Here is a 56,282-nt window from a genome sequence, read left to right on the forward strand (position 1 = left end):
GTTATGTCTGGCGGCCATAGCGAATTGGAACCACCCCTTCCCATCTCGAACAGGGCCGTGAAACGATTCCGCGCCAATGATAGTATGCACCTCGCATGCGAAAGTAGGTCACCGCCAGACTTTTATTCAAAAGCCCGCTAGTTTTCTAGCGGGCTTTTTCATTTTTAAACGTTGGTTTAATTCATGGGCCTGAGTAAGATCGCAAAGATCTTGTGACGTTTTGCAGGTGATTTTTAGGGGTTAGGTTTAGGCAGTAAATCTAGAGGTATTGCAGTAGGCTTTATATGAAGTATTGCGGTAGCTAACTTACTCTTTTGGCCATTTCTGCGCCAGTTCAATCAATAGCGCCAAGTAGTTTTGAGCGCCGGTACTGTTGGGTTGGTGGCGGAATATGTCGACGCCGTGCTCGGGGCTTTCTGCCACTGCGACATTTTCTGAAATGGCGGTATCGAGCAGGTCATGTCCAAACAGTTCTTTGGCTTTTTTCTGTACTTCGAACGTCATGCTGCGCCTGCGGTCGAAACGGGTCAGCAGGTAGCGGCGCTCTATCGGCCGCTTCAATACGGGCTCGATAGCAGCCAGGGTATCCCCCACTTTCTTTGCGCCCCTGAGGGAAAGAAAGTCGGATGAGATGGGTATGATGACGAGGTCGGCGGCAAATATGGCGCTGAGCGACAGCGTGCCCAGGTAAGGGCAGCAATCAATCAATGTGTGGCGGTTCATATACAGCTTGTCTGCAATATCGAGCCCGTGGCGCAGCTTGTTGAGTATGGCCGGGCCCTTGCCAAAGGCGGAGTCAACCTTGATCAGTTCCTTGTGGGATGGGATGAGATAACCCAGCCCGGGCCATTGGACTTCCAGGTGGTAAAGCGGTTTGTCATCTTGGTAGAATGCAAACAGGCTTTGCTTGGCACTTTCTGGAGGATGGCCGTAAATCTGGGTCAGGTGCGCTTGCGGGTCCATGTCGATCAACAGCGCCTCCTTGCCTGTGCGTTGCAACGCCGCGGCAAGGTTAAGGGCCGTGGTGGTTTTTGCTACCCCACCTTTCTGGTTAAAAACTGCAATACGCGCCATAATATTTCTACTGATCTATATAGTTTGCAGGATCCTAGCTCGCATTATCCTGTATCCGCCTCGCGTCCAATCCGAGGATTTGAGGCGGGAACATGCTACTTTTTACCGTTTGAACCGATATTGAGATAAATGGAAGGGAATCTCGTGGCTGAATCAATAGCTATTTTTGCAGGAGGGTGCTTTTGGTGTCTCGAACCTGTATTCTCGCAGCTGCGAGGAGTCAAGCAGGTGGTGTCAGGCTATATCGGCGGCCAGGTTGCGCATCCAACTTATGAAGAGGTCTGCACTGGGACGACAGGGCACGCCGAGGCGATCAAGATCGTCTTTGACCCAGCGGAGATTGATTACGGAGTGTTGCTCGAGGTATTTTTCCTTGCGCACGATCCGACTACATTGAATCGACAAGGGCATGACGTAGGAACACAATATCGCTCAGCCGTGTTTTGTCAAAGCGGCGAGCAGCAGGCTGTGCTTGATCGACTGCTGGCAAAGTTCGCCAGCGAAAATACATTTGGGGCGCCAGTAGTGACAGAGGTAAATGCAGGCGGCGAGTTTTATGCTGCCGAGCAATATCACCAGCAATACTACGCCCAGCATCCGAACCAGCCTTATTGCCTGGCAGTGGCTGCACCCAAGATCGCGAAGATACGTGCCAAGTATGCTGAGCGTATCAAGCCGGAATGATGCTCAATGTCGGCTGAGCCATTGACGACGCCAGAAATGCAGTCCCATTCCTCCCGCCACCAATAGCATCATCGCAATCGCGATCCAGAATCCCCAATGATCCTTAAGTAAGGGCATGCTCTCGAAATTCATGCCGAAAATGCCGGAGATCAAGGTCGCCGGCATGAATAGCATGGTGACGACCGTAAGGATGCGCACTTCCTTATTGACTTGGTTGCTGATGCTGGATAGATAGATGTCCAGCATGCCTGCCAATAAATCCCGCAACGATTCCAGGGATTCGATGAAATGGATGCTATGGTCGTAGACATCGCGCAGATAGAGGATGGTGTTTTCCTGGAAAAAGGCAAATTCATTGCGGATCAATGTATTGATGATTTCGCGCAATGGCCAGACGGCCCGGCGTAGGTCCATGGTTTCGCGCTTGAGCTTGTGTATGCTTTGCAGGACTGCATCACTAGGGCGATGCAGGAGTTGGTCTTCCAGCTTTTCGCAATCGTCGCTGATCTGTTCGAGCATGACGAAGTACTTATCCACGATCATGTCCAGCAGGGCATAGGCCAGGACATCGGCCCCCGATTTGCGCAACAGGCCCTTATTGGCGCGCAGGCGTTCGCGCACGGGGTCAAATGAGCCCGTCGGGCGTTCCTGGAATGAGAGGACGAAGCGATTGCCGAGAATGATGCTGATTTGCTCGGAGTTGACCAGCATTTGCTCCGAGTCATAGGAGAAAAAGCGCGTGACCAGATACAGGTAATCGTCATACGCATCGACCTTGGGGCGCTGGTCGGTGTTGAGGATATCCTCGAGCACCAGCGGGTGCAGCTTGAAGCGCTGGCCTATCTCAGCCATGAGCTTAGGGTCATGCAGTCCATGCACGTTAAGCCAGAGGATGCTGTCATCTGCGCTTGGCTGGATTTCATCCAGCGAGCTGATCGATTGTTCTTCGATATGTTCCGCGTTATAACGGAACAGGGTCAGCGTAATCTGCGGCGTCTTGACATCCCCGGTATGCACCAGGGTGCCCGGAGGCAGGCCAGTTTTCTTGCTATGCGCATGGCGCCGTTTTTTCATCCTTGCTCCAGTGATTGAGGGTATTGTGCCTAGCCTGCAATGGATTTCTTGGCTCTTCCTCAAAGGGATGAGAAAACGCCAGTTTAGACAATGCTAGGTTGATCGCATGCTGGGTTAGAATATCTGGACTGCAGATCAATGCTTTGATTGTCGAGCGTATCAAACCTCAACACAATGGGTAGAGTAATACAACTGCAACGGCACATACAACCAGGTGCCGCATGATAGTAACGGAGGAAAAATGCGATTTTACTTGTTCGCCGGATTGTTGAGTCTGGCATTCAGCTTGCATGCTGCAGAGTCCGGCAGCGATGCGCAAGTGGGCCTGATCGAGGACGACAGCTCCGAGTGCCTGGCCAATGACGGCAAGCTGATCCTGCTGAAGAGCGATGCGGCTGAGACCATGGTGGTATGGCTGGATCGCTGGTTCATGGGAGTGCAGACCGCAGACCATACCAAGCATATTATTCAGCCTGGCGATGAGCCGATTGCACTAGGTTGCTCGGTGACCCGCGACAAGGAAAAGCAATACTGGACCATTGCCAGCGCACAGCCGCAATAATCAATCTTGTCGAGTAGCGATGCCTTCACCCGGCGTGAAGAAAAACCCGCCTGACACGTGGTGTAGCGTACGCAAGTCATCATACCCGTCAAAATGCCAGCGTCCATTGCTGAATGCGCGGCTATCTGCATAGGCAGCGACAACTTCGGCGAGGAACAAGTCATAAGCCTGCTGGATATGCGGCTCGGGAATGATGCGGCATTCCAGCCAGGCGACACACCCCTCCAGCAACGGGGCTTCAACCTGCGAGGCAGCGAAGGTCGGCAGGTTCAAAGCGGCCAACTTGTTGTCAGGCGTTTTTCCCAATAACTCCCTGCCTGAACTTGAGCCAACCTTGAGGACCATGTCTGCCTGGGCGCGGCATGGCACATTGATGGCAAATGTACCGCTGGCCTCCATCAATTCCCGCGTATAGGTCTTCTTGTCGATGACAATCGCAACCCTGGATGGATTAAAGTCGAGCGGCATGTTCCAGGCAGCGGCCATCACATTGGAGCGGCCGTTGCAAGAAGAGCTGACCAGTACGGTGGGGCCGTGGTTGAGCAGGCGGAACGCCTTATCCAGCGGGACGGGTTGGATGGTTGCGGCAGACTGAATAGGCGATGCCATATTATTTTTGCCAGGCATCACGCAAGGTCACGGTACGATTGAATACCGGCTTGCCTGGCTGGCTATCCTTGCTGTCCGCGACGAAGTAGCCATGGCGCTCGAACTGGAAGCGGTCTTCCGGCCGGGCCTCCTTCAATGCTGGCTCCAGTTGCGCGCTGATGGTTTTCACCGAGTCCGGGTTGAGGTCGTCCAAGTAGTCGCGGTCGGAGCCGTCTTCATGTTTGCCTTGGCCCGGATGGGCCTCCTTGAACAAGCGGTCGTACATGCGCACTTCGGCGGCGTAGGCATGCGCTGCCGATACCCAGTGGATGTTGCCCTTGACCTTGACGGAGTCTGCGCCTGGCGTGCCGGACTTGGTATCAGGCAGGTATTCGCAATGCACGACAGTGACGTTGCCAGCGGCATCCTTCTCGCAGCTTGTGCACTTGACGACATAGCCGTAGCGCAGGCGCACCATGTTGCCCGGGAACAGGCGGAAATAGCCTTTGACCGGCTCTTCCATGAAGTCTTCGCGCTCTATCCACAATTCGCGCGAAAGCGGCACCACCCGGTGGCCGAGTTCTGGTTTTTGCGGATGGTTGGGGGCATGGCAATCCTCTGACTGGTCTTCCGGATAGTTGTCAATCACGAGCTTGATGGGGTCGAGCACGGCAATGCGGCGTTCCGCCGACGCATTGAGCACTTCGCGCATGCAATCCTCGAGGATGGTGTACTCGATCCAGGAGTCGGCCTTGGAAACGCCGATGCGTTCCGCAAACAGGCGGAAGCCTTCAGGCGCATAGCCGCGGCGGCGGGCGCCGACCAGGGTGGGCAGGCGGGGATCGTCCCAGCCGCTGACGAATTGCTTCTCCACCAGTTCGATCAGCTTGCGCTTGGAAAGCACGACATAGGTGAGGTTAAGGCGGGCAAATTCATACTGCTTGGGCAACGGGTGCGCGAGCAGGCCGCCTTCTGCCAGTTTTTCCAGCACCCAGTCGTAGAAGGGGCGTTGATCCTCGAATTCCAGCGTACAGATGGAATGGGTCACGCCTTCGTAGGCATCTTCCAGCGGATGGGCAAAGGTATACATCGGGTAGATGCACCATTTGTCGCCAGTGTTGTGGTGGTGCGCGCGCTTGATGCGGTAAATCGCCGGGTCGCGCAGGTTGATGTTGGGCGATGCCATGTCGATCTTGGCGCGCAGCACCATGCTGCCGTCCGCATGCTTGCCGTCGCGCATTTCGCGGAACAAGGCCAGGTTTTCCGCCACGGGGCGGTCACGCCATGGGGAGTTCTTGCCGGGCTCTGTCAGCGTGCCGCGATTGATGCGCATTTCCTCGGCGGATTGCTGGTCGACATAGGCGTTGCCCGATTCGATCAGGTATTCCGCAGCGCGGTACATGAAATCGAAGTAGTTGCTGGCATAGTACAGATGCGATTCGCCAAAGGCATCCCAGCCGAAGCCCAGCCATTTCACCGAGTCGGTGATGCTGTCGACGTATTCCTGCTCTTCCTTCTCCGGGTTGGTGTCGTCGAAACGCATATGGCATACGCCGCCGAAGTCGCGCGCCAGGCCGAAGTTGAGGCAGATGCTCTTGGCATGGCCTATATGCAGGTAACCGTTGGGCTCAGGCGGAAAGCGGGTACGGATTTTCGCCGGATCGGGCTCGCCGGCGGCTTGATGCGCGGCATCGCCGGGCGCGCGCGCCCATCGGCGGCTGGCATAGGTGCCTTGTTCAAGGTCGCGCTCGACAATATTGCGGATAAAGTTGGAAGCTGGAACAACAGGGTTTTTTTCAGACATGGTGGCAGTACGCTATTGATTTACGCCTATTTTACACCGTGTCATGTCCCAACGGACCGTCCTACGTGATGGCTGTGCCCAGAATATTCATTCGAGCACGATGGCTTGCGATATACTGCCTCAGCAATGAATAACTTGGTATTTCCCATATTGAGGTTGCTGGCAGACGGACGTTTTCACTCCGGTGAGGACATCGCCCGCCAGTTTTCCGTAACCCGCGCCTCGGTCTGGAATGCAATCCAGGCCGCGGAGGCATTGGGGGTCGAGATTTTTTCCGTGCGCGGGCGAGGGTATCGCCTGCCGGAACCGCTCCATTTGCTGAATGAACAGGCCGTACTGATGGCGTTGGGCAATCAGCAACAGCGTTTCAAACTGGCATTGTTCGACTCGATCGAATCCACGAACAGCTATCTGATGCAGCAGGCAGCCCTTGGCGCGCCCCATGGCACGGTGGCGGCAGCCTTGTTGCAGACCAAGGGGCGAGGCCGTCGCGGGCGGAGTTGGCAATCTGCTTTTGGGGCCAGCCTGACGTTTTCATTGCTATGGCGCTTCCAGATGGGGGCTTCCGCGTTATCCGGCTTGAGCTTGGCGGCGGGGCTGGCATTGGTGCGCACCCTGCATCAATATGGTTTGCGCAGTGCGCAATTGAAATGGCCTAACGATATCCTGGTTCGGGAGCGCAAGCTGGCCGGAATATTGATCGAGTTGCACGGGGATATGGACGGGCCGAGCGCGGCAGTGATCGGCATAGGCCTCAATCTCAGGCTACCCGCTGCCACGCGCGGGCAGATCGATCAACCGGTGACGGACATGGCGAGCCACCTGCCTGTCGAGATCAACCCGAACGACATACTGGGGCAGTTGTTGAGCCATTTGGCGCAGGTGCTGGATGAATTCGAGCAATCAGGCTTTGCCGCCATGCGCGAGGAGTGGCAATCCCATCACGCTTTCCAGGGCGAGACCGTCAAGTTACTGTTCCCGGACGGACGCGAACAATATAGCAATGTGGAGGGCATCGCCGATGATGGCGTATTGCTGGTGCGGAACGAGCATGGCATCCAGCGCTTTTCTTCCGGCGAGATCAGCGTGCGGGGAATGAACTAAATGAGTTATTTGCTGGCCATTGATGCGGGAAATACGCGCACCAAGTGGGCGGTGCTGCAATACGCAAGCGGGGAGATTTTGCAGCATGGCGTACTCAATGGCGATGACATGCCTGCTGCATGGCAACAGTGTGACCGGGTTGCTGTGGCCAATGTAGCCGGGCCGGATCGATACACTCTGCTTGATCAGCAACTCAAGCCGCTTGGCGTGCCTGTGCGTTGGCATGCCAGCACAATGCAGGCATGCGGCTTGAGCAATGGCTATGCGGTACCGGAGCAACTGGGCGTGGACCGTTGGGCGGCCATGATAGCGGCCTGGCAATATTATCAGCGCAGTTGTCTGGTAGTGAATGCAGGAACTGCTTTGACGGTTGATATGATTGAGAAAACTTCGCCCGGGCAGGCGCGTTTTATCGGTGGCATCATCATGCCTGGGATGCGGTTGATGCAGGCCAGCATCGCCAATGCGGCAGCCAATATCGGAGAGGGGCTGGGCGTATTCCAGGATTTTCCCTTGAACACGCAGGATGCGGTCTACAGTGGCAGCCTTTACGCTTCAGCCGGGGCAGTCGATAACTTGCTGCAAGTGCTCAGCGAGTATTGCGGGCATGTGGTGCCTTGCATGCTGAGCGGTGGCGACGCGGTTATTTTGCTGCCATTATTGCAAAGGCACGTGTTGGCAAGGGAATACAATCTAGAGGAAAACCTGGTGTTGCAGGGGTTGTGGTACATGGAAAGAGAATTGCCATGAAGTGGATAGTGGGCGGTTTGCTTGTATTGAATCTTGGCCTATGGATAGCCGTTGGCTGGTTTCATCCGCAACCCGCATCCAAGACGCATGTCCATGAGCCGCTGTCTGCCGACAAGATCAAGCTGCTGACGCAGGACGAGGTGGACGCATTGCCCAAGGCGGACGAGCCCGGCGACGCCAGGCAGGGCGAGGCGTATGCTTGTTACGAGTGGGGCAGTTTCTCCACGGAAGGGCTGCAACGCGCGCAAGTCATCCTCAGCCAGCACTCGTTGGTTGCAACGGTGCAGCAGAAAACCATGCAGGAGGCATTGCGCTATTGGGTATATATCCCGCCGTTGCCTTCGTTGCAGGCAGCGCAAAGCAAAGTGGGAGAGCTGAAAGCGCTCGGCGTGGACGTGAGCTTCATCATCCAGGAAGCGCCCTGGCGCAATGCAATTTCGCTCGGGGTCTTCAAGGATGAACGTTTAGCGAATAAACTACTCGAACAATTGCAGCGCCAAGGGGTTAGATCAGCGCAAAAAGGGGTGCGCAATCAGGAAAAGGGGCGTGTCAGTTTGCTTATCAATGATATGTCAGCCGAGATGGCGGGCGAGTTGAACAAACAAGGTGCAAACTTCCCTGGTAGTGAACTTAAACAGGTTATTTGCCAATAGGAGTCTGTATGGGAATTTTCAAGGATATCGTCAAGAAAGTTGCACTGGCCGCCGCAGTCATCGCAGGGAAGCGGATATTGAGCAAGGTGGTCACCGATGTGATCGACGGAGATAAAACCGCGACGGAACCGGTAGCGCCAACCCCGGCAGGCAAGCCCACGACATCCAGCAGGAGAAAGCCGGTAGCCAGCCGGGCCAAGCCTACAAGTGCAAAAACCGGACAGTCCAAGCCCAGAACTGACGCCAAGCCGAAAGCTGCCAAAATAGACGCCGCCAAACCAAGAGCCCGCAAACCACGCACAAGTTCAGCTGGGAAAACCAAGCCTGCACAGGCGGCCAAGGCCGAAATTGTGGGGAATGAAACTGCCAGCCAACCTGAAGCCGCAGAGAGTCCAAAAGCCGCAGAGTAGAATCGTCTGCTTGTGATTTTCCTGGTTTCTAGGGCAGGGATTTCCCCGCCTTTCTTTGTATGAATACTCGCGTTAGTCAGAGCTGGCTGCTTGATGCGGATTGCCAGGAGATACCGGATAGTTCTGGCATGACAGGGTGGCTAATATAAATTTCCGCCTGGTTTCGATTGCCCACTATCTTTCTTTGTGGGTGCTGGAGTGGGAGCGCCGGCAGGTGCCAGGTAAGACGTGATGAGCTCATCCACTTTCTGCTGGATTTCATCGGCAGAAAGTGGTGTTGTGGCTTCGGCGACTTAACTGGCGTATCGATGATTGGCATGAAGAGATTGTCCTTGTCCGGAGACCCGCGTAGCTGCAGTTTCTTATTGTTGTCTATCAATTGCTGCCATTTGGTAGCATCCCAGACTGGCTTGGTGCTTTCCTGATAGCGGTCACCTGTGCTCCAGTCATATCTGTAATACGTTCATAGCGGTTGAACCCGGATTCACGAGCCAATACCGGATGGCTGGCAGCGAGTTTCCCTGTCTTATCCAGCTTCACCTTGAGGTTTTGCTGCTCATGCGTCCAGCCGATAGGCGTAATGGTGTGGCGGTTGTTGCCGATCAATGCATTATAATCGCTGCGCACGGTGTATTCGCGACGTGGGAATGGGCGCCAGCCATTCTCATCATTCCAGCTCGAGAAATTGTCTAGATGCTGCCAACGCGAAATGTCGGAATAACGCGGGCTGTCATCAACCTGATATACCGTCTGTCGCCAGTGGCCTTGCTGTTGTTCCATCGGGACTTTGGTGCGTTGCCAGGTGTTGTTGCCACGATATACCAATTGATCATTAGGCTCATATCGCCAATCCTGGCGCCAATGCTTGGTGACATGAGGGCCTTGAGTTTTGCCGTCCTTATCCTTGAACGACATGACCAGCAAATGCTGCAATACGATATCGCGACCATTGTCTTCTACTACGTACACTTTTTCTGTTCCCCAGCTGCGGTAGGGACGAATCCCGTGGTTTCAACAAAGTCGAAACTCACGCGATATTCACCGGCCATGGCGAGAATGGCACGGCGGTCGCGTTCGAACTGGCTTACAGGCGCTTGCAAGGCGTGCCATTCTGCAGTGGGTTCCGTGACGAGTTGAACTGTCGTGCCGCGTGTCGGCCCGCCTCTGGGGGATAGCATTGTCGGCGATGACGGGAAAAGCTGAGCATAGCAAAGCAATAAACTGGCAAGAACAAATGATTTTTATTCTTAATTTTGGCATTTTAAATTGACTGAAGAATGATCAACTTCTATTGCCGGACTGAGGCGGTTTGATGGCTCATAAACAAAAAAACGGCGCTTAGGGGCACCGTTTTTGATGATGTTTATTAAACGTAATCAGCGTTTCTTAGGAGGCAGCATGTCAGTGATCGTGCCTTCCTTGAGTTCTGCCGCGAAGCAGATGGTCTCGGACAAGGTCGGGTGGGCGTGGATGGTGAGGCCCAGGTCGTGCGCATCGGCTCCCATCTCGATTGCAAGCACGGCTTCCGCCAGCAGTTCGCCGGCATTGGTGCCGACGATGCCGGCACCGATCACGCGGTGGGTTTTCTTGTCGAAGATCAGCTTGGTGGCGCCTTCGGAGCGAGCAATGGATAACGCCCGGCCGCTTGCCGCCCATGGGAAGGAGGCTTTCTCGATCTCCAGACCCTTGGCCTTGGCTTCGGTTTCAGTGACGCCTACCCAGGCCACTTCGGGATCGGTATAGGCAACGGAAGGAATCGCCATGGCCTGGAACTCGACCTTGTGGCCGGCAATGACTTCAGCCGCCACTTTGGCTTCGTGGGTCGCCTTGTGCGCCAGCATGGGTTGGCCGACGATGTCGCCGATCGCGAAGATATGCGGTACGTTGGTGCGCATCTGCTTGTCGACGGCGATGAAGCCGCGATCGTCCACTGCAACGCCTGCGTTTTCGGCGCCGATGTTCTTGCCGTTCGGGCGGCGGCCGATGGAGACCAGCACGCGGTCGTAGACTTGGCTTTCCTTGGGTGCGTTCTCGCCTTCGAAGCTGACGTGGATGCCGTCTTTCTTGGCTTCGATCTTGGCTACCTTGGTGGAGAGCATGATGCTCTCGAAGCGTTTTTCCATGCGCTTCTGCAATGGGCGGATCAGGTCGCGGTCGGCACCCGGGATGAGGCCGTCCATGAACTCGACCACGCTGACCTTGCTGCCCAGCGCGTCGTATACCGTGCCCATTTCCAGGCCGATGATGCCGCCGCCGATCACCAGCAGGCGTTTCGGTACGTCTGCCAACGCCAGCGCGCCGGTGGAGTCCATGATGCGTTCGTCTTCAGGCGCGCCGGGGAATTTGGTGGCTTGTGAGCCGGCGGCGATGATCGCGTTCTGGAAGCCGACAGTGGTGACCTTGCCATCGGCCGCGGTCACGGCGATCTGGTTGGGACTGGTGAACTGGCCTACGCCCTGCACCACGGTCACGCCGCGCTGCTTGGCCATTTGTGCGAGGCCGCCGGTGAGCTTGGCGACGACGTCGTTGGCTTTCCAGTTGCGCAGTTCTTCCAGGTTGATCTTGGGCTTGCCGAAGCTGACGCCGTGATGGCTGGTTTCCTCGGCCTCGGTGATGACCTTGGCAGTGTGCAGCAACGCCTTGGACGGGATGCAGCCCACATTGAGGCAGACGCCGCCCAGCGTGGAGTAGCGCTCGATCAGCACGACCTGCTTGCCGAGGTCGGCAGCGCGGAAGGCGGCCGTATAGCCGCCAGGGCCGGAGCCGAGCACCACGACTTCGGTATTGATGTCGGAGTCGCCGGTGGCGGTTGCCGGAGCAGGCGCCGGCGCGGCAGGCGTTGCCGCGGGCGCCGGTTTGGATTGTTCCTGGGCTGCTGGTGCCGGGCTGGCGGCAGCGCCTGCCTGTTCCGCACCGGCTTCTTCCACCAGCAGGATCAGTGCGCCCTTGGCGACCTTGTCGCCCACCTTGACCTTGACTTCCTTCACCACGCCGGCGTGGGAGGAGGGAATGTCCATGGAGGCCTTGTCGGATTCCAGGGTGATCAGCGCGTCTTCCTTGGCGATGGTGTCGCCGGCCTTTACCAGTACTTCAATGACGTCCACGCTATCGAAGTTGCCGATATCGGGAACCAATACTTCAGTAATCTTGCTCATGTTTATCCCTCAATCCTTACAGCAACAAACGACGTACATCGGACAACACCATGCGCAAATGGCTGGTGAAACGGGCGCCATCGGCACCGTCGATCACGCGGTGGTCATAAGACAGGGACAAAGGCAGGATCAGGCGCGGCTCGAATTCCTTGTTCTTGCCGTTGAATACCGGTTGGATGCTGGAGCGCGATACGCCCAGGATCGCCACTTCGGGGCAGTTGATGATGGGCGTGAAGGCCGTGCCGCCGATACCGCCCAGGCTGGAAATGGTGAAGCAGCCGCCCTGCATTTCCTCGACCTTGAGCTTGCGCTCGCGTGCCTTGGCGGAAAGCTCGCCCAGCTCGGCAGCGATTTCGAGCACGTCCTTGCGGTTGACGTCTCGGATCACAGGCACAACCAGTCCGTCCGGCGTGTCGCAGGCGAAGCCGACGTTGTAGTACTGCTTGAGGATCAGGTTCTCGCCATCGGCGGACAGCGACGCATTGAAGTTAGGGTAGGCGCGCAACGCGTTGACCGAGGCCTTGATCAGGAAGGCTAGCATAGTGAGCTTGACGCCGCGTTTTTCCGCTTCGGATTGCATGGATTTGCGGAAATCCTCGAGGTCGGTGATGTCGGCCTCGTCGAATTGCGTGACGTGCGGCGCGGTGACCCAGTTGCGGTGCAGGTTGGCGCCCGAGAGCTTCTTGATGCGCGACAACGGCTTGGTTTCGGTCTCGCCATATTGCGAGAAGTCGATGACGGGGGCCGGAATGACGGCAAGGCCGCCGGCTCCGGTGGCGATGCCGCCGCCGCGGGGCTTGCTCAGCTCGCCCTTGACGTAGGCCTGAACGTCGGATTGCGTGATGCGGTTCTTGGGGCCGCTGGCGGTGACCAATGCCAGGTTGACGCCCAGCTCGCGTGCGAATTTGCGCACTGACGGGCTGGCATGCGCAAGCTTGCCAGCAGCGGTTTCAACGCTGGCCGCAACCGGGTTTGGCGTGGTTTGCGGCTGTATGGTCTGGGGAGGCTCGGGCGCAGGGCGGGTGGCTTCGGGTACGGGCGCCGGGGTTGCCGGCGCAGCTGCGGCAGGTGCTGCTGGCTTGGCTTCCTCTTGCGGGGCCGCGGCGGGGGCGCTTGCGCTTTCTTCCACCGCTTCCAGCGTGAGGATGAGGGCGCCTTGGGCCACCTTGTCGCCTACCTTGATTTTGACTTCCTTCACGGTGCCGGCGAATGGCGCGGGAATGTCCATCGAGGCCTTGTCGGACTCCAGGGTGATCAGCGAGTCGTCCTTGGCAATGCTGTCGCCGGCTTTGACCAGGACTTCGATGACATCCACGCTGTCAAAGTTGCCGATGTCGGGAACGAGTACGTCTTTAATTGCCATGCTTGATGTTCCTTAAAATGTATCTTTTCAAGATATGCATTTACGCAAAACGCCCGCATGCGGTAAGCCGGGGCGTATGATTGCTGCGAACGGCCGCCAGGGGTGCATGGCGGCCTGTTTTCCATGGGCTTACACCGTTGCCGGGTTTGGCCTGTTGGCGTCGAGCTTGTATTTCTTGATTGCTTCCGCGGCCTTGGCGGCAGGTAGTTTGCCTTCGTCCGCCAATGCCTTCAGGGCCGCGAGCACGACATGGTAGCGGTCGACCTCGAAGAAGCTGCGCAATGCCTCGCGCGAGTCGGAGCGGCCATAGCCGTCGGTGCCTAATGCGACATAGCGCTGCGGGATGAAGTTGCGGATCTGGTCGGCAAACGCCTTCATGTAGTCGGTGGAGGCGATCACCGGGCCTTCGGCTTTCTTCAACTGCTTGGCGACGTAGCTTTCCTTCTGCGGCTTTTCCGGATTGAGCAGGTTCCAGCGCTCGACGTCCAGGCCTTCGCGGCGCAGCTCGGTGAAGCTGGTGACGCTCCAGATGTCGGCGGATACGCCCCAGTCCTTTTCCAGCAGCTCGGCCGCGGCAATCACTTCGCGCAGGATCACGCCGCTGCCCAGCAATTGCACCTTGGGGCCTTTTGCCTTGGACTTGCTGAACTGGTAGATGCCCTTGAGGATGCCTTCCTCTGCGCCCTTCGGCAGTTCGGGGTGGGTGTAGTTCTCGTTCATCAGGGTGATGTAGTAATACACATCTTCCTGGTTCTGCACCATGCGGCGCAGGCCTTCCTGGATGATGACCGCGAGTTCGTAGGCGAAGGTCGGGTCATAGGAGACGCAGTTCGGGATGGTGGCCGACATCAGGTGGCTGTGGCCATCCTCGTGTTGCAGGCCTTCGCCGTTCAGCGTGGTGCGGCCGGCGGTCGCGCCCAGCAGGAAACCGCGCGCGCGGCTGTCGCCTGCCGCCCATGCCAGGTCGCCGATGCGCTGGAAGCCGAACATGGAGTAGAAGATGTAGAACGGGATCATCTGCACGCCGGTGACGCTGTATGAGGTCGCGGCAGCCAGCCAGGAGGAGAACGAGCCAGCCTCGTTGATGCCTTCCTCGAGGATCTGGCCGTCCTTGGATTCCTTGTAGAACATCACCTGGTCGGCATCCTGCGGCTCGTAAAGCTGGCCGACGGAAGAATATATGCCGAGCTGGCGGAACATGCCTTCCATGCCGAAGGTACGTGCTTCGTCAGGCACGATGGGCACCACGTACTTGCCGATCTGCTTGTCGCGCACCAGTGTGGAGAGGATGCGCACGAAGGCCATGGTGGTGGAGATTTCGCGCTCGCCGGTGGAGCCCAGCATGTTCTCGAAAGCGGACAGGGCCGGCACGGTCAGTTCGTTGCCCTTGCGGCGGCGTGCAGGAATGAATCCGCCCATGGCTTCGCGGCGCGCCTGCAGGTATTGCATTTCCGGGCTGTCGTCGGCGGGACGGTAGAAGGAAAGTTTTTCCACTTGTTCGTCGGTCAGCGGCAGGTTGAAGCGGTCGCGGAATTTCTTCAGCGTTTCGATGCTCATACTCTTCTGCTGGTGGGTGGTGTTCTGGCCTTCGCCCTCGTCGCCCATGCCGTAGCCCTTGACGGTCTTGGCAAGCACCACGGTAGGCTGTCCCTTGTGGTTCACCGCGGCATGGTAGGCCGCATACACCTTGTGCGGGTCATGGCCGCCGCGGTTGAGGCGCCAGATGTCCTCGTCGGACATCGCCGCGACCATTTCCTTGAGTTCGGGATACTTGCCGAAGAAATGTTCGCGCGTATAGGCGCCGCCCTTGGCCTTGAAGTTCTGGTATTCGCCGTCCACGCATTCTTCCATGCGCTTCTTGAGCAGGCCGTCCTTGTCCATGGCGAGCAATGGGTCCCAGTAGGAGCCCCATAATACCTTGACCACGTTCCAGCCGGAGCCGCGGAACGCGGCTTCGAATTCCTGGATCACCTTGCCGTTGCCGCGCACCGGGCCGTCCAGGCGCTGCAGGTTACAGTTGATGACGAAGATCAGGTTGTCGAGTTTCTCGCGGGCAGCCAGCGAGATCGCGCCCAGGGATTCCGGCTCATCCATTTCGCCGTCGCCGCAGAACACCCATACCTTGCGGTCGGCCGTATCGGCAATGCCGCGGTTGTGCAGGTACTTGAGGAAACGTGCCTGGTAGATGCCGGCAATCGGGCCCAGGCCCATCGAGACAGTCGGGAATTGCCAAAAATCGGGCATCAGCCAGGGATGCGGGTATGAGGACAGGCCGTTGCCGTTGGATTCCATACGGAAATTGGATAGCTGTTCTTCCGTGATGCGGCCTTCGAGGAAGGCACGCGCGTATACGCCGGGAGAGGAGTGGCCCTGGAAATAGATCAGGTCGCCGCCGAAGCTTTCGTTGGCAGCGCGGAAGAAGTGGTTGAAGCCGGTGTCATACAAGGTGGCGGCAGACTGGAAACTGGCAATGTGGCCGCCCACGCCCGGGGATTTCTCGTTGGCGCGCAGCACGGTCATGATGGCGTTCCAGCGGATCAGCGCACGGATCTTGCGCTCCATGGCGGTGTCGCCGGGGTGCTTGGGCTGCAGGTGCGCAGGAATGGTGTTTACGTATGCAGTGGTTGCGTTATACGGTAAATATGCACCTGAGCGGCGGGCTTTATCGATCAGCGTTTCCAGCAGGAAATGCGCTCGCTCGGTTCCCTCGTTCTCAAGTACCGATGAGATGGCTTCAAGCCATTCCTGGGTCTCTTGAGGGTCGATATCGGGGGTCAATGCCATGTAAGGTTCTCCGGGAAACTTTTAAGATACGCTTGGGTATAATCAGCCTGATGCAGCATCAAGCTTTAAATATTTGTTATGGCTTGAGGCCGTTGTGAAGACGCTATATTGGCTTTTTTGACTGTTTAGGTCAAGTTTTGTCGCTTGCCGCAGCGCATGAAAGTACGGGCCTAACCCGCTAAAAACAAGAGAAAACTTATGACTGTGCAACTCAAGCAACTTCCGCATCCCGCAGACGAGAAATCACTGGCGACGGCAAGCCATATACTGTTTGTTCTGCCCAGGAGGAAGCCTGCCTCGCTACCGTTCGCCTCCGTGCTGGAAGCCAGGTTGCGTCGTGCCCGCAGCAAATATACCGACCTGGCGAAAAGCCATGTATCGGCCGACCTCCCAAACGGGGGTGTTGCAAGCTGGGTGGTGATGGATGAGCGGCAGAATGCTTTCCAGCGCCATACCTTACTGCGCAAGGCTGCCAAGATATTGCTGGATGACCAGCCGCAGTCGGCGACTATTGCGGTGTTTGGCGATGAAGCGTTGCGGGCGCTCGCCGCGCGCGAGGCGTATTACGTGGTGAGCGTGAACGCGGTGGAACTGCCTGTGCGTAAATCCAGGCATAAAGCGCATCCGCTCAAGCATATCGTGGTTCAGGGCTGGAAGCAGGCCGACGGCTATGCCGGAATCAACGCGCTGGTGGCCGGCAATACATTGGCGAGAAGCCTGACCCTGACGCCGCCGAATGAATTGACGCCGGCCGCATACCGGGAAAAGATCGCGGAACTGGCTAGGCAATATGGCTGGAAACGCCAAGAGTACGACCTCAAGAAACTGCGCAAGCTTGGTGCCGGAGCCTTTGTCGCGGTGGCGCAAGGCTCACCGGAAGTGGATGCCGCGATCGTGCACTTATCTTACCAGCCCAAGGATGCGCGTCAGCATGTGGCTGTGGTCGGCAAGGGTATCTGCTTCGATACCGGCGGACACAACCTCAAGCCGGCCAAATACATGCACGGCATGCATGAGGACATGAACGGCTCTGCCGTGGCGCTGGGCATCCTGCTCGCCGCGACCGAGGCCCACCTGCCGGTCAAGATAGACTGCTGGCTGGCATTGGCGCAGAACCATATCGGGCCGTGCGCCTACAAGCAGAATGATGTGGTGACTGCCCTCAACGGCACGACCATAGAAATCGTCCATACCGATGCGGAGGGACGCATGGTGCTGGCCGACACCTTGACCCTGGCCTCACGCGCCAAGCCAGGGCTCATGCTCGACTTCGCCACATTGACCGGCAGCATGCAGGTGGCATTGGGCGACCGTTATAGCGGCGTGATCGGCAATGACCATGATTGGCTGGACAAGGCCGTGCAAGCTGGAAATGCCGTTGGCGAGCGGGTATGCAGGCTGCCGTTCGACGAGGATTACGAGGAAGAACTGGAAAGCGGCATTGCCGACATCAAGCAATGCACCCTGGAGGGCGGCGCGGACCATGTGCTGGCCGCGCGCTTCCTAGCCAGGTTCATCGAGAACGATATCCCCTGGGTGCACACGGATTTGTCTTCATACCACCGCAAGGGCGGGCTTGGCGCCGTGGGCAGCGACGTGAACGGCTTCGGCGTCAGCCTCGGCTTGCAGTTGATACGCCAGGTGCTGGATTAACGGATTTGTTATGGATTTGCCTGAACTGTACCTGGAGCCCGATGAAATCACGCTGACCGCCGTGCGGGCGCAAGGAGCGGGCGGCCAGAACGTGAACAAGGTGTCGAGCGCCATCCACCTGCGCTACGACGTCAAGGCCTCTTCTTTGCCCGACCTGGTCAAGGCCAGGCTGTTGCGCTTGCGCGACCACAGGATCACCAAGGATGGCGTGATCATCATCAAGGCCCAGCTGCATCGCAGCCAGGAGTTGAATCGTGCCGATGCGCTCGCCAGATTGCATGAGCTGGTCAATAGCGTGGCCAGGCCGCCCGCGCCGCGCATCGCCACCAAGCCGACCAAGGGTTCGAAACTGCGCCGGCTGGAAGGCAAGCGCCGCCATGCCGAGCGCAAGGCGTTGCGGCGCAATGTCATTCAATAAGGGGCGGCAAATTTAACGCAGATATACTGGCTAGCCGCTGCGATGCAGGCAGGCAGCGCCAAGCATGTTTCATTTGCCTCGCTTACTTCAGGTTGGGTATCAGCGCTTGTCCCAATAGCTGTTTTTCATCGATTTCCTTGATCGCCTGGTCCAGCGCCAGATAACGGTTGGCGGTATTTGGGTGCGACGCGCCATGTGAGATCGCCTTCGGGTGTTCCGCGCCCATGCGCCGCCAGAAGTTGGGCGCGCTCCTGATATCGTAGCCTGCGCGAGCGGTGGCGTAGATGCCGACGTAGTCGGCTTCCGTCTCGAAATCCTGGCTGAACGCCCCGGCGCCGAGGTTGCCTCCCAGGTTGGTGACATCGACGCCGGTCACCGCAGTCACGACCGCTCCCAGAATGACGCCCAGCAATTGGTTGTTGGATTTCTTGCCCATGTGATCCATCTGGTTGTGCGCAAGCTCATGCCCAATCACGGTGGCCAGTTCAGCGTCGTTTTCGGTAAAGCGCAGCATGCCGCTGGTGATGTAAATCCCCTTGCCATCTGCATAAGCGTTGACATCGTCCGCGGTGACCACCGTCACGGGATAGTTTCATACCACGTCCATGGGAATATGGAGGGTCTGGGCCTCGCCGGCACGCAGGATGTCGACGGCGATTTCCCGGCCTGGCGTGTGGGGCGCCGCAATCAATGACTTGAGGTCGGCCTGCTTGCTGCTGACGGTTTGGTTGTTGATGCGGACGATCACATCGCCTTTTTGTAGCCCGGCGCTTTCTGCGGGGCTGCCGGCAAAGATTTCCACTACTTTGTAGTCGTCGGTCAAGTTCCAGTGTTTGACCGCCGCGCGCTGCACGTCGCCTTGAAACTGCGACTGGTAATATGCGAGGAAGCCAAGGTGGGGAGCGGTGTTGCTACCGCAGTACGGGGCGGAGGTTCGTAATATCGGCAAGGCGACGCGCATGGCGTGCAGGTGCCGCTTCGCCTGGTTCTGGAAGGCCAGCTCGTGCTGGATGGCTTTTTCGGATTCGCTGACCTGTTGGTCGATAGCGGTTTGCTTGGTGACGGGAGTGGAGCAAGCGAGAAGTAGCGAGCTGATTGCCAAAGCGCTGAGATTGCGGATCATACGTCCCCCTTGAAATCGTGCCGATGGTTCGCCGGATACCTATGCTGGTATCTCAGGGCCTGTTCAACATATCCCATGAAGACATGTTGAACAGGCTATCGCCAGCAGTGTATTACTGCTGTGCTTGTTTGCGCAACTTGCGCAAACGGGTGACCTTGCGCGTCACCCAGCGCCAGAGCCAGCCGTCGGCAATTTCGCGGCCATTGATGATCCAGGTGAGGGTCTTGTGGTTGCTCAGGGTGATCGGCTGCACGCTCTTGGCCATGGCGCTGCCGCAGAATAGCAAGCGGTCGCCAACGTGCAACTGTTCGGTGACTTCCGGCAGCAGGGTGTATTGGCCGCTGCGTACCAGCATGAGAGGGACCAGGTCCAGCTTCTGCGTGCGGTTGCCGGGGTCGCGCGTCAATGCATCGAGCGTCACGGGCAGTCCCCAGGCAATCAGGTTGGCGACAGCGGGGCTGTGTTCCGCATCCACGGTCACGCCCCAGGCATCCGGTACGTTCTCGCCCACCACCCCTACCAGGCGGCTGATCAATTGGTTGGCCCAGCTGTTATCCTGCGTGCGCACCAGTTGCAGGAAATGCGTCATCATCGGTGTGATCATGCGGGCCAGGCATTCATGCGCAATGATGTCGCTGGGATCCATCGAGATATCGGCATTGAAGTGCTCGAACAGGGGCTCGTTGAAGCGGCGGTTCTTGCGCACGACGACGAACAGGTTGGGGTTCATCTTTTGCGCGGTCATCACGATCGACAGGTTGTTGATGTCATTGTTGGTGCCGGCGATGATGCCCACGGCATCGTCTATCCCTGCCGCTTTCAGCGTCGATGCTTCGGTGCCGCTGCCGACGATGCAGTTTTCGCAGTGGGTGAGCTCGGGGTCGGCCTCGATGACGACGGTCGTGATTTGCTCGCGCTCGAGGTTCTCCACCACCGCCTTGCCGAAACGCCCGTAGCCGCACACGATCCATTTGCCGATCGGGGGTACCTCGGGCAGGGTCAGGATATCGCCCGGCACGCCGGTGAGCCATTGGTGCAGCAGGTAAGTCCCGATCGCGTGTACCTCCATGCCTAGCTGGTCGCCAAATAAGGTATAGGGGTTGAGGATATGGTCGGTGCCGAACGAGGCCATATTGGCGGCGACTTCATCGTCTTCCGCCCGGGCGAGCACCATGAGGTCGGGATTGAGCAGCTTGGCCGCTACCGCCACCGCCAGGTTGACATGGTCGTTGTCGGTGAGCGCGGCGATGCCCTTGCACATGGGATGGCGCACGCCTGCCCGCAGCAAGGTGTCGGGCATCTTGGCATCGGCGCAGAGCACCGGGATGTCGAACTGGTAGTCTTCGAGCTCCAGGTCGTTAACGCGGTCCTGGTCCACTTCGGTGACCACGACGCGTATGCCTTTGTGGTCCAGCGCCTTCACCAGCAGGCTGCCGGTTTCACCGTAGCCTGAGACGATGAAGAACGGCTCGTGCAGATGGTCCACGGCACGGGCGAAACTGTTGGTGGTGAGCGCTTGCTTGAGCGCGGGGTCCTGGAACAGTGAAATGATCTTACCTATGGCGTAAAACCAGGGAATGACCGTGAAGTAGATCGAGAAGGTCATCCATAGCCGCTGCGAATCGCTATATGGGAAAGGGACTTCGCCGAAGCCAATCGTGGTGGCCGTATAGCTGATGACATAAAAAGCCTCGAACAGGCTCATATGCCAAGGGTTGCCGTGATTATCGACGCCAGGCATCAATGTCAGCCCGACAATCGCGATGGTGTAGCTGACAATCACGGTGATCAGCGGCGCGCGCATGCGCCGCAGGATCAGGAAGAAAATATTGTTCACAAGCGGTTCCGCTCAGGATTTACCGGCGTAGCGTAATCGTTTCCGCAAGCAGCAGGATGACCGAGGTGATATTGGCGAGCAGAGCGCCGCCGCTGAGCGACACGACGCGCGCGGCGGTGCCGGATTCTTCGGCGCTGGCGACTACCCAGACGATGGCCGCCGCGATCAGTTGCAGGTCCGCGACCAGGCTGGTGGATAGGTGGATGGCGCCGATCTGCGAGCGGTCGCCGAACTTGAGCACCGTGGCGATCAGGTTCACCACGATCGCGGTATACAGCTCATAGATATGATGTTCGATGGGGTTGCCGCTGCCCCCGACGAAGAAACCGAAGTTAAGGGTCATCGCCAGTACGATGAAGAAGCCGAAAATGACTTTTTCCAGATTCATTGTGATCCCTGTATATGTGGAGTTGAGAGAATGGAGGCGAGTTTAGTAGATTTTGCCCGACATGGCACCTTTACCAGGCGGCAGGGGCTCGTTGAAACGCCTTCCATAGCGTCGGCAGTCCTGCGATATGGCGCTTTTCCCGTTTGCGCGCGGCATGCTGCCAGGCGAGCCACGCGGGTTGTAGGCCGGGATTGCGCTTGCTCATGCGCTCCAGGGTCTGGCTGGTGACGGCAAGGTCATTGAGCGCCCCGAGGCTGGCTTGAATTTCGCTTAGCGCATCCAACAGTTTTGCCGTCTGTTTTTCTGCTTTCTTGCTCGGATAAAGCGGGCTGAATAATTCGACCGCGTAACGCAGGCGGCGCGCCAGGATGCGCAGCTTGTGCCTTTTCTCCACAGAGAGTTTGTTGAGCCGCTTACCTTGCTTGAGCAGTTTTTTATGCCTGCGGCGCAAATGCGATGCGGCGGTATTGGATACGGCGTGACGGCTTGCGGGCAATCCTACAGCAAACAGGTGGCCCAGCGTGAGCAGCAGGCGTTGATAGCGCGATTGCCTTAGCCCGTTGCGCAGCGCGCCGTATGCCCGGCTTCTTGCGCGGGCAACGTGGGCTTGGGCCTGCTGCAGTTCATCTGCAGGCAGCTTCAGGCCCGGCAGGGTTTCATGCAGCAGCACATCGAGGTCGCGCGCCTTGGCGAGCAAATCATTGAGCCAGTCGATTTCATCGCCGAGCACATCGTCCTGGCTGCCAAAGGCTTTCAATGCCACTTTCATTCGGCGCAGCGCCACCCGCATCTGGTGCACGCCTTCGGGGTCGTCGCCCTGTATTGCGATCGCCTGGTTGCTTTGCAGCTGGCGCAGGCATTCCCAGCCCGCCTTCTCGAAGGCTTCTCCCGGGCTGTCCTTGGGCGTCAGGCCTGCAGGCTTGGCTTTGGAGGCCTGCTGTGGGAAATCGCGGTAATAGGCATAGCCGCGCTGGGCCTTGCTGACGTTTTCTATGGTGAGCGGGATGTCGGATTGCAGCTCGAGCGCGAGCGCGAACAAGTGCTCGACCTTGCCGCCCTTCAGCTCCAGTTCGATCTCGATGAGCGGCTGACAGTGGTCCTTTGCGATCAAGAGGCCGTCATCCAGCGACAGCTCGATGTGGCTGCCTTGGTAATCCAGCTGCCATTCGGTGCGGCGCATATCGGTGGTGAAGATGGGAAGCAACGCCTGCCGGAGCGCCGGATCGTCAAAAATAGGGGTAAGGCTGGGATCCGTGATCTTGGTGTAATCAGGCTCCCCCTTGGAGATGATGTCCTCCCACTCGAGGCGCTGGTGCAGCCCCGCCAGGGAATGGCCTGCCGCCTTGACCGCCTGGAACCAGCCGCCGGACATGCGCCGTACCCGCAGGCTCACGCGCTGGTCGAGCAGCTGTAAGTCGGGCGTGTCGTAGTAGGTGCTCACCAGGCGGCGCGTGACGGCTCTTTCTGCCAGATGCTTGCGGATGGCGGCATGCCGGCGCAGGCGGGGAATATCCTCCTTGGCAATGCGCAGCTTGAGCTCGATCTCGTTGGGCATATTCCCTCCTGGTGGTTATTTTTGCTTGTTGGCGTTGACCAGCCAGTGCAGCAGCGGAGCCCATTGCTGCAAATCGCGGCTGACCTGGGATGGGCGGATGTCGAACAGGCTGGCGCCTTGCTCTGCCGCGAGGGCGTATACCTGGGCATTGCGCAGGTTGCCCACGGAGGGGAAGCCCGATTTTGCGAGGAAATCCTGCAAGGCCAATGCGGCGCGCGTGCGGTTGTCCACCCGCATGCCGACCATCGCGACGAAAGTGCGGCCTTTGCGCACGGATTTCTCTTCCTGCAGCACTTGCAGGAAATCCCGTGTCGCTCCCATGTCGAAAGCGGACGGCTGCATGGGGACGAGGATGAAATCGGCATCCTTGACGGCCTGGCTCAGTTTGTCGCCGCGCAATCCCGCAGGGGAGTCGACAATGGTCCAGTCGGCGCTGAGGCTGTTGGTGTATTTGCCGCGGCCGTCCTGGCCATGGATCAATGGCAGCTTGTACGGCCTGCGCTCCAGCCATTGCAGTGCGGAGCGCTGCCGATCCATGTCTGAAAGCACCACATGCCTGCCCCTGCTGGCAAAATAGCCGGCCAGGTTGGTCGCAAGCGTAGTCTTGCCGCTTCCTCCCTTGGGGTTTGCAATCAGGACGGTGCTCACATGCTCTCCCAGGAGTGTTGGATCGGGGTGGGGGGCATCTTCATCAAATCAGTTCTGGCGTCACCATGGCGCGCAGTATGGTTTGTTCTTCCTCGCCGCGGCGGCGGTTGGCGATCCACCAAATAGCCCCTTTCTTGATGCTCCAATATTGCATGCGGCGCGTCATGGCATAGGCCGCAGCCATGCCCAGCGTCGGCTGGTGGCCGATGATGAGCACGCTGTCTTTACCCAGCGGCCAGCCTGCCGCATCAAGCAATACCTGGGGCGACGAACCCGGGGCAAGCTCGTCCAAAGTGGTAAACTCCAGCCCGAGGGCGTGGGCTGTCTGTTGCGTGCGTCTGGCGGGGCTCACAAGAATGCGGGTATCAGCTGGCATGTGCTGTTTCAGCCAGGCTGCCATTTTTGCAGCCTGTTGCTCCCCCTTCGGGGTAAGCTCGCGGGCAAGATCGGGAGAGCCTTCTTCGGCTTCAGCGTGACGCCATAAAATAATATCCATAAACCTTGTTGCTAAGCGGAGAATGTCCTTCTATCTTAGCGCTCAACCTGCTTCATGACAAAGTGACATCTGTGTGAAATTACAAATCTTTCTTTCCGATACTGCTGAAAGCCGGGCTGCCATGGCGGCCGACGATGCCTTGCTGCGGCTGCTGGCGCGAGGCCGGGTGCAGTGGCTAGCGACAGGCTGGGAAGCCTATCTGTGCCAACAGTTCGGCATTGCAAAGCAGCAGGATTGGCCGCTCGCCGCATTGGCACGCCTGGGAAATCGATTGTCCGTAGACGGGGCGTACTGGATGCTGGCAAGCCCGGTGCACCTCATGCTGCAGCGGGACTCTTTCTCGCTTGCTCAGCCGGCGCCGCTGGCCCTAGGCTTCGAGGAAAGCGAGGCATTGCGGACTAGTCTCAATCGGCATTTTGCCGGGGAGGGACTCGAGTTCCTGCCGGGAGCGCAAAGGCATTGGCACCTCAAGCTGCAATCGGCGCCGGCACTGTCGACCACCTCGATCAGCGTTGCCGCCGGGCGCGACATTACGCCCTGGCTGCCACAAGGGATTGAGGCGCAGCACTGGCGGCAATTGCTCAATGAAATGCAGATGCTGTTGTTCGGCCATGAGGTTAACCAGGCCAGGGAGGCGCGCGGCGAGCTTGCCGTCAACAGCGTCTGGCTGCATGGGGGCGGCGTGCTGCCAAGCCAGAGCAAGGCGGCTCCGTGCAAGGTTTATAGCGGCGATGCCAGTCTGGGAGGCATGGCGAAGCTCGCAGGCCTGCAGCATGCCGCTATTGCCGGTTTGCAGACAGTGTTGCACGACTCGCATGCGCCTGCCGTCGTGCAGTCTTCGTATGATGAGCTAGGGGCAGGCTGGTGCGAACTGTTATGGCAGGCGTTGAAAGCCCGGCAAATACAGCAGTTGGACATATATTTCCCCTGGTCTGATCGCATGCTGCATTTGCGACTCAAGCCAATCGATGTGTATAAGTTCTGGCGCAAGCCTATAGCATTGGAAAAGTATTTTTAATGGTTCAGATCATACAAAGAAATATTGAACAGGATGCCTATGAGGCATTGGTCGAGGCCGGCGTGCGTCCTACGATGGCGCGCTTGCTTGCCGCGCGAGGGGTGAGGGATATGGGACAGATGGAGGCAAGCCTGGCTCGCCTGATCCCGCCGGAAACGTTGACAGGCAACCCCGAAATGGCGACCCTGCTGGCAGATGCCATTGCGGCAGGCAAGCGCATCATGGTGGTGGGCGACTACGACGCTGACGGCGCCACCGCCACGGCGGTGGCCGTCAAGGGCTTGCGCAGCATGGGCGCTGCCGTGGATTTTCTCGTGCCGAACCGTTTCGAATACGGCTACGGCTTGACGCCGGAAATCGTGGCATTGGCCGCCGGCCATCATCCTGACCTGATCCTGACCGTGGATAACGGCATTGCCAGTGTCGACGGGGTGGAGGCGGCTGGTAAGCTTGGCATTCCTGTACTCGTGACCGACCACCACTTGCCCGGAGATGAGACTCCCCGGGCGGCATGCATCGTCAACCCGAATCAATACGGATGCGATTTTCCCAGCAAAAACCTGGCGGGTGTCGGCGTGATGTTTTATGTCCTGCTTGCGCTGCGCGCCGAGCTACGCCGGAGAGGGGCGTTTGATGCAGGTTCCGAACCCAACCTGACCGAGCTGCTGGACCTGGTGGCGCTGGGCACTGTGGCCGACCTGGTGCGGCTGGACGACAACAACCGCATCCTGGTCGAGCAGGGCCTCCGCCGCATCCGCGCGGGCAAATGCAGCCCCGGCGTGCTGGCCTTGTTCGAGGTGGCGGGGCGCGGCCATGCCAAGGCCAGTCCGCAGGATCTTGGCTTCAGTATCGGCCCGCGCCTGAACGCGGCGGGGCGTCTTGACGACATGACGCTGGGCATCGCCTGCCTGTTGGCGCCGGATATGGCATCGGCCCGGCAGATGGCGCAGCAACTGCATGAGCTGAACCAGGAGCGGCGCAATATCGAGGCCGACATGCAGGATGACGCCCTGGCGGTGCTGGACGAGATCGATGCTGCCGGGCGCTATAGCCTGAGCCTGTTCCGGGAAGGCTGGCACCAGGGCGTGATCGGCATCCTGGCCTCCCGCATCAAGGAGCGTTTTCATCGCCCTGTGATTGCATTCGCATCAGCAGGCGATGGCGTCATCAAGGGTTCGGGGCGCTCGATTGCGGGTCTGCACCTGCGCGATGCGCTGGACTTGCTTTCCAAGCGCGAGCCCGGCTTGCTGCTGAAATTCGGCGGGCATGCCATGGCGGCGGGCTTGAGCATACGCGAACAGGATTTTCCGCGCTTCGATGCGGCATTTGAACAGGTGGTCGCTGGCCTGTTGACCCAGCAGCAGCTCGAGGCCGTGATCGAGGTCGACGGCTCATTGTCCGTAGAGGATACCGGGCTGGACATGGCGTATGCGTTGGAGCGCCAGGTATGGGGGCAGGGATTTCCGCCGCCGTTATTCCTGGACGAGTTCCGCGTCGTCAATCAGCGCATTGTCGGGGAGCGGCATCTCAAGCTGAGCCTGGAAAAATCCGGGCAGGTGTTTGACGCCATCTTCTTCAGGCAGGAGCAGTTCCTGCCCGAGCGGGTGCATGCGGTCTATCAAATGCAAGTGAACGAGTTTCGCGGCACGCAGTCCGTACAACTATGCCTGCAGCATTGGCAGGAGCCAGCCTAGCCGGGGCCGCGTGCGTTGACCGGGCCGACGGCTGCACTGTAATATCGATCAACAATGTCAAATAAATTTTTCGGGTTTTTTTATGCGTCGCAAGCTGGTTGTCGGCAACTGGAAAATGAATGGCAACCTTGCTCAGAACAAAAGGTTGCTGGAAGCGCTCGTGCGCGGCTTGCGGGATGTCGGCCATGTGGATATCGCCGTCTGCGTCCCTTACCCTTACCTGTTCCAGGCCCAGGAAATGCTCAGCCACACCAATATAGCCTGGGGAGCGCAGAATGTGGCCAAGCACGAGAACGGCGCCTATACCGGAGAAGTCAGCGCCGCCATGCTCAAGGAGTTTGGTGCCAGCTACGTCATCGTCGGGCATTCGGAGCGCAGCGACGCCTATTGCGAGAGCAATGCCAACATCGCCGACAAGTTCGCCATTGCCAAGCAGTACGGCATCACCCCCATCTTTTGCGTCGGCGAAACCCTGCAGGAGCGCGAATCGGGGGTCATGGAGTATGCGATCGCCAACCAGCTCGACGCCATCATTTCTGTCTCGGGCGGCGCCTTGCTCGACCAGGCCGTGATCGCCTACGAACCCGTATGGGCGATCGGGACCAACAAGACAGCTTCGCCGGAGCAGGCGCGCGCTGCGCATTCCTTCATTCGCGAGCGTGTTGCCGCCATGCATCCCGGGGCGGCGGAAAGCGTAAGAATCATCTATGGGGGTAGCGTAAATCCGAGAAATGCGGCACAATTACTGTCTATGCCGGATATAGACGGCGGATTGATCGGCAGGTGTTCTTTGGATGCCGATGATTTTGAAAGAATTTGTCGCGCTGCTTGCTGATTTTACAGCCGGGCAGGAGATTTAAGAGAAAATGGAAACAATCGTAACCGTCATTCATGTGATTGCAGCGCTGGGCGTAGTCGGCTTGGTATTGTTGCAGCATGGCAAGGGTGCCGATATGGGCGCTGCGTTTGGTAGTGGCGCTTCGGGCAGCCTGTTTGGTGTCAGCGGCTCATCCAACTTCATGAGTCGTGCAACCGCCATTTGCGTCGCGATCTTTTTCGTGACCAGCATGAGCCTTGCATACTTGGCCAGCCACCGTTCTGAACAAGGCAGCGTGGTACAGAAGTCCGTGGTAAAATCCGCTCCTGTTTCTGATGTGCCCAAGCCTGCTGAACCTACATCGGCAAAGGACGTACCTCAGTAATTACAAAGTTTTCGGGCGTAAGCCCATTGCCGTCGTGGTGGAATTGGTAGACACGCTATCTTGAGGGGGTAGTGGCGAAAGCCGTGTGAGTTCGAGTCTCACCGTCGGCACCAAATAAATCGAGAAATCGATCGTAAAACCCGCATTAACCTAGTGTTGTGCGGGTTTTTTATTGGCTTTAATTGCTGTTAAGAAGGCCGTGCGAGGCGGCAGTTGTTTGCTTGATGAAATGGACTAGTCCTTGTTTCATTTAAGTGAAATATGGCGGCAATACCATGTTCATCAATGCGATTGCATGCATTGAATCTTCCAAACTCATACAGGCCCATCCGGGCCTGTTTTTTCTTGATGTTTCCGGTCTGTCCTTCGTCCCGCCTTCCCTCTTTAGGCGGTGTTGCAACAGGAAGTATTGTTGCCGCTGAATCACCTTTTCTTGATGCTTGATGATCTTTTGAGTGTTCGATGCTTTGCGGGCTGCCATCTGGAAATCCTGTCGTTTTTCGTCTTGTACGAATAAATTGAAATCCCTGTGAACTATTGAGGTTTTTGCGGGTATAACCTGTATCTTGTGGAGTTATTTTTGTAACAAAAAGTTAATTTGATTGCATTTTAACCCTGGTTTTATAAGGTTATTTGCAGCTAAATATCATATGAAACAATTGTTAATGGTAAAATCAGCCCCTGTGGCGGCATTCCGGGCTGTTTAGTTGTAATTTTCATGTTACAATTCATTAACAAATGCGGGGTATGATGAATGCATCGTTACCGCTGTCAAGTTGAATGAACTTGATTTCCTCAAGGCTGATTTGTATAGGGTTAGAACGTGCTGGAGAACTACTTCCCGATATTGCTGTTCATCATTGTGGGTCTTGGTGTCGGTGTCGCTCCTATTGTGCTTGGCAAGCTGGTTTCTCCCAACCGTCCTGATGCCGAAAAGAATTCTCCTTACGAATGCGGCTTTGAAGCGTTCGAAGATGCGCGTATGAAATTCGACGTGCGCTACTACTTGGTTGCCATCCTGTTCATCCTGTTCGACCTTGAAATCGCCTTTCTTTTCCCTTGGGCCGTCGTATTGCAGGAAATCGGCCTGTTCGGCTTTCTGGCGATGATGGTCTTCCTTGGGATACTGGTCGTGGGTTTCGTCTATGAATGGATGAAGGGGGCGCTGGAATGGGAGTAAGAGGTAATCTGGCATGAGCATTGAAGGCGTACTCGAAAAAGGCTTTGTGACCACCACGCTGGATACGGTGATCAACTATACCCGCACCGGCTCCCTGTGGCCGATGACGTTCGGGCTGGCTTGCTGCGCGGTGGAAATGATGCATGCCGGCGCGGCGCGCTACGACTTGGACCGTTTCGGCATCGTGTTCCGTCCCAGCCCCCGGCAGTCCGATGTCATGATCGTGGCTGGCACGCTGGTCAACAAGATGGCGCCGGCATTGCGCAAGGTCTATGACCAGATGGCCGAGCCGCGCTGGGTGATCTCGATGGGTTCCTGCGCCAATGGCGGCGGTTATTATCACTATTCCTATGCCGTCGTGCGCGGGTGCGACCGTATCGTGCCCGTGGACGTCTATGTCCCAGGCTGCCCGCCGACTGCCGAGGCCTTGCTCTACGGCATCATCCAATTGCAGAACAAGATTAAGCGTACCAATACGATAGCCCGCTGAGAGCCGACACAATGACGCGCCTGGAACAATTAAAGCAGAACTTGCAGCAAGTGCTCGGTGAAAGCATGACCCGCCTCAAGGACGATGGAGGCGAAATCACGATCGAGTGCAAAGCGCCATGCTTGCTGGAAGTAGCCAACCTGCTGCGCGATCACAAACTATTGAAGTTCGAGCAATTGATCGACCTGTGCGGCGTCGATTATGCCGATTATGGCGAGGGTTCGTGGTCCGGCCTGCGCTATGCCACGGTATACCATTTTCTTTCTGTCAGCTTGAACCAGCGGCTGCGCCTACGCGTATTCGCCCTGGATGATGATTTCCCGGTATTGCCTACCGTGGTGGATGTCTGGCCGGCCGCTAACTGGTTCGAGCGCGAGTCGTTCGACTTGTACGGCATCATGTATGAAGGTCACCCGGACCTGCGGCGCCTGTTGACGGATTACGGTTTTGTCGGCCATCCGTTCCGCAAGGATTTCCCGATGATAGGCAACGTGGAAATGCGCTACGACCCCGAGCAGCAGCGCGTGATCTACCAGCCGGTGACGATAGACCCGCGCAACAATGTGCCCAGGGTGATCCGCGAAGAAGGCTTCCATCATGGCTGAAATCAGAAATTACACCATGAATTTTAGCTCCGGCCGTACTTCGTACTTAACTTGCATGCGCCAGTTAGCCTGCACTGAAATAGTGGAAGCAGACATGGCTTCGATGGTCGGGGTGGGAGGCTGAGCCATGGCGGAAATCAGGAATTACACCATGAATTTTGGCCCGCAGCACCCTGCGGCGCACGGCGTGCTGCGGCTGGTGCTGGAGCTTGACGGCGAGGTGATCCAGCGCGCCGATCCGCATATCGGCCTGCTGCACCGCGGGACGGAAAAGCTCGCCGAGAACCGCACCTACCTGCAGTCCGTGCCTTACATGGATCGGCTTGATTATGTGTCCATGATGGCTAACGAGCATGCCTACGTTATGGCGATCGAGAAACTGCTCGGGCTGGAAGTGCCTTTGCGCGCGCAGTACATCCGCGTCATGTTCGACGAGATTACTCGCATCCTCAACCACCTGCTCTGGCTGGGCGCGCATGCGTTGGACGTGGGTGCGATGACGGTGTTCCTCTATGCGTTCCGTGAACGCGAAGATCTGTTCGATTGCTACGAAGCGGTATCCGGCGCGCGCATGCATGCGGCCTATTACCGTCCGGGCGGCGTCTACCGCGACCTGCCGGACCGCATGCCGCAGTATGAGGAATCGGCGGTGCGCAGCAAGGAAGACGTCAGGCAGCTCAACGAGAACCGCCAGGGTTCTCTGCTGGATTTCATCGAGGATTTCACCGACCGTTTTCCGGCCTATGTCGATGAATATGAAACATTACTGACGGACAACCGCATCTGGAAACAGCGTACCGTGGGCATAGGCGTGGTGTCGCCCGAGCGCGCCTTGGCGCTGGGGCTGACCGGGCCGATGCTGCGCGGCAGTGGTTTTGCCTGGGATTTGCGCAAGAAGCAGCCTTACGAGGTGTACGACCGGCTCGATTTCGATATCCCGGTAGGTGTGAACGGCGACTGCTACGACCGCTACCTGGTGCGCATCGAGGAGTTCCGCCAATCCAACCGCATCGTCAAGCAGTGCATAGACTGGCTGCGCAAGAACCCTGGACCGGTCATCAGCGGCAACACCAAGGTTGCGCCCCCGCCCCGTGAAGAGATGAAGCACGACATGGAGGCGCTGATCCATCATTTCAAGTTGTTTACCGAAGGTTTTCACGTCCCTGCGGGCGAAGCCTATGCCGCGGTCGAGCATCCCAAGGGCGAGTTCGGCATATATTTGATTTCCGACGGTGCGAACAAGCCATACCGCGTGAAAATCCGTGCGCCGGGATTTGCTCACTTGGCTGCGCTGGACGAAATGACGCGCGGCCACATGATCGCCGACCTGGTGGCGATTATCGGCACGCAGGATATTGTATTCGGAGAAATTGACCGATGAGTTTGTCTGCTGAATCCTTAGCCAAGATCGACCGCGAGTTGACCAAATACCCGCCCGAGCACCGCCAGGCGGCGGTGATGTCCGCGTTGCGGATCGCACAGACCGAGAAGGGCTGGCTCTCCAAGGAAACCATCAGTGAAGTAGCCGACTACCTTGGCATTCCCGCCATCGCTGCACTGGAGGTGGCGACCTTCTACAACATGTACGAGCTGGAGCCGGTCGGCAAGTACAAGATCACGGTGTGCACCAATATTTCCTGCATGCTGCGCGATTCCGCCGAAATTGTGGAGCATTTGCAGAAGCGCCTGGGCATCGGCTTCAACGAAACCACGGCAGATGCGCGCTTTACCCTCAAGGAAGGGGAGTGCATGGGATGCTGCGGCGGGGCGCCGTTGTTCCATATCAACAATACCGAAATGCATGAGTTCCTGACGCCGGAGAAGGTGGACCAGATATTGGAGGGCCTCGAGAAATGAGCGCGACACAAACCCTGGTTTGTCTGCGTACCGTCGGGCAGGAGAATCCTGCGTCGCTGGATACCTATCTCAAGGTGGGCGGCTACGCCCAGCTGAAGCGGCTGGTGACCGAGAAGGTCAAAGCCACCGAGATCATCAGCCAGGTCAAGCTCTCCGGCTTGCGTGGGCGAGGCGGGGCTGGTTTCCCAACTGGCCTCAAGTGGAGCTTCATGCCGCGCTATTTCGACGGCACCAAGTACTTGGTATGCAATACCGATGAGGGCGAGCCTGGCACCTTCAAGGACCGGGACATCATCCGCTACAACCCGCACCAGCTCATCGAGGGCATGGCGATCGCAGCCTATACCCTGGGCGCGCGGGTGGGTTACAACTATATTCACGGTGAAATCTGGCAGGATTACGAGATATTCGAAGCGGCGCTCGACGAGGCGCGTGCAGCGGGCTATCTCGGCGAACGACTGTTCGGCACCGATTTCAGTTTCGATCTATATGCAGTACACGGCTACGGCGCTTATATCTGTGGCGAGGAGACTGCATTGATCGAGTCGATAGAGGGCAAGAAGGGGCAACCGAGGTTCAAGCCGCCTTTTCCTGCCAGCTACGGCGTGTTTGGCAAGCCGACCAATGTGAACAATACGGAGTCATACACGTCGATACCATGGATCATGGAGCACGGCGGCCAAGCTTTTCAGGAACTTGGTGTCGCCAATTCAGGGGGAACCAAAATCTTCTCGATCTCGGGTCACGTAGACAAGCCCGGGAATTACGAGGTGAACATGGGCATTCCTTTTGCTGAATTGCTGGCACTGGCTGGAGGTGTATGGAAGGGGCGTCAGTTGAAAGCCGTCATCCCCGGAGGGCCGTCAACTGCCGTTTTACCAGCTTCAGCCATCATGGGAGCGACCATGGATTACGATGGTCTTTCCAAGGCGGGTTCGAGCTTGGGCGCCGGCTCCATGATTGTCATGGACGAAACCACCTGCATGGTGAAAACCCTCAAGCGCTTGTCCTATTTCTTCTTCGAGGAGTCTTGCGGGCAATGCACGCCGTGCCGCGAAGGCACGGGTTGGCTATATAGGGTCATCAAGCGCATTGTCGACGGGCAAGGCCGGCTGGAAGACCTGGACTTGCTGACCGACGTCAGCAGCAATATCTCCGGCCGTACCATTTGCGCGCTGGGCGATGCGGCCGCGACGCCGGTGCTGAGCTTCATCAAGCATTTCCGCCCCGAATTCGAATACTACATCCGCCATGGCCGCAGCATGGTGGAGGATGGCTTGGCAGGGCAAGGCCAGGCGCAGCAAGAGGTAGCCTATGCTTAATGTCGAGATAGATGGCAAGCAGGTCGAGGTAGAGCACGGCTCCACCATCATCGATGCAGCCGATCAGTTGGGCATTGCCATTCCGCGCTTCTGCTATCACAAAAAGCTTTCCGTCGCGGCCAATTGCCGCATGTGTCTGGTGCAGGTGGAGAAATTCAACAAGCCGCTGCCCGCCTGCGCCACGCCCGTGGCCGACGGCATGAAAATATTCACGCGCTCCAAGGCTGCGGTGGAAGCCCAGCAGAGCGTGATGGAGTTCCTGCTGATCAACCACCCGCTGGATTGCCCAATCTGCGACCAGGGCGGCGAGTGCGACCTGCAGGATATCGCGGTGGCCTATGGCGCGCCCGCATCGCGCTACACCGAGGAAAAGCGCGTCGTCATCAACAAGAACATCGGTCCCCTGGTATCCACCGACATGACGCGCTGCATCCAGTGCACTCGCTGCGTGCGCTTCCTCAAGGAAGTCGGCGGCATGATGGAGCTAGGGTTGATCAACCGCGGCGAACATGCCGAGATCACGGCCTATGTCGACAAAAGCGTCGATTCGGAGCTTTCCGGCAACATCATTGACCTTTGCCCGGTGGGCGCCCTGACCAGCAAGCCGTTCCGCTACACCGCGCGCAGCTGGGAGCTGATCCGCCGCCCCTCCATTGCGCCGCATGACGGCTTGGGCTCGCATATCGAAGTGCATATCAAGGATGGCAAGGTGCTGCGCGTGCTGCCGCGCGAAAAGGAAACCATCAATGAATGCTGGCTGTCCGACCGCGACCGTTTTTCCTACGAAGGATTGAACAGCCCCGACCGGCTCAAGGTACCCATGGTCAAGCACAATGGCGCCTGGCATGAAACCGACTGGAAAACCGCGCTCGAGCTGGCTGCGGGACAGATCAAGGATATCGTGAACAGCGAGGGCGGGGACGCGTTGGGCGTGCTGGTCTCGCCCAACAGCACCATGGAGGAGGCTTACCTCGCCACCAAGTTCGCCCATGGCCTGGGTTCGGACAATGTCGACTACCGCCTGCGCCACACCGACTTCCGTCATGACGGCAAGCGTCTTGGCGTGATCTGGATGGGTTGCAACATCCCCGATGTGCAGGAAATGGACCGTATTCTGGTGATCGGCGGCAACCTCCGCAACGAACATCCCTTGCTGGCCCAGCGCATCCGCCGCGCGGTTGCCAACGGGGCGGAGCTTTCCGTGGTGAACCCGCTGGATGACGACCCTTTGATCCCGATCAAGCACAAGGCCATTTGCTCGCCGAACGACATGGTCAACGTGCTGTCGCAGATACTCAAGGCCGTTTCGGGCATGGAAAGGCTTTCTCTGTGCCTGCCCAAATCCTTGAGCGAATTGCTGGAAGGCGTCAGGGTCTGGGACAACAGCAAGGCCATCGCCCTCAGCCTGACAGGCCATGGCGAAACCATGGACTTGATCAGCCCCCGCTCCGCCGTGTTCCTGGGCAATATTTCCCAGCATCATCCGCGCTATACCGAAATATTCAGTCTGGCCGAAGCGATCGCCTCCTTGTGCGGCGCGACTTTCGGCGTGTTGAGCGCTGGCGCAAACAGCGTTGGCGCCAACCTGGTCGGCGCGATGCCCAAGGCGGGCGGCCTGAACGCCCGCACCATGCTGGAGTCGCCGCGCAAGGCCTATATGCTGGTCAATGTGGAGCCTGAGCTGGATTGCCATAACCCCAGCCTGGCGAGAAATGCGTTGCAGCAGGCTGAGTGCGTGGTGGCATTGACCGCGTACAAGTCGGAAGCGCTGGAGCGGGATGCCGACATCCTCTTGCCCATCGCGCCGTTTACCGAAACCTCCGGCACTTTCATGAGCATGGAGGGCAGGGTGCAGAGCTTTACCGCCGTGACCAAGGCATTGGCCGAGGCGCGCCCCGGCTGGAAGGTGCTGCGCGTATTGGGCAATCTTGCCGGCGTGGGTCATTTCGATTTTGACAGCACCGAGCAGATCAAGGACGAGATCTTCGGCGGCGAGAAGCCTTCGGCGGTTGTCTGGCGCACCTTGAACAACAACCTGCGCGAGCTGATCGATGTCGAGATCAAGGTCAAGCTGGATAGCGATTTGCAGCGCGTGGGCGAGATCCCGCAATTCCAGTCCGACGGCATTGTCCGCCGTTCGCCGCCTTTGCAGAAGACGCGCCAGGTAGCGAAGGCGGTGCTGGCTGCGCTGCATCCTGAACAGATGCAGAAGCTGGGCATCCAGGAAGGCGAGCGCATCCTCGTCAGGCAAGGCGAAGGCAGCGCCGTGCTGGAGGCGCATGCGGACATCCGCGTGCCGCATGGCTGCGTACGGATTCCCGGCGCCTTGCCTCAAACGGCGGGTTTGGGCGATTTGCTCGGCGAGATCACAGTAGAGCGGATTCCCGTCGAGCAACCGGCTGATGAGGTGGCCGCATGATCGCGGAAGTGCAAACCTTGCTGGGGCCGCTGTGGCCCGTGGTCTGGAACCTGCTCAAGATCATTGCCATCGTCTTGCCGCTCATGGGCGCCGTGGCTTACCTGACCTTGGCCGAACGCAAGGTGATCGGCTTCATGCAGGTGCGTCTGGGGCCGAACCGTGTCGGTTATCGCGGCCTGCTGCAGCCATTGGCGGACGGCATCAAGCTGCTGATGAAGGAAATCATCATCCCGAGCGCGGCGAACCGGACCCTGTTCCTGCTCGGCCCGGTGTTAGCGATTGCGCCAGCGTTGGCAGCTTGGGCTGTGGTGCCGTTCGACCTCACCTTGGTGCTCGCGGATATTGACGCAGGCTTGCTCTATATCCTGGCGATGACCTCTGTCGGCGTGTACGGCGTGATCATTGCCGGCTGGGCTTCCAACTCCAAGTACGCCTTTCTCGGATCTTTGCGCTCCGCTGCGCAGATCGTTTCCTATGAAATCGCGATGGGGTTTGCGCTGGTGGGGGTATTGATGTCTGCCAACAGCCTCAACCTGGGTAAGATCGTCCTGGCCCAGTCCGGTGGTTTCTGGGAGTGGTACTGGCTGCCGCTGTTCCCCTTGTTCGTCGTCTATTTCATCAGCGCGGTGGCGGAAACCAACCGTGCCCCGTTTGATGTGGCGGAAGGCGAGTCGGAAATCGTGGCCGGCTTCCATGTGGAGTATTCCGGTATGGCCTTCGCGGTGTTCTTCCTGGCGGAATACGCCAATATGATCCTCGTGGCCATGCTCGCGGCGCTGATGTTCCTCGGCGGCTGGCTGTCGCCTGTGCCGTTCCTGCCCGACAGCATCTTGTGGCTGCTGTTCAAGGTCGCGGCCTTGCTGTTCTTCTTCCTCTGGTTCCGTGCCACCTTCCCGCGCTACCGCTATGACCAGATCATGCGCCTGGGCTGGAAGGTGTTCATCCCCGTGACCTTGGTCTGGATATTGTTCGTGGGCGCGATGATGCAGACGCGCTGGGCTTATTTGTTTCATTGAGCGATTGGCTTACTTGAGAAACTATTTCATTGAGAAACTAGGATGATCGGCAAGATAAAAGAATTGTTCGCAAGTTTCATGCTGCTTGAGCTGGTCAAGGGCATGGCCTTGACCGGCCGCTACTTCTTCGCGCGCAAGGTCACAGTGCAGTTCCCCGAAGAGCGCACGCCCATGAGCCCGCGCTTCCGCGGCCTGCATGCGCTGCGCCGCTATCCCAACGGCGAGGAGCGCTGCATTGCCTGCAAGCTGTGCGAAGCGGTATGCCCGGCCTTGGCGATCACGATCGAGTCCGAGCAGCGCGAAGACAATACCCGCCGCACCACGCGTTACGACATTGACCTGACCAAATGCATTTTCTGCGGGTTTTGCGAAGAGTCCTGCCCGGTGGATTCGATCGTCGAGACCAGGATTTTCGATTACCACGGCGAGAAGCGCGGGGATTTGTTATATACCAAGCCCATGCTGCTGGCCGTTGGCGACAAGTATGAAGAACAGATTGCCGCGGACCGTGCGGTGGATGCGCGATATCGCTAGAAATTTGATAATAAGGGCGGCTTAACAAAACCCAGCAAGGCGGTCCTGGCTAGGCGTTCTGCCGCAGGCAGTACATTAGTACGACTAGGCAGGGCAACAACGCCAGGAGAGTTTTGTTAAGCCGATCTTAAGAAAGCCACGAGGAGGAGTGATGGATATGGCGCTGCCAATGCGCTTGTATCCATGAGGAGAGCATCATGATATTCCAGGATTATGTTTTTTACGCCCTAGCTGCCATCCTGCTGTTTGCCGGATTGCGCGTGATTACGGCCCGCAACCCGGTGCATGCCGCCTTATTCCTGGTATTGGCTTTTTTCACTGCCGCAGGCATCTGGCTGCTGCTGGAGGCCGAGTTCCTGGCCATTGCCCTGGTGCTGGTTTATGTCGGGGCGGTCATGGTGTTGTTCCTCTTCGTCGTGATGATGCTCGACATTAATCTCGACAAGCTGCGCGAAGGGTTCTGGAACGCATTGCCGGTTGCCTTGCCGGTCGGTCTTCTCATGGCCGCCGAAATGGTGATGATCCTGGGCAGCAAGCATTTCAGCGCGGACATGCTCAGCGCGCCTGCGCCCCGGCCGGCCGGATACAGCAATACTGCGGAGATCGGTCGCCAGCTGTACACCGATTACCTGCTGCCGTTCGAGCTGGCTTCCGTCGTGCTGCTGGTCGCGATCGTGGCGGCGATCGCTCTGACGTTGCGCGAGCGCAAGGACTCCAAGTTCATGGACCCTGCGGAGCAGGTCAAGGTCAAGCGCGCCGACCGCGTGCGCATCGTCAGCATGCCGGCAGAAAAGGAAATCGTGCTGGCTTCAGAACCTGGTGTTGAAAAGAAATAAGAATGGGGATGCAGCAATGAGCGTAGGACTCTCTCACTACCTGATTTTGGGTTCGATATTGTTCGCCATCAGCGTGATCGGCATTTTCCTCAACCGCAAGAACGTGATCGTGCTGTTGATGGCGATCGAACTGATGCTGTTGGCGGTGAACATGAATTTCATCGCGTTCTCGCACTACCTGAATGATATTGCCGGGCAGATATTCGTATTCTTCATCCTTACCGTGGCGGCGGCCGAGTCTGCAATCGGCCTGGCGATTCTTGTATTGTTGTTCCGCAATTTGAGAACCATCAATGTCGATGATATTGGCAGCTTGAAAGGATAAACCATGCGAGCCCTGCAAATTTTCATTCGGCATGCCGTATTGAGCCCTGGAGTATTGGCATGACGGTGCAAAGCCTTTATCTCTGGATTCCCTTGCTGCCATTGTTCGCCGCCGCCGTGGTCGGCCTGTTCGGCCGCCAGTTGCCCCGCGCTTCGGCGCATTGGCTAACGATTGCCGGCGTGGCTGCTTCGTTTGCCTTGTCTGTCTGCGTATTCATGGACGCATTGCACGGCAATATCTTCAACGGCACGGTGTATACCTGGCTGACCAGCGGCGGGCACCGCTTCGAGGTAGGGTTCCTCGTCGACCGCCTCACGGCGACCATGATGGTGGTGGTGACCTTCGTTTCGCTGATGGTGCATATCTACACCATCGGCTATATGGCGGAAGACCCCGGCTACAGCCGTTTCTTCAGCTACATTTCGCTGTTCACCTTTTCGATGCTGATGCTGGTGATGAGCAACAACTTCATGCAGCTCTTCTTCGGCTGGGAAGCGGTGGGGCTGGTGTCCTACCTGTTGATCGGCTTCTGGTACAAGCGGCCGACGGCGATTTATGCCAACCTTAAGGCATTCCTCGTCAACCGCGTCGGCGATTTCGGCTTCCTGCTCGGTATCGGCATGGTGCTGTACTATCTCGGCAGCCTGGATTACGCCGCCGTGTTCTCGATTGCGCCGCAATTTGCCGATACCACGGTTGAGTTGGTGCCTGGGCATCCGTGGTCATTGATGACGGTGATCTGCATCCTGCTGTTCATCGGCGCCATGGGCAAGTCGGCGCAGGTGCCGCTGCACGTTTGGCTGCCGGATTCCATGGAAGGCCCGACCCCGATCTCCGCATTGATCCATGCCGCTACCATGGTGACGGCCGGCATCTTCATGGTGGCGCGCATGTCGCCATTGTATGAACTGTCGACCACGGCCTTGTCGTTCGTATTGGTGATCGGCGCGATCACGGCCTTGTTCATGGGCTTCCTCGGCATCATCCAGCACGACATCAAGCGGGTGGTGGCGTATTCCACCCTGTCGCAGCTGGGCTACATGACGGTGGCGTTGGGCGTTTCCGCCTATTCGGTGGCGATTTTCCACCTGATGACGCATGCCTTCTTCAAGGCCTTGCTGTTCCTCGGGGCAGGGTCGGTGATCATGGGCATGCACCACGACCAGGACATGCGCAACATGGGCGGCTTGCGCAAATACATGCCAATCACCTGGATCACCTCCTTGGTCGGCTCGCTGGCCCTGATCGGCACGCCATTGTTCAGCGGCTTCTATTCCAAGGATTCCATCATCGAGGCCGTCAGTTTCTCCCATATTCCCGGTAGCGGCTTTGCCTATTTTGCCGTGCTCGCAGGCGTGTTCGTCACCGCGTTCTATTCCTTCCGCATGTATTTCCTCGTCTTCCACGGTAAGGAAAAATGGATGCAGGAAAAAGCCCACGACCATCATGACGAACACCACCATGATGATCAACATGACGAGCACCATCATGGGCTAGGGCCGCACGACAAGCCGCATGAATCCCCATGGGTGGTGACGGTGCCGTTGGTGCTGCTGGCCATTCCCTCGGTGCTGATCGGTTATGTCGCGATCGATGCGATGGTGTTCGGCGATTACTTCAACGACATCATCTATGTGGATCACCATCAGCACGGCGCAATGCACGAGCTGGCGCATCATTTCCACGGCGCATGGGCGATGGCGCTGCATGGGCTGACATCGCTGCCGTTCATCCTCGCGGCTTCCGGCGTGGCTTTGGCCTGGTTCTTCTACATGAAGCGCCCGGATATCCCGGCAGCGATCAAGGACAGGTTCGGGCTGGTATACCGCATCCTCGACAACAAGTACGGCTTCGACAGCTTCAACGAGAAATTCTTTGCCGGCGGCTCTCGCTTCCTTGGCGGCAAGCTCTGGCGGATCGGGGACGTCAAGCTGATAGACGGCCTGCTGGTGAACGGCTCTGCGCGCTTGGTGGCCTGCGTTGCCGGACTGGTGAGACGCCTGCAGACCGGCTTGGTGTACCACTATGCGTTTGCCATGATCATCGGCGTTTTCCTCCTGCTCACCGTCTTCATGAAAATATAACAAGCTATGAATGACTTACCTTTCCTGAGCCTGTCGATCTGGGTGCCTATCCTGGCAGGCGTATTGGTGCTGTTCACCGGCGGGGACAAGCACGCCGGCGCTGCGCGCTGGCTGGCCCTGCTGGGCAGCATTGCCGGCTTTGCCGTGACCGTGCCGCTCTATCTCGGTTTCGATACGCAATATGGCGGCTTCCAGTTCGTGGAGCGCCTGCAGTGGATTCCTGCGTTCAATATCCAATACCATCTGGGCGTAGACGGGATTGCAGTGCCCTTGATCCTGCTGACCAGCTTTACCACCTTCATCGTTGTCATCGCCGGCTGGGAGGTGATCGAGAAGCGGGTGGCGCAATACATGGCAGCCTTCCTCATCATGTCCGGCATCATGATCGGCGTATTCTCCGCCTTGGACGCCATCCTCTACTATATCTTCTGGGAGGCGATGCTGATCCCGATGTTCCTGGTGATCGGCGTGTGGGGCGGGCCGAACCGGGTCTATGCCACGATCAAGTTCTTCCTCTATACCTTGCTCGGTTCGTTGCTGATGCTGGTGGCGTTCATCTACCTGTATCACCAGAGCGGCAGTTTCGATATCGCCGAGTATTACCGCATGCCGTTGGCCTTGGACGTGCAGGTCTGGATATTCATCGCCTTCTTCATGGCGTTTGCCGTCAAGATCCCGATGTGGCCCGTGCATACCTGGCTGCCGGACGCCCACGTCGAGGCGCCGACAGGCGGCTCGGTGGTGCTTGCCGCGATCGCGCTCAAGCTGGGCGGGTATAGCTTCCTGCGTTTCGCCATGCCCATCGCGCCGGACGCGTCGCATTACCTGGCGGGCTTCATGATCACCCTGTCGTTGATCGCCGTGGTGTATATCGCGCTGGTGGCCCTGGTGCAGAAGGATATGAAGAAGCTGATCGCGTATTCGTCCATTTCGCACATGGGCTTCGTCACCCTGGGCTTTTTCCTGTTCAACCCACTGGGCCTGGAAGGCGCGATCGTGCAGATGATCTCGCACGGCTTCATTTCTTCCGCGATGTTCCTCTCCGTGGGCGTGCTGTATGACCGCATGCATTCGCGCCAGATTGCGGATTACGGCGGCGTGGTCAACACCATGCCGGTGTTTACGGCTTTTGCCGTGCTGTTCGCCATGGCCAATGCGGGCTTGCCGGGCACATCCGGCTTCGTCGGCGAGTTCATGGTGATCCTGGGTACGGTGCAGGTGAATTTCTGGTATGCCTTCCTGGCGGCGACCACCCTGATCTTTGGCGCCGCTTACACCTTGTGGATGATCAAGCGGGTTTATTACGGCGAGATCGCGAATCCCCAGGTGGCCGCACTGCAGGATATCAATCGGCGAGAGTTCTTCATCCTGGGCCTGTTGGCCATTCTGGTGCTGGGTTTCGGGATCTATCCGCAGCCCATCACCGAAGTGACCCACGCAACCGTGAGCCAACTGCTTGAGCATATGGCGTTGAGCAAGCTGCCGCCACTGTAATTGTGACGAGAATATACCGACATGAATGCCATATCCCTTGACCTGATGACAGCACTACCGGAAATCGTCGTGCTCGCGATGGCGATGTTTATCCTGTTGCTGGACCTGTTCCTCAAGCCGTCTAGCCGTTTCCTAATTTATGTGCTCTCGCAGCTGACCTTGCTTGCTGCGGCCATCATTACCGTAGTGACCCATTCTACCGTGGTGGAATACGCCTTTAACGGCATGTTCGTGGATGACGCGCTTGCGGATATCCTGAAACTGGGAATCTACTTGGCCACTTCGGTCACCCTGATCTACACCCGCACCTATGTCTCGTTGCGGGGCATGTTCAGGGGCGAGTTCTATGCTTTGGTGCTGTTCTCGACCCTGGGCATGATGGTCATGGTGTCGGGGCAGCATTTCCTCACCTTGTACATCGGCCTGGAATTGCTTTCACTATCCTTGTATGCGTTGGTGGCGCTGGACAGGGACAACGCCAGTTCGACCGAGGCCGCGATGAAGTATTTCGTGCTCGGCGCGCTTGCATCCGGCATGTTGCTGTACGGCATGTCCATGCTCTATGGCGTGACCGGCAGCTTGAATATCGCCGGGGTGGCCGAGGCATTGCTCAATGGCGCGCCGGATCATGGCGTGCTGGTGCTGGGCTTGGTGTTCATTGTCGCCGGCTTGGCTTTCAAGCTTGGCGCGGCGCCGTTCCAGATGTGGGTGCCGGACGTCTATCACGGCTCGCCGACGGCGGTGACCTTGTTTATCGGGTCGGCAACCAAGATAGCGGCCTTCGCCATGGTGGTGCGCCTGTTGATCCAGGCCATGTTCGTGCTCGCGGCGGACTGGCAGGGGATGTTGATCATCATGGCCGTCTTGTCGATGGCGATAGGCAATATTGCCGCGATTGCGCAAACCAATATCAAGCGCATGCTGGCGTACTCGACCATTTCGCATATCGGCTTCCTGCTGCTGGGTTTTTTGAGCGCCAGCCTGAACGGCTATGCCTCGGCGACCTTCTACATCCTGTCGTACGTGCTGATGACATTGGCAGGCTTCGGCGTCATCCTGCTCTTGAGCCGCCAGGGCTTTGAAGCAGATAGACTGGAAGACCTCAAGGGACTGAACCAGCGCAATCCCTGGTATGCCTTCCTGATGTTGCTGGTCATGTTTTCCATGGCAGGCATCCCGCCGACGCTGGGTTTCTACGCCAAGTTCACGGTATTGCAGGCTGCGTTGCAGGCAGGGTTCACGGTACTGGTGGTCTTTGCCGTGCTCATGGCGCTGATTGGCGCCTTCTACTATCTTCGTGTCGTCAAATATGTGTACTTTGACGAGCCGGATGACCGCAGCGCGATTGCGGCACCAATTGACATGAAGCTGGTCTTGAGTATTAATGCTATTGGTTTACTCATACTCGGCATGCTGCCGCAACGTCTCATGGACGCCTGCGCCTATGCCATTATTCACAGCATTCAATAATCAGGTCAGGTACAGCCATACGCTGCGCCTGAAGTGTAGCCTACGTCATGACAATTACGATCCTGTTGCTGCTGGCATTGCTTGCGGCCAACCTGCCTTGGTTTTCCGAGCGCCTGTTTTACCTCATTCCGTTGAAAGGCCAGCGTAAAGCCATTGGCTGGAGCTTGCTGGAGCTAGTCGCACTATATTTCGCGGTCGGCATGATCGCGATTGCAGTTGAGCGCGGCAGCATTGGCCAGGTGGCTGCGCAGGGCTGGGAGTTTTACGCCATCACTTTCAGCTTGTTCATCGTCTTTGCATTCCCGGGTTTCGTATACCGCTATCTCTGGCGCAAGCCCTAGGGACTGCGCCCCCGCCCTATCACACCAAGAGTTCATCTTATGAGTCATCACCGATACGACGACCAGGACCTTGCCGAGGTCACCTTGTCATCCGAGACCATTGCCGAGGGCGGCATGCTGCTGGTTAAGCGCGACCAGGTGCGCGTGCCCTCGGGAGCCACCAGCCAGCGCGAATATGTCATCCATCCCGGCGCGGTGGTGGTAGTTCCCGTGCTGGATAACGGCAATTTATTGCTCGAGCGTCAGTTCCGTTATCCCTTGTCCCGTGTGTTCATCGAGCTGCCTGCCGGCAAGATCGACGCAGGAGAGCTGCACCTGGAAACGGGGAAGCGGGAATTGCTTGAGGAAACAGGCTATACGGCGGCAGAGTGGGTTTATCTTGGCCTGCAGCATCCCTGCATCGGCTATTCCAACGAGGTGATCCACATCTACCTTGCCCGAGGCTTGTCCGCCGGACAGCATAACCGTGATGTGGACGAAGCCTTGCAGTTGTTTGAGGCCAGCTTGGAGCAGTGCCTGCAGATGATACGAAATGGCGAGCTGACCGACGGCAAGACCATCGTCGCATTGTTCCATGCGGAGAAATTTCTCCGCGGCGAATGGCCTGGGAAGGAGCAACGTTGAGCAGGGTATTGATCGCGGGGTGCGGCGATCTCGGCCTTGAGTTGGCTCGCCGCCTGGCGGCGCAAGGACATGAGGTGACGGGATTGCGGCGTTCCGAACAGCCCATGCCCGCCGGCGTGCAAACCCTGATTGCCGATGTCACCCGGCCGGAAACGCTGAAGCCGCTTTCCCACACCCGGCTGGAAATACTGGTGTACTGTGTCGCAGCGACCGAATACAGCGATGAGAATTACCGTCTCAGCTACGTTGAAGGCTTGCGCAATCTATTATCGGCATTGAAGAATGTTCCATTGCAGCATGTGTTTTTTGTCTCCAGCACGGGCGTATATGGCCAGGAAACGGAAGATTGGCTGGATGAGGATACACCGGCCATTGCCTCCGACTTCAGCGGCAGGCGCATGCTGGAGGCAGAGGCCCTGCTGGCGGATTATCCTTCCAGCGTGTTGAGGTTTTCCGGCATCTACGGGCCTGGACGCCTGCGCATGATCACCTTGGCGCAAACGCCGGAGCAGTGGCCGTCAAGGAACGCATGGACCAACCGCATTCACCGGGACGACGGCGCTGCATTTATCGCTTATCTGATACAGCAACGAGCCTATGGGATGCCTGAGCGTCTCTACCTGGTGACGGACAACCAGCCCTTGCCAGTCCATGACCTTCTGCGCTGGCTTGCCGATCAGCAGAACATCGTTTATACAGGCGGTGCAACGCCCCCGGTACAAGGCAATAAGAAATTGAGCAACGCGCGGATGCTGGCGAGCGGTTATCAGTTTATCCACCCGGATTATGTATCGGGATATGGTGCCTTGCTTGCTGCAATGAGCTGACCGGCATTTGCTGTAACAATGAAGAAAACGCCACAAGGGCAGCCTTGTGGCGTTTTTTATTTAGCGGCAGTTCAACATAATCCTTAGGCGGTTCGGGTGATTTTCCCGAAGGGGATATTTTAAATATAGCAATATGCCCCAGCCATTTAGAGGGAGTAGCTCAGGCAGTTTAGCTATAAGCCCTGTAAATATCATGCTTCCCGGCAAGGCTGGGTCACGACATTGGTGTGAATACTTTCCTATCTAATCGGGAATCTTTCATCTGTTGCACTTGTTACAAATTGTTAAAAATTGTTTCTGCCGAGTAACAACCGATCGGCAGGGAGTTTGTAATCAAACCAGAATGAGGAGAAGTATATGAAAGGCAGAGTAACCCACGTCGGTATCAGCGCTGCTGTCAGCAGTCTGCTGGTGCTTGCGACGATGCAAGGTGCTCAGGCAAACCAAGATCTGCAAAATCTGACAAAGAACGCAGACAACTGGGCTTTGCAAACCGGTAACTACACTGGTCAGCACAATAGCACACTGAGCCAAATCAATAAAGGCAACGTCAAGAACCTGAAGGCAGCTTGGTCTTTCTCCACCGGCGTGTTGCACGGTCATGAAGGCGCGCCATTGGTGATTGGCGACATGATGTACATCCACAGTGCGTTCCCTAACAACACATTCGCTGTTAACTTGAATGACCCTGGCGTGATTGCCTGGCAGCACAAGCCAAAGCAAATCGCTTCCGTTAAGGCTGTTGCATGTTGCGACATCGTTAACCGCGGTTTGGCTTACGGCGACGGCAAGATCGTCAAGACTCAGCTGGACGGCAAGCTGGTTGCCCTCGATGCCAAGTCCGGTAAGGTCGTGTGGGAAATCGAAGTATGTGATCCTAAGGTTGGTGCAACACTGACCCAAGCTCCATTCATTGTAAAGAATACTGTTCTGGTTGGCTGCTCCGGTGCTGAGCTGGGTGTTCGTGGTGCTGTTAACTCCTTCAACCTGAAGACCGGCGAACTGCAATGGCGTGCCTTTGCAACTGGTCCTGACGAAGAAGTGCGCTTGGCCAAGAACTTCAACAGCGACAATCCACACTACGGTCAATTCGGCCTGGGTCTGAAAACCTGGGAAGGTGATGCATGGAAGATCGGTGGCGGTACTAACTGGGGTTGGTACGCTTACGATCCTAAGCTGAACCTGTTCTACTACGGTTCCGGTAACCCAGCGCCATGGAACGAAACCATGCGTCCTGGCGACAACAAGTGGACCATGACTATCTGGGCGCGTGACCTGGACACAGGCGAAGCCAAGTGGGGTTACCAAAAGACTCCTCACGACGAGTGGGACTTCGCTGGCGTGAACCAAATGATCCTTTCCGATCACAAGGTTGATGGCAAGGTAACTCCTCTGCTGACCCACATCGACCGTAACGGCATCATGTACACGCTGAACCGTGACAACGGTAACCTGATCCAGGCTGCCAAGGTTGATCCAGCCGTAAACGTGTTCAAGAAAGTTGACCTCAAGACAGGTACGCCAGTACGTGACCCTGAGTTCAGCACACGCATGGACCACAAGAGCACCAACGTATGTCCTTCCGCCATGGGTTTCCACAACCAAGGTCTGGATGCATTGGATCTTGACGAGCCTATCGTTTACGCAGGCCTGAACCACATTTGTATGGATTGGGAGCCGTTCATGCTGCCATACCGTGCCGGTCAGTTCTTCGTAGGTGCAACCCTGGCGATGTACCCTGGACCTAGCGGCCCAACCAAGAAGGAAATGGGTCAAGTACGCGCCATGGACATCGTGACAGGCAAGTACAAGTGGACCAAGTGGGAGAAGTTCGCTGTTTGGGGCGGTACTCTCGCTACCAAGGGCGGCCTGGTTGCCTACAACACGCTTGATGGCTACATCAAGGCCCTGGACAAGGACAACGGCAAGGAACTGTGGAAGTTCAAGATGCCATCCGGTGGTATCGGTGCTCCTATGACCTACCAGTTCAAGGGTAAGCAATACATCGGCTCCATGTACGGTGTAGGTGGTTGGCCTGGCGTTGGTCTGGTATTCGACCTGACCGATCCTAGCGCTGGTCTGGGTGCTGTAGGTGCCTTCAAGGAGCTGCAGAACCACACTCAAATGGGCGGTGGCCTGATGGTGTTCAGCCTGTAATTCAGTAAAAGCAAGCTGATGTGATATTCCGGGGCAGCAGGTCTGCCCCGGTATCTAAGTGAAATTGCGTTTTGGAATTGAGTACACATGCATATTGTTGATAAGAAATCCTGTATCAGTGCTGTTAAAGCCGCATTGGTTGGTGTTGCCGGAATGCTGGCCTTGCAGGCCCAGGCGGCAGATGAGTTGAGAGTATGCGCAGGTAAGGACGAGTTGCCTTACTCAAATGACAAGCAACAGGGCTTTGAGAATGAGATTGCCAAGGTGGTCGGCAAGGCCATGAACCGCAAGGTCTCATTTGTGTGGTGGTCTGATGCGCGCTACTCGGTCAGGGATTTTCTTGACAAGAAGCAGTGTGATGTTTTGCTGGGATTGGACAAGGGCGATCCACGCGTCCTGAATACCAAGACCTACTATAAGTCCGGTTATGTGTTCGTGACACGCAAGGACAGGGAAATAGATATTACCTCCTGGGATCATCCATACCTCAAGGAGCGCAATTTTAGGCTGGGATTCTTACCTGACAGTCCTGCCAAGAACATGATGCTTGAGATCGGCCGTTTTGATGACATGTTCGACTATCTGACCGAGCTGACCGATTTCAAGTCCACGCGTAATCGCTACATCAAGATTGACGAGCGCAAGCTGGTCAATGACGTGATTACCATGAAATTGCATGCTGCTGCCATTTGGGGCCCGACAGTTGCAAAGTATGTGGCGGAATCCCCCACACCGTTGAATATGGTGCTGATCGAAGACAACGCCACGCGTGCCAACGGCAGCAAAATTCCTATGCAGTACGAAGTAGTAATGGGCGTACGGCTTGGCGACGAAGCCTTGAAGGCTGAGTTGGACAATGCCATTACGTCTAGCCAGCAAGAGATTGATGCGATTCTCAAGAGAGAACACATTCCTCTCTTGCCAATCTAGTTTTTTTGTAACTCCGGGGTAGTAAATGTTTAAAAAATTAGCAGTTGTAGGTGGTTTGAGTGTGTTTCTGGCTTCAGGCTTTGCCTTGATGCCTGCACAAGCGGACCTTGATTTCCGTGGCACCATTTCCGGTGAGCCTTTGGACTTTGAAGGCGAAACCGAAAGCCCGCAATTCAAGGAATTCAAGAATACTGGTGTCAATCCGTACAACGGTGACCAAGAAGCCTTGAATAAAGGTTACGTCATCTTCGCAACAGCTTGCTCTGGTTGCCATGGCCACTTGGCTGAAGGCAAGCTGGGCCCTGCATTGTCAGATGATTACTGGACTTATCCAACCAATTTGGAAGACAAGGGCCTGTTTGAAACCATTTATGGTGGGGCGGCTGGTCAAATGGGTCCGCAGCAGGGCTTGCTCGAGCCGGATGAAATTTTGCATGTCATGAGCTGGGTACGCGCTTTGCAAACTGAGCCAGAAAAGGCGAAGAAAGCAGTGGATACCTTTGAGCATCGCAACGGTTAATTTCAGTTAATTGTGCATAGGAATTCTGCCGGAAAGCTGACTGGTGGCCTCCGGCAGATCAGTAGTACCACCAGCAACCATAACACAAGGAGATATCAATGAAACGCGTTTTGACATTAGTAGCAACCGTAGGTGCGATGGTTGCCTCTGGCCTTGCTTTCGCATATGACGGCCAAACCTGTCGTGCTCCTGGCGACTGCTGGCAAGCCAAGCCTGGTTATCCAGAGAAGATTGCTGGTTCTAAGTACGATCCTAAGCACGATGCTGCTGAACTCAGCAAGCAAGAAGCTGCTATCAAGGCAATTGATGAGCGCAATGCTAAGCGTATTGCCAATGCAAAGGCTACCGGCACTTTCAAGTTTGACGTGAAGTAAGCTTGTGATATGTCGAAGGCTGATGTCCGGATACGGACATCAGCCTTTTTACTGAGATGGCAGGCTTGGTTGGTAGTTTATTTAAATGACATTTCCCAAAGTGTCATTCAAATAAAATCTTCAGTCAGCAGGATGCAATGAGATGCAAGAGCAAATAAATCTGAATGAGTGGCGAGAGCGCGCACTGTCATTTGAGCAATCTGCCAATAAGGTCATGCTTGGACTGGAGAAACAGGTTCGCGCACTGACGATTGCCATTTTCTCGCGCGGACATGTCCTGCTTGAAGGCGACGTCGGGGTTGGCAAGACGACCTTGCTGAAAGCGGCCTCTCGCTTGCTTGGCGGCGCGTATCAACGCATCGAGGGCGCGATCGACCTCATGCCGGGCGATTTTCTCTACCATGCCTATATCGACCAGAATGGCCAGCCTGCCGTGGCGCCTGGACCGTTGTTGCGGCATGAGGAAAACCTGGCCGTATTTTTCTTCAACGAAATCAACCGTGCCCGGCCGCAAGCACATTCGCTATTGCTGAGACTGATGGCTGAGCGCAGCGTCAATGCGTTCAATCGCGACTATTCCTTTCCCCACTTGACCGTCTTTGCCGATAGAAACGGTCTCGAGCGCGAGGAAACGTTCGAGTTGCCAGCCGCGGCGCGCGACCGCTTCTTCATGGAAGTTTCCGTGACCGCGCCGGAGGATAAAGAGCTGCAGCGCGACTTGATGTTCAGTAGCCGGTTCCACGATGCGGACGCGCTGATCGAGACGTTGGAGCCAGGCCTGGTTCCCTACGACAAACTGAACGCGGTATCCGCCGCGATCCAGGAAAACGTGCGTTCCGAGCTTGCCTTGCAGGATTATGCAGTCAATATCTGGCAGGCATTGCGCCACCCGGAGCGTATCGGTATCGAGATCGAAGACGTCGATATCAGCCGCTTGGTGGCCGGAGGCGCCAGCCCGCGCGGCATGGCCATGTTGATGCGGGCAGCGCGTACACGCGCCTGGCTGGAAGGCCGCGATTACCTGACTCCGGATGATATCCGTGCTGTTTTCCCTGAAACCGTAGGGCATCGTGTGTTCTTTACGCCGGCGTACGAATTGCGCCGCGATGAAATTGCCCCTGCACTGCTGAGCGGCGTACTCAACAAGATCCCTGCGCCCTAGGTTGCACAGGCTCTGACAGGCAAGCATTATTTTGGCAAGCTTTACACCACAGGAATTCTATTACCACCTCCGCTGGCGTGCCCGCGGTGCCCAGCCGGGAGCCCATGCCACCCGCACACCCGGTAGCGGGACAGATTTTGCCGGGCATGTGCCTTTCATGGACAATCCCGATCCGCGCCGACTGGATTTGCGCGCCAGCCTGCGCGTGATTCCTCGGCGTTACGTGGTGCGCTCTTTCTTCGAGCGCGGGGCGATCGTGGTGTATGCCCTGTTGGACGTATCAGCCTCTATGCGGTTTGCCGGCAATGCCGAAAAGAAGCGCTTGCTTGCCGATATTACCGCGGCAATCGCCTGGTCCAGCACCCGTCACGGGGACGCGTTTTCGCTGCTGGCCTGTGATGACGTTGTCCGGCAGGATCTGTTCAGCCCTCCCTCCGCCCGGCGCGGCCTTGCCCAGGAATTGCATCGGAAAATATTGGGCGCGGACATTCGCCCCCAGTCCGGGGCAACAGGCTTGCCGCGCGCGATCGAGCAGGTGCGACCAAGCCGGTCATTGGTGTTCCTGATTTCCGATTTCCACCTGGATGAGACATTGCTGAGCAATACCTTGACGAGTTTCTCTGCACACGACGTCGTGCCCTTGGTGCTGTGGGACAGCAGCGAATACCGCGACCTTCCTGAATGGGGATGGGCGCGCGTCAGGGATATGGAGGGTCAAGGCGACCGTTCCATTTTCCTGCGGCGCAGCCTCAAGCGCGAAATCGAACAGCGCTACCTGGAACGCAAGAGCGAACTCAAGAAGCTGTGTCGGCAATACGGCGCCCGCGCCCCATTTTTTATTGAAGACAAATTTGATGCCGGCTTGCTGACGCGTCATCTTTTGGAGGCTAGTTGATGAGACGTGTATTGTTGTCTTTGCTATTCCTGACCTTGCCTGCTTTTGCCGCGGAAAAGAGCATCAATGCGCAATCGTTCGTGCGCGACATCGGCTATCGTGTCGGTGATATAGTCGAGCAACGGGTGGAGGTCGTGGTGCCGACAGGCTTTGAGTTCGATGAAAGCTCGTTGCCAAAGCGCCTCGGAGCGGGCGCCCATATCGAGTTGCGCGATGTCGTGCATAAAACCGAGAACACCAGCAAAGGAGTCAAGCATACCCTCCTGTTCGATTGGCAAGTATTCCGCACCCTGCGGGATGTCCGGCCGATTCCATTGCGCGCCCTGGATTTGCAGTTCCGCAAAGGAGATGAGATCTTCGTGGCGCGTCTGCAGCCAGCCGAAGTCCTGATGGCTCCGATGCTGCCCACGATGCTGACCAAGGAGCAGGCGACGCCGCGTGAGGCCATCGCGCCTAAGGCGCAGCCGCTGGAGCCTATCCTGCAGCAAATAGGCTGGTCTATTGTCGGACTGTTGGTCGCTGTTCTTTATTTTGCCTGGCGGTTCGACTACCTGCCTTTCCGCGGCAAGCATGCCAGCCCTTTCCGCAAGGCCGCGCGGGAAATCCGCCGCCTGCGCAACCAGCAAGACGGGTTGCAGGCATCGATCCGGATTTTGAGCCGTGCGTTCAATGACTATGCCAAGGCTGCCGTCACCCAGGAAGGCCTCAAGCAATTCTTTGCCAAGCATCCTGAAACGCAGCAATTCCAAGCTGAGATAGAAAAATTCTTCCTGGCGACGCAACAAATGTTCTTTGCGGGCAAGGCCGACACCATCAGCAAGACCGAGGTGGAAAAGCTGGCACGCCAGCTGAGCTTGATGGAGACGCCGTGAGCGAGTTTCTCCAGAACGCGGGCGCCGGGCTGCAAGCGCCGGGCTGGCTGGCGTTGTTGCTGCTGGCTTTGGTGCCATTGCTGGTGCGCGGCCATGCCGCATTTCCCTACCCATCCATCCTGCGCTTGCCCGAGGATGAGCTGTCGCTGTGGATAGAACGCTTTTGGCGCTGGGCGGGGGCGTTGGCTATTGCGGCAATGGCGATAGCATTGGCCGGGCCGTATTGGGGCGAGCAACAGCTGGAAAAGGTCGGTCGTGGTGCGCACGTCATGATCGTGCTGGACCGCAGCGCGAGCATGAACGACAGTTTCGCCGACTCCGCCAAGAGCGATAGCGAATCGAAAATGGCGGCGGCACGCCGTGTCCTGCAGTCTTTTGTGAGCCAGAGTCGCGAGGATTTGCTGGGCATGGTGACGTTCAGCACCTCTCCCATCTTGGTTGCGCCCCTGGGCGGCGACCGAGAGGCGGTGCTGGCCGCATTGCGTGCCACGGAAGCGGGCGGCATGGGCTTTACCGCGGTGGCGCGCGGCCTCGGCATGGCGCTGGATTATTTCGAGGGGCGCCCGGTTACCGGCGCGCGGGCGATCCTGCTGGTGTCCGATGGCGGGGCGCATCTGGACGTGAAGACGCAGGATTTGCTGCGCGAAATGTTCCATCGCCAGGGCGCCTCCCTGTATTGGGTTTACCTGCGTTCTGCCAATGGCGTCAGCATCAAGAATGCGCCTGAGGATGAGGACCTCGATGCTTATCCCGAGCATCAGTTGCATGATTACTTCAAAACGTTGGGCGTGAACTACCACATATACGAAGCGGAAAGCCCACAAGCGGTGGAAGAGGCGCTGACCGACATCGCCGAGCTCAAGAACCAGCCTGTGAAGTATTACGAAGCCGCTGCGCGCCAGGATTTGAGCTGGATATTCTATTTATTGTCGCTGTTGTGTGCCGCAGCATTATTTGCCCTACACCTGACGGAGGTTAAGAGATGGCGCGCCGTTTAAGGCTATTTCCGTGGATGTTGCTCTTGTTGGTGCTGGCTACGGCAGGCCTGGTCTGGAGCAGCGTGAGTCTGTACCGTGCGGGCATTTACAACCACAAGCTGGAAGCAGGAGAGCCTCAGGCGGGCAAGTCCGCGCGCGAGCTGTTTGCCGATGCCTGGTTGCTGGCAGAGCAAGGGCAAACCGAGCAGGCGCTCGAGCTCTATGTCGAAGCCGCTGCCAAAGGGGATGATAAGCTGCGCAAAGCCGCCTATTTCAATTCCGGCAACCTGTATCTTGCCCAGAGCGTGGATATCCTCGAAAGCGAAGGCTACGTTTCCTGGGACAAGGTTGGGCCGTTGATGTCGCTGTGCAAGGAGAACTACAGCAAGGCGCTCCTCATCGATCCCGAATGGATTGAGGCCAAATACAACCTGGAGCTTGCTTTGCGCTTGTCGCCGTCGTTTGCCGGGGTGAAGACGCCAAACCGCTATAACGAGGATGACGATGAGGTGAAGGAAGACGAAAAGCGCCCTGACGGCTGGCCGTCGATTCCCGGTTTTCCTAGAGGGATGCCTTGATTTTGCAGCGCTTTAAATTTTCCAGCCTGGACCTGCGCGGCCGCATGATGCTGGCAAGCGTGGTGTTGCTCGTGATTACCATGCTGAGCCCCAGCGCCACGTTGCCGCGGCGGGTGTTCGATTGGTTTTTCGTGCTGGATATCACGCAAAGCATGAACGTGCGTGACTATACGCTGGACGGGAAGAGCATCAGCCGGCTGGAGCTCTCCAAGAAAGCCATGCGCGAAGCATTGCGCGACCTGCCTTGCGGCTCCACCGTCGCCCTTGGCATGTTTACCGAACGCGGAACGCAGAACATCGTGCGGCCGCTAGAGGTCTGTGCGCATTTCTCCGCGCTGGACCAAACCATAGACCACATGGATTGGCGCATGGCCTGGGCTGCGGATTCGTTCATTACCCACGGGGTGTTGAGCGGCATCGAGCAGGCAGCCAAGCTTGGGCCCGACGTGCACCTGGCATTCTTTACCGATGGGCACCAGGCGCCGCCATCCAACCCTGATTATTTGCCCAAGTTCGAGGGCAAGCCGGGCGAAGTCGGCGGCATCTTGGTCGGTACAGGCAAGGAAGAGTTGAGCAGGATTCCCAAGCTGGACGAGCACGACAACATCATTGGCTATTGGGAATTGGAAGAAGTGATGCGTTTTGCCACGTTCGGCATGTTCACATCCAAGTCTGTCCATGAAATGGAAAAGGACATGGAAGTGGAGGACGACGACGGCCTTAACCGCCGTAACGCATCCCATGGCCGCAACCCGGCAGAAGATACAAAAGCCAACCTTTCCGGGCTGAATGAAAAAGAACTGAAGCAATTGGCCGAAACCACAGGCCTTAAATATAAACGCTTGGACTCGCCGCATGGATTCGCGCGTGATGCCACCGCAACCGGCATGGCAACTTGGCGGTCAGGCAAGACCGACCTCAGGCCATGGTTTGCCTTGCCAGCACTTTTATTGATTTTGGCGTTTTTTATGCCGCCAAGGTTTTTCGATTTCGTTCAACAACATTTGAGGTTTAAAAAAAGATGAAGTTATTAATTGCAATACTCAGCCTTGCCATTGCCGCGCCTGCATTCGCTCACGGCCCTACCCCGCGCAAGACGGATGAGGTGGTTGTGGTCAAGGCAGCCCCGGACGCGGTCTGGGCCAAGATTGCCGAGCCTTGCGGCATTGCCAAGTGGCATCCTGAAGTCAAGGCATGCGAGGCAGTCGACGACAAGACCGCCAACCTGACCTTGCAAAACGGAGGCAAGATCCAGCAGCAGGTAGACGAGCTGGACGTCGCCAACAAGACATTGTCATACCGCCTGGGCGGCGAGATCGCCCTCGAGGCATTGCCGGTAAGCTCGCTGACCGGCCGCATCAAGGTTGAGGCCGACGGCAGCAGTTCCAAGGTAAGCTGGATGGCGCGTTTCTACCGTTTCGATACCGGTAACGAACCTCCTGAAGGCCAGGACGATGAGACTGCGCAAAATGCGGTAGACAGCTTCATCAAGGCCGGCTTGGCAGGCCTGGAGTCCGGCAAGTAAGCAGGCAAGCATTTGAGGAAGCAAAGGGCAGGATCCACCTGCCCTTTTTTATTGGCGCTTATCAGGCGGACTGTATAAGCAGGCCGTCGCCGATAAGCCGGATGCTTTCCAGCAGGGCTTGCTGGTGCGACGGCTGGGTATAAGGGTTCATGAATGTGCACCGTAGCCAGATATGCCCATCGATATCGACTTGGCTCAAATGGAATAACTCCTGTTGCAGCAGTTTTTTTCGGATATCCATCTGTAAAGCATTCAACGTTGCCTTATCCAATGCGGCATTGCTTAAATAGCGGAAGCAGACAATATTGGTCTGCGGCAGCATCAATAAGGAAAAGTGTTGGGTTTTGGCGACAAGGCCGGCAAACTGTCCAGCCAGGGAGAATACATGCTCGATCAAGGTCGCCATTCCTTGCCTGCCGTAGAGCTTGAAAGCCGCCAGCAATTTCAGCCCCATCATGCGCTTGGTGCATTCCAAGGTGCGGCGGCTGGTATTGAAACCCATTGCTTCTATGTCGTCGTCCTCATGAAACAGGTAAGAGGCGTCCTGCGAGAACGCGCTATAGCTGCTGGCAGCGTCGCGGAACAGCACGGCAGAGACCGTGGCGGGCATGTACAACAGCTTATGCGCATCCCAGGTGACGGAATCCGCCAGCGCCATGCCTTCCAGTTTTTTGCGATGTTCTGCCGAAAGCAGTGCCGAGGCCCCGTGAGCGGCATCGACATGCATCCAAAGGCCGTGCGAGCGGCAATATTCCCCTATTGCCTGCAACGGGTCGATACTGCCGGTCGCTGTGCAGCCTGCGGTCGCCACCACCGCCATGACGGTTTCCT

The 56,282-nt window shown here is 57.4% G+C and carries 58 protein-coding genes, 1 tRNA gene and 1 rRNA gene (1 of these 60 running past the window's edge); 42 read left to right on the plus strand and 18 right to left on the minus strand.

The window, feature by feature from the left end:
- Positions 1–6: 6 nt before the first annotated feature.
- Positions 7–120, plus strand: a 5S ribosomal RNA gene (gene rrf, locus ACKF11_RS09000).
- 186 nt (positions 121–306) lie between these two features.
- On the opposite strand, the gene ACKF11_RS09005 is transcribed toward rrf, so the two are convergent.
- On the minus strand, positions 307–1,074 hold the full coding sequence (locus ACKF11_RS09005) for a ParA family protein (RefSeq protein WP_407996803.1): 768 nt from the start codon (positions 1,072–1,074) through the stop codon (positions 307–309).
- 129 nt (positions 1,075–1,203) lie between these two features.
- On the opposite strand from ACKF11_RS09005, the gene msrA reads away from it, so the two are divergent.
- Entirely contained in the window at positions 1,204–1,758 is a 555-nt protein-coding gene (gene msrA / locus ACKF11_RS09010; RefSeq protein WP_407996804.1) for a peptide-methionine (S)-S-oxide reductase MsrA, read from the plus strand.
- Between the two features lie 3 nt (positions 1,759–1,761).
- Here msrA and corA read toward each other — a convergent pair whose 3' ends face one another.
- Positions 1,762–2,832 carry a magnesium/cobalt transporter CorA gene (gene corA, locus ACKF11_RS09015; protein ID WP_407996805.1) on the minus strand — a complete coding sequence of 357 codons (1,071 nt, stop codon included), beginning with the start codon at positions 2,830–2,832 and terminating at the stop codon, positions 1,762–1,764.
- Between the two features lie 241 nt (positions 2,833–3,073).
- Between corA and ACKF11_RS09020 the strand changes: the two genes are divergently transcribed.
- Positions 3,074–3,394, plus strand: coding sequence for a hypothetical protein (locus tag ACKF11_RS09020; RefSeq protein WP_309566720.1), 321 nt, complete (start codon positions 3,074–3,076; stop codon positions 3,392–3,394).
- On the opposite strand, the gene ACKF11_RS09025 is transcribed toward ACKF11_RS09020, so the two are convergent.
- Both ACKF11_RS09025 and ACKF11_RS09030 read right to left on the minus strand, forming a co-directional pair.
- A complete protein-coding gene (locus ACKF11_RS09025; protein ID WP_407996806.1) occupies positions 3,395–4,003 on the minus strand; it encodes a flavin reductase family protein in 609 nt (202 codons plus the stop codon).
- Position 4,004: 1 nt separating this feature from the next.
- Positions 4,005–5,786 (minus strand): glutamine--tRNA ligase/YqeY domain fusion protein, encoded by a 1,782-nt coding sequence (locus tag ACKF11_RS09030; RefSeq protein ID WP_407996807.1) that lies wholly within the window; start codon positions 5,784–5,786, stop codon positions 4,005–4,007.
- A gap of 126 nt (positions 5,787–5,912) precedes the next feature.
- On the opposite strand from ACKF11_RS09030, the gene birA reads away from it, so the two are divergent.
- From birA to ACKF11_RS09050, 4 genes are read left to right on the plus strand one after another with little or no spacing between them, the layout of a single operon-like run.
- On the plus strand, positions 5,913–6,890 hold the full coding sequence (gene birA / locus ACKF11_RS09035) for a bifunctional biotin--[acetyl-CoA-carboxylase] ligase/biotin operon repressor BirA (RefSeq protein WP_407996808.1): 978 nt from the start codon (positions 5,913–5,915) through the stop codon (positions 6,888–6,890).
- Positions 6,891–7,640: a type III pantothenate kinase gene (locus ACKF11_RS09040; RefSeq protein WP_407996809.1), complete on the plus strand. Its 750-nt coding sequence runs from the start codon at positions 6,891–6,893 to the stop codon at positions 7,638–7,640. It abuts the gene before it with no gap.
- On the plus strand, positions 7,637–8,293 hold the full coding sequence (locus ACKF11_RS09045) for an SPOR domain-containing protein (RefSeq protein ID WP_407996810.1): 657 nt from the start codon (positions 7,637–7,639) through the stop codon (positions 8,291–8,293). The genes ACKF11_RS09040 and ACKF11_RS09045 overlap by 4 nt, the downstream gene beginning before the upstream one ends.
- A gap of 8 nt (positions 8,294–8,301) precedes the next feature.
- Positions 8,302–8,703, plus strand: coding sequence for a hypothetical protein (locus ACKF11_RS09050; RefSeq protein ID WP_407996811.1), 402 nt, complete (start codon positions 8,302–8,304; stop codon positions 8,701–8,703).
- A 375-nt stretch (positions 8,704–9,078) separates the two neighbouring features.
- On the opposite strand, the gene ACKF11_RS09055 is transcribed toward ACKF11_RS09050, so the two are convergent.
- The 5 genes from ACKF11_RS09055 to aceE form a co-directional block, all read right to left on the minus strand.
- Positions 9,079–9,672 (minus strand): DUF6607 family protein, encoded by a 594-nt coding sequence (locus ACKF11_RS09055; protein WP_407996812.1) that lies wholly within the window; start codon positions 9,670–9,672, stop codon positions 9,079–9,081.
- Positions 9,663–9,881 carry a hypothetical protein gene (locus ACKF11_RS09060; RefSeq protein WP_407996813.1) on the minus strand — a complete coding sequence of 73 codons (219 nt, stop codon included), beginning with the start codon at positions 9,879–9,881 and terminating at the stop codon, positions 9,663–9,665. Before ACKF11_RS09060 ends, ACKF11_RS09055 begins: the two co-directional genes overlap by 10 nt.
- 198 nt (positions 9,882–10,079) lie before the next feature.
- Entirely contained in the window at positions 10,080–11,858 is a 1,779-nt protein-coding gene (gene lpdA / locus ACKF11_RS09065) for a dihydrolipoyl dehydrogenase (RefSeq protein WP_407996814.1), read from the minus strand.
- A 16-nt stretch (positions 11,859–11,874) separates the two neighbouring features.
- Positions 11,875–13,221 (minus strand): dihydrolipoyllysine-residue acetyltransferase, encoded by a 1,347-nt coding sequence (aceF, locus tag ACKF11_RS09070; protein WP_309566699.1) that lies wholly within the window; start codon positions 13,219–13,221, stop codon positions 11,875–11,877.
- A gap of 129 nt (positions 13,222–13,350) precedes the next feature.
- Complete coding sequence (aceE, locus tag ACKF11_RS09075; RefSeq protein WP_407996815.1) at positions 13,351–16,005, minus strand: pyruvate dehydrogenase (acetyl-transferring), homodimeric type; 2,655 nt, start codon at positions 16,003–16,005, stop codon at positions 13,351–13,353.
- Positions 16,006–16,203: 198 nt separating this feature from the next.
- On the opposite strand from aceE, the gene ACKF11_RS09080 reads away from it, so the two are divergent.
- Positions 16,204–17,658: a M17 family metallopeptidase gene (locus ACKF11_RS09080; RefSeq protein ID WP_407996816.1), complete on the plus strand. Its 1,455-nt coding sequence runs from the start codon at positions 16,204–16,206 to the stop codon at positions 17,656–17,658.
- 10 nt (positions 17,659–17,668) lie between these two features.
- Positions 17,669–18,076 (plus strand): alternative ribosome rescue aminoacyl-tRNA hydrolase ArfB, encoded by a 408-nt coding sequence (gene arfB / locus ACKF11_RS09085; protein ID WP_407996817.1) that lies wholly within the window; start codon positions 17,669–17,671, stop codon positions 18,074–18,076.
- Between the two features lie 82 nt (positions 18,077–18,158).
- Here arfB and ACKF11_RS09090 read toward each other — a convergent pair whose 3' ends face one another.
- The 7 genes from ACKF11_RS09090 to ACKF11_RS09120 form a co-directional block, all read right to left on the minus strand.
- Positions 18,159–18,659, minus strand: coding sequence for a M48 family metallopeptidase (locus ACKF11_RS09090; protein WP_407996818.1), 501 nt, complete (start codon positions 18,657–18,659; stop codon positions 18,159–18,161).
- Positions 18,660–18,668: 9 nt separating this feature from the next.
- Positions 18,669–19,199: a PDZ domain-containing protein gene (locus ACKF11_RS09095; protein ID WP_407996819.1), complete on the minus strand. Its 531-nt coding sequence runs from the start codon at positions 19,197–19,199 to the stop codon at positions 18,669–18,671.
- A 112-nt stretch (positions 19,200–19,311) separates the two neighbouring features.
- Positions 19,312–21,003, minus strand: a complete 1,692-nt coding sequence (locus ACKF11_RS09100) for a potassium channel family protein (protein WP_407997164.1) — start codon at positions 21,001–21,003, stop codon at positions 19,312–19,314.
- A 52-nt stretch (positions 21,004–21,055) separates the two neighbouring features.
- Positions 21,056–21,424: a DUF6394 family protein gene (locus ACKF11_RS09105; protein WP_309566689.1), complete on the minus strand. Its 369-nt coding sequence runs from the start codon at positions 21,422–21,424 to the stop codon at positions 21,056–21,058.
- Positions 21,425–21,494: 70 nt separating this feature from the next.
- Positions 21,495–22,979, minus strand: coding sequence for a CYTH and CHAD domain-containing protein (locus tag ACKF11_RS09110; protein ID WP_407996820.1), 1,485 nt, complete (start codon positions 22,977–22,979; stop codon positions 21,495–21,497).
- Positions 22,980–22,994: 15 nt separating this feature from the next.
- Positions 22,995–23,627, minus strand: a complete 633-nt coding sequence (locus ACKF11_RS09115) for a nucleotide-binding protein (RefSeq protein WP_407996821.1) — start codon at positions 23,625–23,627, stop codon at positions 22,995–22,997.
- A 43-nt stretch (positions 23,628–23,670) separates the two neighbouring features.
- Positions 23,671–24,123 (minus strand): SixA phosphatase family protein, encoded by a 453-nt coding sequence (locus tag ACKF11_RS09120; protein ID WP_407996822.1) that lies wholly within the window; start codon positions 24,121–24,123, stop codon positions 23,671–23,673.
- A gap of 73 nt (positions 24,124–24,196) precedes the next feature.
- Here ACKF11_RS09120 and ACKF11_RS09125 point away from each other — a divergent pair, with 73 nt between their 5' ends.
- From ACKF11_RS09125 to ACKF11_RS09145, 5 genes are all read left to right on the plus strand, one after another.
- A complete protein-coding gene (locus ACKF11_RS09125) occupies positions 24,197–25,141 on the plus strand; it encodes a hypothetical protein (RefSeq protein ID WP_407996823.1) in 945 nt (314 codons plus the stop codon).
- Positions 25,141–26,835 carry a single-stranded-DNA-specific exonuclease RecJ gene (gene recJ / locus ACKF11_RS09130; protein ID WP_407996824.1) on the plus strand — a complete coding sequence of 565 codons (1,695 nt, stop codon included), beginning with the start codon at positions 25,141–25,143 and terminating at the stop codon, positions 26,833–26,835. Before ACKF11_RS09125 ends, recJ begins: the two co-directional genes overlap by 1 nt.
- An 82-nt stretch (positions 26,836–26,917) precedes the next feature.
- Positions 26,918–27,670 carry a triose-phosphate isomerase gene (gene tpiA / locus ACKF11_RS09135; RefSeq protein ID WP_407996825.1) on the plus strand — a complete coding sequence of 251 codons (753 nt, stop codon included), beginning with the start codon at positions 26,918–26,920 and terminating at the stop codon, positions 27,668–27,670.
- 31 nt (positions 27,671–27,701) lie between these two features.
- Positions 27,702–28,037, plus strand: a complete 336-nt coding sequence (secG, locus tag ACKF11_RS09140) for a preprotein translocase subunit SecG (RefSeq protein ID WP_309566676.1) — start codon at positions 27,702–27,704, stop codon at positions 28,035–28,037.
- 28 nt (positions 28,038–28,065) lie between these two features.
- Positions 28,066–28,150, plus strand: a tRNA-Leu gene (locus ACKF11_RS09145).
- Positions 28,151–28,287: 137 nt separating this feature from the next.
- On the opposite strand, the gene ACKF11_RS09150 is transcribed toward ACKF11_RS09145, so the two are convergent.
- Entirely contained in the window at positions 28,288–28,518 is a 231-nt protein-coding gene (locus tag ACKF11_RS09150; RefSeq protein WP_407996826.1) for a hypothetical protein, read from the minus strand.
- A gap of 342 nt (positions 28,519–28,860) precedes the next feature.
- Between ACKF11_RS09150 and ACKF11_RS09155 the strand changes: the two genes are divergently transcribed.
- From ACKF11_RS09155 to ACKF11_RS09290, 28 genes are all read left to right on the plus strand, one after another.
- Complete coding sequence (locus tag ACKF11_RS09155) at positions 28,861–29,217, plus strand: NADH-quinone oxidoreductase subunit A (protein ID WP_230346657.1); 357 nt, start codon at positions 28,861–28,863, stop codon at positions 29,215–29,217.
- Between the two features lie 13 nt (positions 29,218–29,230).
- A complete protein-coding gene (locus ACKF11_RS09160) occupies positions 29,231–29,707 on the plus strand; it encodes a NuoB/complex I 20 kDa subunit family protein (protein WP_011480281.1) in 477 nt (158 codons plus the stop codon).
- A gap of 11 nt (positions 29,708–29,718) precedes the next feature.
- Positions 29,719–30,312 (plus strand): NADH-quinone oxidoreductase subunit C, encoded by a 594-nt coding sequence (locus tag ACKF11_RS09165; RefSeq protein WP_407996827.1) that lies wholly within the window; start codon positions 29,719–29,721, stop codon positions 30,310–30,312.
- A 127-nt stretch (positions 30,313–30,439) separates the two neighbouring features.
- The gene (locus tag ACKF11_RS09170) at positions 30,440–31,693 is read left to right on the plus strand and encodes an NADH-quinone oxidoreductase subunit D (RefSeq protein WP_407996828.1); all 1,254 of its coding nucleotides are present in this window, start codon (positions 30,440–30,442) and stop codon (positions 31,691–31,693) included.
- On the plus strand, positions 31,690–32,169 hold the full coding sequence (gene nuoE, locus ACKF11_RS09175) for an NADH-quinone oxidoreductase subunit NuoE (protein ID WP_407993951.1): 480 nt from the start codon (positions 31,690–31,692) through the stop codon (positions 32,167–32,169). The genes ACKF11_RS09170 and nuoE overlap by 4 nt, the downstream gene beginning before the upstream one ends.
- Complete coding sequence (gene nuoF, locus ACKF11_RS09180) at positions 32,166–33,491, plus strand: NADH-quinone oxidoreductase subunit NuoF (protein WP_407996829.1); 1,326 nt, start codon at positions 32,166–32,168, stop codon at positions 33,489–33,491. Before nuoE ends, nuoF begins: the two co-directional genes overlap by 4 nt.
- Complete coding sequence (gene nuoG / locus ACKF11_RS09185; protein ID WP_407996830.1) at positions 33,484–35,910, plus strand: NADH-quinone oxidoreductase subunit NuoG; 2,427 nt, start codon at positions 33,484–33,486, stop codon at positions 35,908–35,910. The genes nuoF and nuoG overlap by 8 nt, the downstream gene beginning before the upstream one ends.
- Positions 35,907–36,926: an NADH-quinone oxidoreductase subunit NuoH gene (nuoH, locus tag ACKF11_RS09190; protein WP_309566663.1), complete on the plus strand. Its 1,020-nt coding sequence runs from the start codon at positions 35,907–35,909 to the stop codon at positions 36,924–36,926. The genes nuoG and nuoH overlap by 4 nt, the downstream gene beginning before the upstream one ends.
- Positions 36,927–36,968: 42 nt before the next feature.
- A complete protein-coding gene (nuoI, locus tag ACKF11_RS09195; RefSeq protein ID WP_309566660.1) occupies positions 36,969–37,460 on the plus strand; it encodes an NADH-quinone oxidoreductase subunit NuoI in 492 nt (163 codons plus the stop codon).
- A gap of 197 nt (positions 37,461–37,657) precedes the next feature.
- Positions 37,658–38,296 (plus strand): NADH-quinone oxidoreductase subunit J, encoded by a 639-nt coding sequence (locus ACKF11_RS09200; RefSeq protein ID WP_407996831.1) that lies wholly within the window; start codon positions 37,658–37,660, stop codon positions 38,294–38,296.
- A gap of 16 nt (positions 38,297–38,312) precedes the next feature.
- Complete coding sequence (gene nuoK, locus ACKF11_RS09205; protein ID WP_011480272.1) at positions 38,313–38,621, plus strand: NADH-quinone oxidoreductase subunit NuoK; 309 nt, start codon at positions 38,313–38,315, stop codon at positions 38,619–38,621.
- A gap of 59 nt (positions 38,622–38,680) precedes the next feature.
- On the plus strand, positions 38,681–40,705 hold the full coding sequence (nuoL, locus tag ACKF11_RS09210) for an NADH-quinone oxidoreductase subunit L (protein WP_407996832.1): 2,025 nt from the start codon (positions 38,681–38,683) through the stop codon (positions 40,703–40,705).
- Between the two features lie 6 nt (positions 40,706–40,711).
- Positions 40,712–42,199: an NADH-quinone oxidoreductase subunit M gene (locus ACKF11_RS09215; RefSeq protein WP_309566652.1), complete on the plus strand. Its 1,488-nt coding sequence runs from the start codon at positions 40,712–40,714 to the stop codon at positions 42,197–42,199.
- A gap of 21 nt (positions 42,200–42,220) precedes the next feature.
- Complete coding sequence (nuoN, locus tag ACKF11_RS09220) at positions 42,221–43,669, plus strand: NADH-quinone oxidoreductase subunit NuoN (protein WP_309566650.1); 1,449 nt, start codon at positions 42,221–42,223, stop codon at positions 43,667–43,669.
- 47 nt (positions 43,670–43,716) lie between these two features.
- The gene (locus tag ACKF11_RS09225) at positions 43,717–44,010 is read left to right on the plus strand and encodes a DUF2818 family protein (RefSeq protein ID WP_309566648.1); all 294 of its coding nucleotides are present in this window, start codon (positions 43,717–43,719) and stop codon (positions 44,008–44,010) included.
- 39 nt (positions 44,011–44,049) lie between these two features.
- On the plus strand, positions 44,050–44,634 hold the full coding sequence (locus ACKF11_RS09230; protein WP_407996833.1) for an NUDIX domain-containing protein: 585 nt from the start codon (positions 44,050–44,052) through the stop codon (positions 44,632–44,634).
- The gene (locus ACKF11_RS09235) at positions 44,631–45,461 is read left to right on the plus strand and encodes an SDR family oxidoreductase (protein WP_309566644.1); all 831 of its coding nucleotides are present in this window, start codon (positions 44,631–44,633) and stop codon (positions 45,459–45,461) included. Before ACKF11_RS09230 ends, ACKF11_RS09235 begins: the two co-directional genes overlap by 4 nt.
- A gap of 357 nt (positions 45,462–45,818) precedes the next feature.
- Complete coding sequence (locus tag ACKF11_RS09240) at positions 45,819–47,618, plus strand: methanol/ethanol family PQQ-dependent dehydrogenase (RefSeq protein ID WP_309566642.1); 1,800 nt, start codon at positions 45,819–45,821, stop codon at positions 47,616–47,618.
- Between the two features lie 87 nt (positions 47,619–47,705).
- The gene (gene moxJ / locus ACKF11_RS09245) at positions 47,706–48,548 is read left to right on the plus strand and encodes a methanol oxidation system protein MoxJ (protein WP_309566641.1); all 843 of its coding nucleotides are present in this window, start codon (positions 47,706–47,708) and stop codon (positions 48,546–48,548) included.
- A gap of 25 nt (positions 48,549–48,573) precedes the next feature.
- A complete protein-coding gene (gene moxG / locus ACKF11_RS09250) occupies positions 48,574–49,068 on the plus strand; it encodes a cytochrome c(L), periplasmic (RefSeq protein WP_405029521.1) in 495 nt (164 codons plus the stop codon).
- A gap of 98 nt (positions 49,069–49,166) precedes the next feature.
- Complete coding sequence (locus ACKF11_RS09255; RefSeq protein WP_309566638.1) at positions 49,167–49,442, plus strand: methanol dehydrogenase; 276 nt, start codon at positions 49,167–49,169, stop codon at positions 49,440–49,442.
- Positions 49,443–49,584: 142 nt separating this feature from the next.
- On the plus strand, positions 49,585–50,604 hold the full coding sequence (locus ACKF11_RS09260) for an AAA family ATPase (protein WP_407996834.1): 1,020 nt from the start codon (positions 49,585–49,587) through the stop codon (positions 50,602–50,604).
- A 31-nt stretch (positions 50,605–50,635) separates the two neighbouring features.
- The gene (locus ACKF11_RS09265; protein WP_407993940.1) at positions 50,636–51,499 is read left to right on the plus strand and encodes a DUF58 domain-containing protein; all 864 of its coding nucleotides are present in this window, start codon (positions 50,636–50,638) and stop codon (positions 51,497–51,499) included.
- Positions 51,499–52,371, plus strand: a complete 873-nt coding sequence (locus tag ACKF11_RS09270) for a hypothetical protein (protein ID WP_407996835.1) — start codon at positions 51,499–51,501, stop codon at positions 52,369–52,371. The genes ACKF11_RS09265 and ACKF11_RS09270 overlap by 1 nt, the downstream gene beginning before the upstream one ends.
- A complete protein-coding gene (locus tag ACKF11_RS09275; protein ID WP_407996836.1) occupies positions 52,368–53,369 on the plus strand; it encodes a vWA domain-containing protein in 1,002 nt (333 codons plus the stop codon). Before ACKF11_RS09270 ends, ACKF11_RS09275 begins: the two co-directional genes overlap by 4 nt.
- Before the next feature lie 14 nt (positions 53,370–53,383).
- Positions 53,384–53,926, plus strand: coding sequence for a hypothetical protein (locus tag ACKF11_RS09280; protein WP_407996837.1), 543 nt, complete (start codon positions 53,384–53,386; stop codon positions 53,924–53,926).
- A 2-nt stretch (positions 53,927–53,928) separates the two neighbouring features.
- Positions 53,929–54,951: a vWA domain-containing protein gene (locus ACKF11_RS09285; protein WP_407996838.1), complete on the plus strand. Its 1,023-nt coding sequence runs from the start codon at positions 53,929–53,931 to the stop codon at positions 54,949–54,951.
- Positions 54,948–55,451, plus strand: coding sequence for an SRPBCC family protein (locus tag ACKF11_RS09290; protein ID WP_407996839.1), 504 nt, complete (start codon positions 54,948–54,950; stop codon positions 55,449–55,451). Before ACKF11_RS09285 ends, ACKF11_RS09290 begins: the two co-directional genes overlap by 4 nt.
- 61 nt (positions 55,452–55,512) lie before the next feature.
- Here ACKF11_RS09290 and ACKF11_RS09295 read toward each other — a convergent pair whose 3' ends face one another.
- Positions 55,513–56,282 carry the 3' portion of a pyridoxal phosphate-dependent decarboxylase family protein gene (locus ACKF11_RS09295; protein WP_407996840.1) on the minus strand. 700 nt of this gene lie beyond the right edge of the window, so the window shows 770 of its 1,470 coding nt (coding positions 701–1,470); its start codon lies beyond the right edge, outside the window — the gene reads right to left on this strand; it ends in the stop codon at positions 55,513–55,515.

It is taken from the genome of Methylobacillus draconifructus (assembly GCF_045984385.1).
In the GTDB taxonomy this organism is placed as follows: domain Bacteria; phylum Pseudomonadota; class Gammaproteobacteria; order Burkholderiales; family Methylophilaceae; genus Methylobacillus; species Methylobacillus flagellatus_A.

Excerpts from the sequence above, each read along its gene's own strand:
- ACKF11_RS09005 (WP_407996803.1), bottom strand. The coding sequence starts at position 1,074 with ATGGCGCGTATTGCAGTTTTTAACCAGAAAGGTGGGGTAGCAAAAACC.
- msrA (WP_407996804.1), top strand. The coding sequence starts at position 1,204 with ATGGAAGGGAATCTCGTGGCTGAATCAATAGCTATTTTTGCAGGAGGG.
- corA (WP_407996805.1), bottom strand. The coding sequence starts at position 2,832 with ATGAAAAAACGGCGCCATGCGCATAGCAAGAAAACTGGCCTGCCTCCG.
- ACKF11_RS09020 (WP_309566720.1), top strand. The coding sequence starts at position 3,074 with ATGCGATTTTACTTGTTCGCCGGATTGTTGAGTCTGGCATTCAGCTTG.
- ACKF11_RS09025 (WP_407996806.1), bottom strand. The coding sequence starts at position 4,003 with ATGGCATCGCCTATTCAGTCTGCCGCAACCATCCAACCCGTCCCGCTG.
- ACKF11_RS09030 (WP_407996807.1), bottom strand. The coding sequence starts at position 5,786 with ATGTCTGAAAAAAACCCTGTTGTTCCAGCTTCCAACTTTATCCGCAAT.
- birA (WP_407996808.1), top strand. The coding sequence starts at position 5,913 with ATGAATAACTTGGTATTTCCCATATTGAGGTTGCTGGCAGACGGACGT.
- ACKF11_RS09040 (WP_407996809.1), top strand. The coding sequence starts at position 6,891 with ATGAGTTATTTGCTGGCCATTGATGCGGGAAATACGCGCACCAAGTGG.
- ACKF11_RS09045 (WP_407996810.1), top strand. The coding sequence starts at position 7,637 with ATGAAGTGGATAGTGGGCGGTTTGCTTGTATTGAATCTTGGCCTATGG.
- ACKF11_RS09050 (WP_407996811.1), top strand. The coding sequence starts at position 8,302 with ATGGGAATTTTCAAGGATATCGTCAAGAAAGTTGCACTGGCCGCCGCA.
- ACKF11_RS09060 (WP_407996813.1), bottom strand. The coding sequence starts at position 9,881 with ATGCTATCCCCCAGAGGCGGGCCGACACGCGGCACGACAGTTCAACTC.
- lpdA (WP_407996814.1), bottom strand. The coding sequence starts at position 11,858 with ATGAGCAAGATTACTGAAGTATTGGTTCCCGATATCGGCAACTTCGAT.
- aceF (WP_309566699.1), bottom strand. The coding sequence starts at position 13,221 with ATGGCAATTAAAGACGTACTCGTTCCCGACATCGGCAACTTTGACAGC.
- aceE (WP_407996815.1), bottom strand. The coding sequence starts at position 16,005 with ATGGCATTGACCCCCGATATCGACCCTCAAGAGACCCAGGAATGGCTT.
- ACKF11_RS09080 (WP_407996816.1), top strand. The coding sequence starts at position 16,204 with ATGACTGTGCAACTCAAGCAACTTCCGCATCCCGCAGACGAGAAATCA.
- arfB (WP_407996817.1), top strand. The coding sequence starts at position 17,669 with ATGGATTTGCCTGAACTGTACCTGGAGCCCGATGAAATCACGCTGACC.
- ACKF11_RS09095 (WP_407996819.1), bottom strand. The coding sequence starts at position 19,199 with ATGATCCGCAATCTCAGCGCTTTGGCAATCAGCTCGCTACTTCTCGCT.
- ACKF11_RS09100 (WP_407997164.1), bottom strand. The coding sequence starts at position 21,003 with ATGCGCGCGCCGCTGATCACCGTGATTGTCAGCTACACCATCGCGATT.
- ACKF11_RS09105 (WP_309566689.1), bottom strand. The coding sequence starts at position 21,424 with ATGAATCTGGAAAAAGTCATTTTCGGCTTCTTCATCGTACTGGCGATG.
- ACKF11_RS09110 (WP_407996820.1), bottom strand. The coding sequence starts at position 22,979 with ATGCCCAACGAGATCGAGCTCAAGCTGCGCATTGCCAAGGAGGATATT.
- ACKF11_RS09120 (WP_407996822.1), bottom strand. The coding sequence starts at position 24,123 with ATGGATATTATTTTATGGCGTCACGCTGAAGCCGAAGAAGGCTCTCCC.
- recJ (WP_407996824.1), top strand. The coding sequence starts at position 25,141 with ATGGTTCAGATCATACAAAGAAATATTGAACAGGATGCCTATGAGGCA.
- tpiA (WP_407996825.1), top strand. The coding sequence starts at position 26,918 with ATGCGTCGCAAGCTGGTTGTCGGCAACTGGAAAATGAATGGCAACCTT.
- secG (WP_309566676.1), top strand. The coding sequence starts at position 27,702 with ATGGAAACAATCGTAACCGTCATTCATGTGATTGCAGCGCTGGGCGTA.
- ACKF11_RS09150 (WP_407996826.1), bottom strand. The coding sequence starts at position 28,518 with ATGGCAGCCCGCAAAGCATCGAACACTCAAAAGATCATCAAGCATCAA.
- ACKF11_RS09160 (WP_011480281.1), top strand. The coding sequence starts at position 29,231 with ATGAGCATTGAAGGCGTACTCGAAAAAGGCTTTGTGACCACCACGCTG.
- ACKF11_RS09165 (WP_407996827.1), top strand. The coding sequence starts at position 29,719 with ATGACGCGCCTGGAACAATTAAAGCAGAACTTGCAGCAAGTGCTCGGT.
- ACKF11_RS09170 (WP_407996828.1), top strand. The coding sequence starts at position 30,440 with ATGGCGGAAATCAGGAATTACACCATGAATTTTGGCCCGCAGCACCCT.
- nuoE (WP_407993951.1), top strand. The coding sequence starts at position 31,690 with ATGAGTTTGTCTGCTGAATCCTTAGCCAAGATCGACCGCGAGTTGACC.
- nuoF (WP_407996829.1), top strand. The coding sequence starts at position 32,166 with ATGAGCGCGACACAAACCCTGGTTTGTCTGCGTACCGTCGGGCAGGAG.
- nuoG (WP_407996830.1), top strand. The coding sequence starts at position 33,484 with ATGCTTAATGTCGAGATAGATGGCAAGCAGGTCGAGGTAGAGCACGGC.
- nuoH (WP_309566663.1), top strand. The coding sequence starts at position 35,907 with ATGATCGCGGAAGTGCAAACCTTGCTGGGGCCGCTGTGGCCCGTGGTC.
- nuoI (WP_309566660.1), top strand. The coding sequence starts at position 36,969 with ATGATCGGCAAGATAAAAGAATTGTTCGCAAGTTTCATGCTGCTTGAG.
- ACKF11_RS09200 (WP_407996831.1), top strand. The coding sequence starts at position 37,658 with ATGATATTCCAGGATTATGTTTTTTACGCCCTAGCTGCCATCCTGCTG.
- nuoK (WP_011480272.1), top strand. The coding sequence starts at position 38,313 with ATGAGCGTAGGACTCTCTCACTACCTGATTTTGGGTTCGATATTGTTC.
- nuoL (WP_407996832.1), top strand. The coding sequence starts at position 38,681 with ATGACGGTGCAAAGCCTTTATCTCTGGATTCCCTTGCTGCCATTGTTC.
- ACKF11_RS09215 (WP_309566652.1), top strand. The coding sequence starts at position 40,712 with ATGAATGACTTACCTTTCCTGAGCCTGTCGATCTGGGTGCCTATCCTG.
- nuoN (WP_309566650.1), top strand. The coding sequence starts at position 42,221 with ATGAATGCCATATCCCTTGACCTGATGACAGCACTACCGGAAATCGTC.
- ACKF11_RS09225 (WP_309566648.1), top strand. The coding sequence starts at position 43,717 with ATGACAATTACGATCCTGTTGCTGCTGGCATTGCTTGCGGCCAACCTG.
- ACKF11_RS09230 (WP_407996833.1), top strand. The coding sequence starts at position 44,050 with ATGAGTCATCACCGATACGACGACCAGGACCTTGCCGAGGTCACCTTG.
- ACKF11_RS09240 (WP_309566642.1), top strand. The coding sequence starts at position 45,819 with ATGAAAGGCAGAGTAACCCACGTCGGTATCAGCGCTGCTGTCAGCAGT.
- moxJ (WP_309566641.1), top strand. The coding sequence starts at position 47,706 with ATGCATATTGTTGATAAGAAATCCTGTATCAGTGCTGTTAAAGCCGCA.
- moxG (WP_405029521.1), top strand. The coding sequence starts at position 48,574 with ATGTTTAAAAAATTAGCAGTTGTAGGTGGTTTGAGTGTGTTTCTGGCT.
- ACKF11_RS09255 (WP_309566638.1), top strand. The coding sequence starts at position 49,167 with ATGAAACGCGTTTTGACATTAGTAGCAACCGTAGGTGCGATGGTTGCC.
- ACKF11_RS09260 (WP_407996834.1), top strand. The coding sequence starts at position 49,585 with ATGCAAGAGCAAATAAATCTGAATGAGTGGCGAGAGCGCGCACTGTCA.
- ACKF11_RS09270 (WP_407996835.1), top strand. The coding sequence starts at position 51,499 with ATGAGACGTGTATTGTTGTCTTTGCTATTCCTGACCTTGCCTGCTTTT.
- ACKF11_RS09280 (WP_407996837.1), top strand. The coding sequence starts at position 53,384 with ATGTTGCTCTTGTTGGTGCTGGCTACGGCAGGCCTGGTCTGGAGCAGC.
- ACKF11_RS09290 (WP_407996839.1), top strand. The coding sequence starts at position 54,948 with ATGAAGTTATTAATTGCAATACTCAGCCTTGCCATTGCCGCGCCTGCA.